We start from the raw sequence: 57,671 nt of genomic DNA on the forward strand, positions 1-57,671 counted from the left end.
ATCCAGCACCACCCCGAACTCATCGACGGCTGCCTCACCGAAACCGGGCTGGTCCTCACGCCACACCCGACATGAACCCGAAAGGGTCAGTAGGCTCCCCGTAGTAGTCCTGACGGGAGCCGGTAAGGAGGCGGGGCGCATGGATCGCCGTCACAGTAGGCAGGGTCGGCATCGGCCCCGCATCCGTTTGTCCACCGGCCCTTCCGGCACGCGGTAACCGCCAGTCCTTCTTCGCGCCGCGTCCGTCTGGCCCACCCTGCCGGCGCAGGGTGAGAGGAGGCCGCCATGGCAGACCTGACCACCTTCGACTTCGCGCTCCGGCTCGCCGTCGGCGTCGGCTGCGGCGCCCTGATCGGCATCGAACGGCAGTGGCGCGCCCGCATGGCCGGGCTGCGCACCAACGCGCTGGTCGCCGCCGGTGCCACCCTGTTCGTCCTCTACAGCGAGGCCGTCGGCGACACGGGCAGCCCGACGAGGGTCGCCTCGTACGTAGTGTCCGGCATCGGATTCCTCGGCGGTGGCGTCATCCTGCGCGACGGAGCATCCGTACGCGGCCTCAACACCGCCGCCACCTTGTGGTGTTCGGCCGCCGTGGGAGTCCTGGCGGCCTCGGGCCGTCTGAGGCTGGCCCTGATCGGTACGGTCGCGGTCCTCGCGGTGCACCTGACGTTGCGGCCCGCCGGACGGCTCATCGACCGGGTTCCCCAGCACGACCCCGACACCGAAGGCGTACGAGCCACCGTCCACCTCGTATGCGACCGTGACGAGGACGCCCACATCCGCGCCCTGCTCCTGCAGTCCATGACGGGCACCGGGCTCACCCCCAGGGGTCTGCGCGTGCGACGCGAGGACGACGACACCACGGAAATGCGAGCAGTCGTCGCGGTCGGCGGCGACCCCGCCCGCGCACTGGAACAGCTCATCGCCCGCCTGTCGCTCGAACCCGGCATCCACGACCTGCACTGGCACCTGGACGCAACACCCACCGAAGCCGAACGGGACGCCGTGGCATGACCGACCACGACCGCGACCTGCCGGCGGAACGCCGCGCCGTACGGCTCGCCGCCCGCCGCCTCGCCGAGGAAGCGCCCGACCTGATCACCGCCTCCGCCGACGCGCTGCGTGCCGGACTGGCCGCCCGCGCGGACACCCTGCTCCAAGCCGCGCTCGCGGCCTGGCGAGCGGGCATCCCGCCGCAGGTCATAGCCGAGGACTCCCGGCTGTCCTCGGACATCGTGCTGCGGTGGATCGAGGCGGAGGACTGAGCGCACACTTCTTCGCCGCCGAAGCCGTCCTGCCCTTCCTGCACGAGACGGATGTCCACCACGTCGTGGATCTCCTGGCCGACCACTTCCCCGCTCGTTGCTGGCCCTCGACACCGCTGGCCCGGCCTCATCGAACCCAGGGCCAGGACGATGCGCTGAGCAAGGTCGACGCCCGCATGCGGTGGGACCTGCGCGGACCTGGCCGAACTCGCCGACTGGCAGCCGGGAGTCGAAGTACTCACTTCCCGCACACTCAGCGCTCTTCCGACCCGGATGTACGACGAGCTGCCCTCCGCGTGCCAGGAGATGCTCACCGGCCTCGCCGCCCAGCGACTGCCCCAGGTCGAGGAGTACCGCTCAGCCTCGTCCGGTTGCCCTGATCACCGGGAATCGGCACCGGTGAGAAGGGGATCGGGGAACGACGTCCAGCCGTCCCGTCCGAGTGACAGCTCCGCGTCGGTGAGCAGGGCTGTGTCCAGCGCGGTGCGAATACCCTCCTGGTCCAGGTCGATACCGGTCAGGACGATCTCGTTGCGCCGTTCCCCGTAGTAGGCGTCCCAGAACCAGGAAGCGAGGGCGCGCCGTTGCGGCGACGCGGCGGTCCAGGCGGGTGAGTCGGCGGCTTCCAGCCAGCGGTCCGCCTCCCTCAGCTCCAGGTAGGGCCCGGCCGAACGCCAGGTCACGACGGACTCGGGGCGGCTGCACAGCCACAGGTGCCCCCTGCCCCGTACGACGCCGGACATCACCGTGGGGAGTACGTCGGCCAGCCGCTCGGGATGCAGCGGGCGGCGGGACTGCCAGAGCAGCGACGCCACGCCACGGCTCCCGCCCGGCCGCGAGCGCATTACCGTCACCGGCTCCAGCTGAGCCTGCCACTGCTCCGCGGCGCCCTCGCGCCCTGCTTGGACGAGGGACTCGGGCGTTTCCGACTCCGGCAGACCGGCGTCCGCTGGTGTCAGGAGCAAGGCGTGGCTGTTGAGTTGGGCAGCCAGTGCGGCGAACGCGGACCTCTGTTCACCCCCGTCCACGGCGCCGTCGGGAATGATCAGTGCGTCCGCCGCTTCCACCTGGCGCGCTGCGGCTTCGGCAGGAGTGAGCGGCTCGCTTCGATCCCGTCCCGTCCACAGCCGCAGAGACTGGTGTACGCAGCTGATATCCGCCATGAATGACGCCGGATCAACACCGACAACGACAGGTGCCGGGTCGTAGAACTCGCCCAGGGAACCGCTCCCGACGCGAGCGCGCCACAGCTCCACCATGAGGGGCAGGACGCCGACGTTCTCGGGCAGGGCTAGGACGACGTGCGCGGGCCCGGCGGTACGCCGCAGCTCCAGCAGGTCCTGACGAAGGATGACCACCGGGTCACCCGTCGCGCCTTTGGATGCTTCCCGCCCGGTCGCTTCGGCACCCGACAGGTAGCGCTGCACGACCGGACGCCCACCCCTCCGGCCCTCGATGGAGACGGACAGGAGCACGGCACGCGGCGACAGCCGCAGCAGCCGGTCGACAACCGCGCCCCGGACGTCGGGCGTGTTGCCGGCCACGACGCTCAACAAGCCCTTGCGCACCCTGATTCCCTCAGTTGAGGTGGGCGACGTGCCGTGGAGCGGGTGCCGCGCGCAGCCGGTCGGGCAGCGTCCCGTCGTCCGCCATGCCGGCTCGCAGCCACGCCCCGACGGCTTCGACGTCGGCCTCGGTGGAGAGCGGACCCAGCCGCACGACGGGCCCGGTGGGCCTGCGGTCCACCGCGCAGGGCTGCACGGCGGCGCACAGGCCCTGGCCCTGGCCCTGGTCCTGGTCCTGGCGGCAGCGCAGGAGGTGCGTAAGACATCCGGTGGAGACCATGACTCCGTGGCGGCAGCCCCGAACAACCCTGCGCAATCCGTCCATCACCTGGCTGGTGGTGGGATCACAGGACGCACAGACGACGAGGGTGAAAGGGCGGTTTCGACGGCTGCGGACGGCTTTACTCATGTCCGGGTTCCCTCCACACAGCACTAATGAACATGATTTCCATTTTTATATCACGCCGGAGGAGTCGCCCGCGGGGAGCTGCCACTGCCGGGACGCCGACTGGGCGGCCCACATGCGGGCGTAGCGGCCGTCGGGGTTCGCCAGCAGGTCGGTGTGGGTGCCGCGCTGGGTGATGCGGCCGTCCTCGACGACCAGGATCTGGTCGGCGCCGACGACGGTGGACAGGCGGTGGGCGACGACCACCACCGTCTTCCCGGCCACCAGTCGGTCGATGGCTTGCTGCACCACTGTTTCCGAGGTGCTGTCCAGGGCGGCCGTGGGCTCGTCGAGCAGCACGATCGGGGTGTCCTTGAGGAAGGCGCGGGCGATGGAGATGCGCTGGCGTTCGCCGCCGGAGAGGGCGGATCCGATCTCACCGACGGACGTGTCGTAGCGGTCGGGAAGGCGGTCGACGAAGTCGTGGATGCCGGCGGCACGGGCCGCTTCCTCGATCTCCGTGTCGGTCGCGTCCGGGCGGGCGAGGGCGATGTTCGCGCGGATCGTGTCGTCGAAGAGGTAGACGTCCTGGAAGACGACGGAGATGTGCCGCAGCACCTCGTCCGGGTCGAGTGACGCCAGGTCCACGCCTCCGACCCGCACCGAGCCCTCCTGCGGGTCGGCGTAGCGGCTGATGAGCCGGGTGACGGTCGTCTTGCCGGAGCCGGACGGGCCCACGAGGGCGGTCAGGCTGCGTTCCGGGATGATGAAGTCGGCCTTGTTCAGGGTGGGTTCATGTTGGCCGTCGTAGGCGAACGTGACGTGGTCGAAGTGGATGCCGAAGGCGGTAGGTGGGGTTCCGCCGACGGCGACCGGCAGTGGGGGCACCGACAGGACGTCGTCGATCCGGGCCAGTGCCGCCTCCGACAGCTCGAAGAGCTTGGTCATGGCGGCGGCCAGGCCGAGCGGCTCGGCGAAACGGGCCGCGGCGACCGTGATGGCGAGGAGGGTCGCGGGGGTGAGCCGGGCGTCGAGAACGAGCGCCGCGCCCAGAGCGACAAGGGCCACCAGGGCGAGCTGGACGATGAGTTGGGCGCCGGCGACGGGGAGTGCGGCGGAGCGGTTGGCGGCGGCCTGGGTGCGGTGTTGCCGGTGCAGTACCGGGACCAGCCTGGGCGAGTCGGCTCCCGCCTGACCGGTGGCCTTGAGAACCGGCAGTCCCTGGACGTACTCGACGATCCGCGCGGCCGCCTCCGCGTCGGCCTCGTCGACCTCGCGGAAACCGTAGCCGGACCGGCGCTGTACCTGCCGTACGAGAGGGACGGCGGCCAGGGTGCCCGCGACGAGTACCAGGCCGAGCCGCCAGTCCAGGGCGAGGACCATCACACCCAACACCATCGGAACCGTTACCAGTTGGATGAAGAGGGAAGCCAGTGAGGACACGGCGGTGGCCGCCGTGGTCGCGTTGCCGCCTACCACTTGGGTGAGGTCGCCCGCGGCACGTCGGTTCAGCTCCTGCTGCGGCATCGCGCGCAGGGCGGCTCCGAGTCGCAGGCGCGTGGAGCCGGTCACCAGGTGCCAGTGGTCGTAGGTGAACGCCATCTCCCGCATCCGCAGGGCGCCTTCGGTGGCTACGAGGGTGGCCAGGAGAGCCAACCAGCCCCAGGCGCGACCGGTGCGCACCTGGTCGCGGCACAGTTCGGCGAGCAGCGGGACGAAGCAGGCGTACGCGGCAGCTTGCAGGACGGTCGCCGCGAGGGAGACGCGGAGGGTGGCGCGGAACTGCGCGGCATACGGCCCTGCCGCGGTGAGCATCAGGCGGAGGATGCGCTTCACGGGGTGACCTCCCGGGTGCGGTTGCCGGTCATGCCCCAGGCGGCGGCCTGCTGGTGGCTCGACCAGAGGCGGGCGTACCGGCCGCCCGCGGCGACGAGGTCGGCGTGGCGGCCCTGTTCCGCGATGTGGCCGTGGTCGAGGACGACGATCTGGTCGGCGTCGGTGATGGTGGACAGGCGGTGGGCGATGACGAGAACGGTGCGGCCCCGGGTGAGGCGGGCGAGAGCCTGCTGGATGGCGGCCTCTGTCTCGGGGTCGGTGAAGGCGGTGGCCTCGTCGAGGACGACGATCGGGGCGCGAGAGAGGATCGCGCGGGCGATGGTGACGCGCTGCCGCTGGCCGCCGGAGAGGCGGGCGCCGCGTTCACCGACCTGGGTGTCGTAGCCCTCGGGCAGGTCGCCCACGATGAAGTCGTGGGCGGCTGCCGCCTCGGCGGCGGCGCGGACCTCGCCGTCGGTGGCGTCCGGGCGGGCGAGGCGGATGTTCTCGGCGACGGTGCCGGTGACCAGGAACGGGTCCTGGAAGACGAGCGCGACATGGCGGAGCAGCATCTCGCTCGCGATGTCGCGGACGTCCACCCCGCCCACCCGCAGGGCTCCCGCGTCGACATCGTGGAAGCGCGGGATCAGCCGGGCCAGGGTGGACTTGCCGGAGCCCGAGGCGCCCACGAGGGCGCACACCGTGCCCTCGGGGATCTCCAGGTCGATGCCGTCCAGGGCGGGCGTGTCCTCTCGTCCGGGGTAGCGGAAGGTGACCTTCTCGAAGGTGATGGCCGAGCCGTTCGGCTCGCGAGGGGCGGTGGGCTCGGGCAGGGGCGGGGCCTCCAGGAGGTCGCGTACGCGGACGGCGCCCGCCTTGGCGTCGTTGATGTGGTTCGTCAGGTGCATCAGGGGCGAGACCGCTTCGATGGGCAGCGTGCCGATGAGCAGCGCAAGGAGCAGGTCGGTGAGGGAGATCCAGCCGGCCGTGAGCATGGGGACGCCGGTCGCGGCGACGATCAGCAGGGTGGGCAGGGGCACGATGAACAGGCGGTGCAGCAGGCCGGAGGTGCGGGTGGTGGCCATCCAGGCGGCGACCGCCTCGGTGAACTCCTCGACCGCGGAGGCGAAGCGGCCGAAGGAGGCCCGGCCGTCGTCGAAGGTGCGCACGACCGGCATGCCCTGGACGAATTCGACGACGGCCGCGTTCACGTTCTCGTTCGCCGTGTTGTAGCGCTCGCGCTGAGTGCCGTAGTCACGCGCCAGCAGCGAGAAGCAGACGAAGGCGACAGGGACGATCAGCAGGACGGCGAGCAGCATCCGCCACTGCACTATGCCCAGGGCCAGCAGGGCGGCGACCGGCTGGCCGATGCCGGAGCCGAGGAACGGCAGCGCGTCGGCGACCACGTTGTGCAGGGACTTCACATCGTCCTGCACGATCTTCTTGACACGCCCGGCGCCGAGCCGCTGCACCTCGCCCAGCGGCATGCGCGCCAGGCTGTCGGCGAGCTGCCTGCGCAGCACGACCTCAAGTTCGTAGCTGGCCTCGTGCGCCAGGTGTTCGGCCAGCCAGCGGGCGCCGAAGCCGCCCACCAGGCCGGCGAGCGCGCCCAGGGCCCAACGGGTGACGACGGCACCGGAGGGTTCGTCGGCGAGGAGTTCTCCGACGGCGTACACCAAGCACACCAGCCCCACGACGTTGAGCACACCGCTCAACAGGCCGAGTGCGGCGGCGCGTTGGAGCCGTCGGCGCACCTGTGCCGAGCTCGTGGCGAGGCCCAGGACGGCATTCAGGCCGCTCATGCGGTCACCTGCTGGGCGAGCGCAGCCTTGTCGACCTTGCCGAGGGCCGTCCGCGGGAAGGACGTCAACACCCACACCTCGTCGGGAAGTTTGTACGTGGCAAGACCCCGCTCGATGAGATGGGCGGTCAGGTCGGCAAGGCTGGGCGGGGTGCCGCGCGGGATGACGCAGGCGCAGGAGCGCTCCCCCAGCCGTTCGTCGGGCAACCCCACCAGGGCCGCTTCGTGGACGGCCGGATGGGCGAGCAGGTGGTTCTCGACCTCTTCGACCGGGACCTTCTCGCCGCCCCGGTTGATGACGTCCTTGATGCGCCCCTCCACGACGAGGTGCCCGCCGGGCAGCCGCCGTACGAGGTCGCCGCTGCGGTAGAAGCCGTCCTCGGTGAAAGCCCTGGCGTTGAGTTCGGCGGCCTTGTAATAGCCGCGCAGCGTGTACGGGCCGCGCACCAGCAGCTCGCCCACCTCACCGTCCGGTACGTCACGCCCGTCGAGCCCTACGACACGGATCTCGTCGTCCTCGCTCAGCGATCGACCCTGGGTGTCGAGGACCAGCTCGTCGGGGTCGTCGAGGCGGGTGTAGCAGAGCAGCCCCTCCGCCATGCCGAAGACCTGTTGCAGGCGGCAGCCCAGTTCGGGGGCGATACGCCGGGCGGCCTCGGCCTTCAGTCGGGACCCGCCCACCTGGAGAAGCTTCAGACTGCTGAGGTCCTCCTCGGCCCACTCTGCCGCCTCCAGCCACAACAGGGCGAGCGAGGGGACGAGCGCGGTGACGGTGACGCGTTCGCGGGCGATGAGCGGGAACGCCATGTCCGGGCTGGGGTTGGGGCACATCACGACCGTGCCGCCCGCGTGGAGCGTGCCGAGCAGGCCGGGACAGGCAAGGGGGAAGTTGTGGGCCACCGGCAGTGCTGCCAAGTAGCGTGTACCGGCGTTCAGTTGGGCCACCACCGCGCTCTCGGCCGCGTTGTAGAGGTAGTCGTCGTGGGTGCGCGGGATCAGCTTGGCGGCTCCGGTGGTACCGCCGGACAGGAGCAGCAGCGCCACGTCGGACGGGTCGAGCTCCGGCAGCGGCCGCGGCTCAGCGGACAACGACGCCAGGCCGGTGAACTCCTGGGCGTCCCCGACGACCAGCACGTGCCGCAGGCGCGGTGCCCTCTCGCGTACGGCGCGGGCGAGCAGCCGGTGGTCGAAGCCGAGGTGGGTGTCGGGGATGACGTAGGCCACCGCCTCCGACAGGGCGAACAGGTGGGCGATCTCGGCCTCCCGGTGGGCGGGCAGCGCCATGACCGGGACGGCGCCGAGCCGGAACAGGGCGAAGGACAGCTCCAGGAACTCCGCGATGTTCGGCAGGTGGACGACGACCCGGTCCCCGGCCGACAGGCCGAGTTCCCGCAACCCGGCCGCCAACCGGTCGGCACGCTCGTCGAGTTCGCGGTACGTCCAGCGCCGGTCTCCGTCGATGACGGCGACTGCGTCAGGGGCGGCCCCGGCTCGTTCGCGGAGCAGGGAGCCCAGGGTACGACCCGGCCAGTAGCCGCGTTCGCGGTAGCGGGCGGCGAACTCCTCGGGCCAGAAGGTGCATCCGTCGAGCATGGTCAGCCCTCCTTCGGGACGACGTACGGGGCGACGCTCCGGAGCTTCTCGCAGGTCTCCTCGTACTCGCGGGCCGGCCGGGACGCCCCGACGACACCCGCGCCCGCGCGCAGCCAGGCCCGGCCGCCGCGCTGGTAGACGGCGCGCAGGACCAGGGCGGCGTCGAGCGATCCGTCGGCACCGGCCCGCAGGACCGCGCCCGCGTACAGGCCGCGCGGCTCATCCTCCAGTTCACGGATCAGTTGGTACGCGGCCTGCTTGGGGATGCCGGACGCGGTGACAGGCGGGAAGACCGCGCCGAGAGCGTCCCAGGCGGTGCGGCCCTCGGCCAGGTCGGTGGTGACACGGGAGGCCAGGTGCTGGACGCTTCCGCGCGGCTTGACCGTGAGGAACTCCCCCACGCGCGTGGTGCCGGGCGCGCCCACACCGGACAGCTCTTCCACGGCGAGTTTCACGGAGGTGGCGTGCTCGTAGACCTCCTTCGGGTCGCGTAGCAGTTCCCTGCGCAGGGCGGCGTCCGTGTCGGGTTCGCCGGTCAGGGCCCGGGTTCCGGCCAGGGGCTGGGTGGTGGCGGTGCCGTCCCCGGTCACCTCGATCACCCTCTCCGGGCTGAAGCCGGCGGCCTGTACGCCGTCGAGGTCGAGCAGGAAGGAGCGGGCGGGCGTGTTGCCGGCGCGGCCGGTGACGTAGGTGGCGGTCATGTCGACGGGGAACGGCACGGGCACGGAGCGCGACAGGATGACCTTGTCCAGTCTTCCGCGCCCGATCTCGGCGACGGCATGCGCGACGTGACCGTGGTAGGGGCCGTGCGGTGCGTGGACGTCGACCGGCTTCGGGGCACGCGGCGACGCGTGCCGTGGCGACTCGGCGAGGGTCTTGCGCAGGCGGTCGGGCAGATCGGAGTCGGTGGTGCGGACTTCGACCCTGTCTTCGGTGACCGTCAGCTCCGTGCCCGGGACGATGAGATGGGCCAGCAGGTCCCCGTTGCGGGCTCCGCTCGCCAGCTCGAAGGACAGCCAGCCGTACGCGTGCCAGTCCTCGACGGGCGCCTCGTGGAGCGCGGTGCGTATCGGCTCCCAGGGTGTGCCGGTCCAGGGACGTACGTGCCCGCCGCTCCGCACGGTGCGGGCGTCGACGCGTATCTCGTGGATCGGGTTGCCCGCCAGGTACCAGTGCCGCTCGCGCTCGTAGACGACGTAGTGGGTGAGAAGACCGGAGTCGGCGAGGTGGGCGATGGTGGTCAGGGGGTCGAACGGACCCTCGATATGGGTCTCTTGGTAGCCCATGGTGATCTCCTGCGTGCGTAAGGCGGTCAGCGGCGGTGCAGCGCGCGCAACGGGGCGGCCACGAGGTCGGCGACATGGGCGGCGTTCGGCTCCTCGATGCAGCTGAAGTGGCTGCCCTCGATGCCGGTGACGGGCAGGTCGCCGATGCACACGTCCCGCCAGAAGGCGAGGGTCGTGTCGTCCATGCCGGGCGCGAAACCGGAGGCGCCGCGCGGCAGCAGGAAGCGGATGTCGTCCGCGTACGGCGGCGGGGTGAAGCGGGCCGACAGGAAGCTCTGCCGGAAGACCCGGAACATCCCGGCGACCATCTCGCTCGGCACGGTCTCGCCGCCCGCCTCGGTTGCCGTGCGTGCGTACACCTCGAACCGCTCCTCCCGGGTGTACGAGCCCAGGCGCCGGAAGAAGTCCCCGGCCCGGTCGAGCTCAGGATCGCCGGCGACCTCGGCCAACGCGCCCAGCGGGACCTTGCCGCCGTTGCGCTCGATGACATGCACGAATCCGCGTACGACGGTGTCCGCGTCGATGTCGCCGAAACCGGTCTGCGCGAGGGAGATGTGCAGGTTGGGCACAAACAGGATCTCGATCATCAGGTCGTCCTCGACGTCGACCACGACCGGGTGGCTGCTGATGAGCACCAGGTCCTCGACCGTCACACCGCGTTCGTCGAGGCGGCGGGCGACCTCGGTCGCGTACAGGCCGCCGAGGCAGTAGCCGATGAGCTGGACGTGGTCGTGGCCCTCGGCCAGCAAGCGCTCGGCGTAGTCGTCGGCGGCGCGTTCGATGACGGTGGCCGGGTCCTGGGCGAGGTAGCGCTCGGTGTCGTCGATGACGACGCCGAGGACAGGGCCGAGGTCCTGTTCGACGAGGCGGGCGGCGAGCGGCCGGTAGCAGTCCATCGTGCCGAGTCCGGCGTGGAACATCACCCGCAGCGGGCCGCTGCCGGTGGTGCTGAAGGACATCAGGGCGGCGTTGCCGGTGGTGGCGCGGCGCAGGGTGGGATCGGCGGAGATGTCCCCACGGTCACGCAGGAAGGCGGCGAGGTCCGCGAATGTGGGGTGGTTGAGGAGCTGCCGCAGCAGGGTGTCGAAGGGGATACCCGACGCCTCGGGGACCTCCTCGCGGAGCCGGCCGGCCATGCGAGCCATGATCAGCGAGTCGGCTCCGTGGTCGTAGAAGCTGTCGGTCCGGCCGATGCGTCCACTGGGCAGCGCCTCGGCCCAGAGACCGGCGAGACGGGACTCGAAGGCGTCGGCGGGTGCCTCGGCCGCCCGTTGGGGTGTCGCGTCGGTGACGGCGGGCCGCCAGCCCTGGAGCGTACGGCGGTCGACCTTGCCGTTGCCGGTCAGCGGGAGCGCGTCGGCGACCTGGACGTGCGTGGGGACCATGTGGGCGGGCAGCCTGTCCCGCAGGAAGGCCGTCAGATCCGACTCGGTGACGTGCGCGCGATCGGTCTTGAGGCGGGCGGCGAACAGGTGGATGTGCTGCGGGGCCAGGGCGTGTCCTTCGTCGGGCAGACACAGCACCTCTTCGGCGCCCGCGTCGTGCAGCAGGTCGAGCCACTCGTCGCGGTTGAGATAGGAGGCGCCGCCGAGGGCGCGGTCGTCCTCCGGCTCGGTCATCATGAACGCCTGGGAGGCCAGGATCCAGGGGTGTTCCCGGGTGGGTTCGGTGAGCACCAACCAGCCGCCGGGGGCGACGAGTTCGGTGAGCCGGGTCAGTGAGGCGCGGATGTCGCGGGCGTTCTCCAGGACGCCGACCGCGAGGACGACGTCGTACGCGTTCGGGGCGAGGCCCTGGGTGCGATGGTCGGCGTCGACGTCGAAGACGCCGAAGCTCATCCGCGGACGCTCGCGATCGCCGAATCGGCGGCGGGCCTCGGGCAGGAAGAAGGGCGCCACGTCCGTGAACAGGTACGTGCTGTCCCGGTCCGCCAGCGCCCGGAGTGCGTCCTCGGTGGTGCCGCCGGTGCCGGCGCCCGCCTCCAGGACGCGCAGCGGAAGGTCGGCGGGGTGCTCGGCGGCTATGCGCTCCAGAACCGCTCCGACAGCCCGGTTGAGGTAGCGGGCGGTGGCGTTACGGCGGTAGAGGGCGTGCGCGGTGTCGAAGTCGCCGTCGGGGAAGAGGAGTTCGACGGGGTCCTGGCGTCCGGTCAGCAGCTCGGGCAGGCGGTCGGCGTGGTTCTTCACGTAGGCGAGGACGTCGCGGGAAGCGACCTCATCGTTCCAAGCCCGCTCGGCCTCCGCCCACAGTCGCGCTGTGGTCGGCGCGTCTGCCTCTCCGACGCCGCGCTCCTCCAGCACGGCGAGCCAGCGGCGTACCAGCCAGTGGTGGCGTGGGCTGACTCCGGCGTCCGCCAAGGCCCGCCCGTCCGCGGCCGGGAACAGTCCCAACTCCCGAAGCGCGTGGGCCATGGCGGACAGCACGGCCGCGTCGAAAGCGTCGACGTGCACGGTCATCTGGTCGTCGCCCAAGTCGGGTAGGACCGCGTCGGCCGATGCGCTGACCGTGGGCGCGAGGGACTCCAGGGCCGCCGCTCGCGCGGCGGGCGCGGGCTCGACAGCGCCGAGGAGCGCCCGTGCGTCTCCCTCGCCGTCCACGACGACGGCCGCCGCGGCTACTGCGGGGTGTTCCAGCAGTGCCGCCTCGATCTCACCCAGCTCGATGCGGTGACCGCGCACCTTCACCTGGGTGTCCTCACGGCCGAGGAACTCAATCTCGCCGCCGGGCAGGTAGCGGCCCAGGTCACCGGTTCGGTAGAGGCGTTGGCCATCCCGCTTGACGAAGCGATGGGCGGTGGCCTGCGGGTCGCCCAAGTACCCTTCCGCGAGGCCGTGTCCGCTGATGTACAGCTCCCCCGCCACCCACACCGGGCAGTCGCGCAGTTCGGCGTCCAAGACCCGGAAGCCCTGGTTGGCGAGCGGGAGACCGTACGGGATGCTGCGGCGGCCCTCGTAACTGCCCTCACACTGGTGGTAGTTGGACCAGATGGCCGCCTCGGTGGCGCCGCCGAGCGCTACGACGTCCAGTCCGGGCAGGCGGTGCGCGAGTGTGCCCGGCAGGGTCACGGGGATCCAGTCCCCGGACAGCAGCGCGAGACGGAGTGTGGGCAGGTCGATGTCCGATTCGGATTCGAGGTAGGTCGCGAGCATCTGCATCAGGGCCGGGACCGAGTTCCAGAGGGTCACGCCGTGTTCGTCGATCAGCTCGGCCCAGTGGGAAGGGTCGGTGCGGCGCTCCGGATCGGGCAGGACGAGGGCGCCGCCCACCGAGAGCGGGCCGAGGATGTCGTACACCGACAGGTCGAAGCCGAGCTGAGCCAGGCCCAGGACCCGGTCGCCGTCGGTGACGCCGAAGCGGCGGTTCACGTCCTCGATGGTGTTGAGCGCCGCCCGGTGACTGATGACGACGCCCTTCGGGCGGCCGGTGGAGCCGGAGGTGTGGATGACGTAGGCGGGTGCGTCCGAGTCGCCGTCGCAGGGGGGTTCGGCGGCGCTCGCCGCAGGGGCGAGGGTGTCGACGGCAATCGCATGGCTTCCGGCGTCCACCCAGGACTGGGTGAGGACGTGCCGTACTCCGGCGTCGGCGAGCAGGGCGGCGCGGCGCAACGGCGGCTGCGTGGTGTCGACCGGCAGGTAGACAGCGCCGGCCAGGAGGGTTCCGAGTACGGCGATGATCTGCTCGGGGCCCTTGTCCATGACGACGGCGACGCGTTCGCCGGGGATGCAGCCCACGGCGCGCAGCTGCTCGGCGACGGCAGTGGCACGGGCGGCCAGCTCTCCGTACGTCAGGCTGCTATTGGGGGCGATCACGGCAGATCGCTCGGGCGTGCGGGCCGCCTGGGCGAACACGCGCTGGTGCAGCAGGCCGTCGGGGAGTTCGCTCGCCGTGTCGTTGGCGCGGCGGCGCTCCTCGGTCTGCCAGGCGGGCAGCGGTACGACGTCGGTGGTGTCCCAGAGCTCCTCGCCGTCGGCGAGGTCGCGTATCAGCGTGTCGAAGGCGTCGAACATGTCGTCCACGACCCGGTCGGGGAACACGCCCTCGCGGACGTCCCAGTTGATCTGGAGGCCCTCGGCGTCGTCCATGGCCTGGCAGTCGATGAAGACCTGCGGGGTCTGAGTGATGCCGAAGCCGTCCAGGCGACCCTCGGTACCGCCCTTGCCCAGACCGATGGCACTGGTGAACACCACCGGCATCAGGGCGGCCTCGCGGCCTCGGCGGCGGGCGAGTTCGCGCAGCACCTCCACGCCCGAGCACAGGCGGTGGTCGAGGTCGTCGAAGAGCCGGCCGGCGAGGGTCCGGGCCTGCTCCGCGAAGGGTGCCGGTGACGCCGGCTCGACGGCGAGGAGGTTGACAGTGGTGAAGTCGCCGACGACGTGGTCGATCTGCTCGTGCAGCGGGAGGCGGTTGAGGACGGTGAGGTTGAGGCAGAAGCGCGGGGTGCGGCTCCAGCGGCCGACGACGGCGGAGTAGGCGGCGAGTACGGCCGCGGTCGGGGTGAGGCCGCGGCGTTGGGCGCGGGCTTTGAGACGTTCCCAGCAAGCGGTGTCCAGCTTGAGGAAGCGGCGGCGGAAACGGGGCGGGTCCGGGCTCACGTCCGCGATCGGCAGATCGGGGGCGGGCGGAAGGGTGTCGAGCCGCGCCCACCAGTAGTCCTTGTCCCGCTGGCGGGCAGGGGACTCGCGCAGCCCCCGCTCGGCCAGCAGATAGTCACGGAACTGCGCGTCCAATGCCGGGAGTTGGGCGTGAGGGTCGGCGTGCAGTGTCTCGAACTCGCCCAGCAGCAGCCAGATGCTCGCCCAGTCCGCGATCAGGAAGTCCATCGACAGATGGAGGACCGCCCGGCTTTCGGTGCGAGTGACGCGCAGCTCGAACAGCGGCCAGCGCGTGGTGTCGTACACGCGATGACCCATCTCCTCGCGCGATGTGAGCAGCGCCTCCTCGCCCTCCGCCGCGGGCACGGTCAGGCGCGGCACGCTCGGCAGGACCTGTTGGTGGCCCGCCGGGTCGATGACGGCGCGCAGCATGTCGTGGCGGGCGACGAGCCGGTTCCAGGCATCCTCGGTGCGGGCCGGGTCCAAGTCGGGGTAGGTGACTTCGAGGTAGACGTGGCAGGCGACGCCGCCGTAGCCGAAGACCTCGTTGCGGCCCAGCAGGTAGGCGGCCTGTACGTCGGTCAGCGGGAACGGCTCGTGACGGGCGGCCGGGTCGGGGGTGAGGGCGGCGGGCCGGGCTTCGGCCCGCAGACACTCCAGTACGGCCGCCTTGCCGTCCTTCAGTGCCTGGAGCCGGCCGGCGCTCAGTGTGCCCTTCGGGGCGCGGTAGCGGAGGGAACCGTCCTCCTCCCAGAGTTGGACACCTGCCTGGCGCAGCTGGGTGATCAATTCGGCCGGGGTGGAAGTGGTGGTCATCGTACGTTCTCCTTGGCCTCGGCCGTGAGGGGCGCGATGTTGGCGTTGAAGCGGAAGAGGTTGTCCGGGTCCCAGGTGTCCTTGACCAGGGCCAGACGCTTGTACGTGGCCGTCCCGTAGGCGGCGTGCACCCAGTGCTGCTCCGGATCGGGCAGGAGGTTGACGTACGGGCCCTGGGTCACGTCCTGAAGTGCCTGCCGGCAGGTGCGGGCGGGTGCCAGGTGCTCAGGGCTGTCGGGGTCGTCCCCGTACCACTGGGCGCAGATCTCCACGAACCACCGGGCGTCGCGGTGGGCGAACGCCGTCGGCCCGGCGGGCGCCCGGCCAATGGCGCCGCCGAGTGCGCCGAGGACGACGGAGAAGTTCGGTCCTGCCGACTTCCAGTGGTCGGTGAGGAGGTCGAGCGTGATGTCGGAGAGCTCGGGGAGGAGTTCACCGCGGTTGTAGACGTGCTGGCGGGCGGCGCCCTGCGGGCTCGGGAGCAGGCGTTGGTAGGCGGTGTACGGCAGCCTGGTGATGCCGTCGGCGACCGGGTGGGCGGCGCCGTGGCGCAGGGGTGCGAGTACCTCGTCGGCCTGTTCGGGCGGCCCGAACCAGCTCGGGATCAGCACGGCGCACCGTTCGAAGTGCAGGTGCTCGGGGACGAACGGCAGGGGCGGCGCGGTCCACAGCAGGACAACCAGGGAGGCCGCGTCGGGTGCGGTGGCCAGCCAGTCCCTGGCCGCCCGTAGGGCGGTGCGCGCCTGCGAGGCGGGGTGGACCAGGGCCCCGGCGACGACGCCGGTCACCGGGTGCAGTCGGAAGCCGAAGCGGGTGACGACGCCGAAGTTGCCGCCGCCTCCGCGCAGCGCCCAGAACAGGTCGGGGTGGTGGTCGGCGTCGGCGCGCACATGCCGCCCGTCGGCGGTGACCAGCTCGAAGAAGGTGACGTTGTCGCTGGTCAGTCCGTGCTGGCGGGACAGGTCGCCGACGCCGCCGCCGAGGGTGTGGCCGGCGATGCCGACGTCGCTGTTGCGCGGGCCGGGGACCGCGAGCCCGGCCTCCTGCGTGGCGGCGTCGAACTCGCCCCAGGTCAGACCGGGTTCCGCGACAGCGGTACGGCCGACGGGGTAGACGTCGATCCGCTTCATCCCGCCGAGGTCCACGACCACGCCGTCGTCGCAGGTACCCCAGCCCGCCACGTGGGCGCCTCCGCCGCGGACCGCGACCGGCAGTCCGTTCCGGCGGGCGTGGGCGAGGACGGCGATCACGTCGTCGGCGTCCGTGCAGCGGGCGATCAGGGCGGGGCGCCGGTCGGCGCGGGCGTTGCGGACGCGGCGGGCCCGGTCGTATCCGGGCGCCCCCGGGGTGAGGATCCGGCCGCGGAATCCCGGCAGGGCGTGGGATGCGGTACGCATGGTCACTCCTTCCGAGCGGCCTGGGCCATCAGGACCGCGCCGTGCAGCTTGGCCGGGTCCAACGAGCCGGTGAGGCCGTCGAGTTCGACCGCGACGACGCCCGTGTCTTGAGCCGCCTCGACGGTGATCGGGCCGTCCCGCTCCACGTGGGCGGCGAGCGCGTCGAAGGCGCCGCGGTCGTGATCGGCGACGCCCAGCCGCACCCGCGTGATGCGCCGGGCGCCGTTGGGGTGGTGCACGGCGGCGGGGCGCTGTGGCGGGTCGTAGGCGGAGACGACGAACGGGAGCCGGGCGGGGCGGGCGGCGAGGAACTGGTAGCGGACGAGGTCACCGTCGGGGCGGATGCGGCGGCCCTTCATCACACGAGAGATGTGCACTCCCGAGGCGCGCAACGTCCCGTGCGCGCCCACGAGTTCGGTGGTGTCGGTCTCCAGCGCCAGGTCCCGCCAGCCCTCGCCCGGGCGGGCCCAGCGGGCCAGCCGCTCCCCGGCCGCCGTGCCGTGGACGGCGGCCATCGGCAACTTCAGGAACCGGAAGGCGGGAGGAAGCTGGAAGAATTCGATGAACGGCCCTTCCTCGAACCACAGCAGGGCGTTGTGGGCGCGCTCGGGCGAGCTGCCGAACTCGACGGTGAATCCGAGCTTTTCGTAATCCCGAACGACCGAACGGACGTCGTCGACCTTGCACAGCACATGACTGCATCGCAGCACGGTGTTCTCCCCCAGGTACTGGTGATCAGTTGACGCGGGCCGCGAACAGCCGTTGGCCGAGCGGCGCGAGTGGATGGTCCTCGTCCGGCACGGTGATGACCTGCGCGAGTCCCGCTCCGGCCAGCGCGTCCAGCCACTGCCGGCGGGACAGGAAGGTGGTGTCCGTCTCGCGCCGGGCGTCCTCGGGGGCGGTCATCATGAACGCCTGGGAGGCCAGGATCTCCAGGTGTTCCCGCGTCGGTTCGGTGACGAGGAGCCAGCCTCCGGGGGCCAGCAGCCCTACCAGTGACCGCACGGTCGCGTCGGTGTCGCGGGCGTTGTTGAGCACGCCCGCGGCGATGACGACGTCCGCCGTGCCGGGGTTGAGTCCCTGCTCCGCCGGGTCGCGGTCGATGTCGTACAGGCTGTGCCGGATCCAGGGCCGGTCGGCGTGGCGCTCCTTGGCGACGGTGACGAAGAAGTGGGTGACGTCGGTGAAGAGGTAGTCGACCGGTGGTCTGCCACGGCCGCCCTCGGTGAGGGCCGCGGCGACCGCGTCTGTGGTCGCCCCGGTGCCCGCCCCGACCTCGACGATCCTGAGGGGGCGCGCCGCATTGCGCACTGCGGCCAGGGACCCTACGGCTGCGGCCACGGTGGTGTTGAGGTAACGGGCGGTGACGGTGTCTCGGTACACGGCGTCCGCGACCTCCGTCCGCCCTTCCGGGAACAGGAGCAGGGCGGCCTGCTGTTCGTCCCGCATCAGCTCGGGCAGGCACGCCGCGTTGCGCCGCAGGTAGCCGATGAAGTCCGGGGAGCCGAGCCCCTGTTGCCACACGGCGGCGGCCGAGCCCCAGGCCCGGTAGACAGCGGCGGGGTCCACCGCAGCCGTGCCCCGGAACCGCCCGGACTCCTGCCCGAGCAGCCCGCGCTCGGTCAGGACGCGCAGCCAGCGCCGTATGAGCACGCGATGTCGTGGCGCCACCCGCGCGGCAGCAAGGATCTCTTCGGCCGTGTGGGTCCGTTCGGGGTCGTCGAGGACCCCCGAGTCCTGAAGTACGGCGACCATCGAGCCGAGCACCGCCTCGTCGAGCTGTCGTACGAATTCATCAACAACCTCGGGCTTCACCGGCCCCACTCGGCGGTCGGCCTCTGTGGTGGCGTACCGGATGAGGTCGGCCGGGCCTTCGGGACGGCCTGGGTCGGTCAACTCATCCGCGTTCAGGGGCTGACGGAGGTGCGGTGGTCGCAACTCGTCTGCGGTCAGCTGCTGATGGGACTGGCCGCGCCGCAGCGTCGGATAACCGAGCTCCTTCGTGAGGTCCTGCCACATCCGGCTCAGCGTCAGGTGGTACTGGTCGGGCCGCTCGGCCCCCGACACGCCGAGGATCGTGGCGCGCGCCGCGCGCAGGTCCTCGCCGATCGCGGCCGGCCACTGGTCGCGGAGCAGGTGCCGGTAGTCCGCCGGGGCGGCCGGGCTCAGCAATGATGTGCCGGGTTCCGCCAGGTGTTCGGTGCCGGGCGCCTCGAAGTCGAAGCGGTTCCTGACCGGTTCGGATATGTGCAGTCGGGGGCTCCACAGCACCGGGCCGTGCGGGTCGGTGAGGGTGAGGCTGCCGCCCGCGGTTCCGATAGTGACCCGGTGGAGCAGGTGCAGGTGATTGTCGGGGTCGTCGGGGTCTACCTGGTTGTGCACGCGCAGGGTGAGCGGTGCCCCGCCAATCGTGCCGGTGAGCACGGTGAACGGCGCGTCCTCGTCGGCCTGAGCCGCGCGCACGCTCCAGGGGCGCAGCCCGCCGAGCGCCTCGCCCAGGATGTGCAGCAGCGGAAAGGCGACCTGTGAGGCGCAGGCCGCGTCGACGTACTCGACGGGCTGTCGTGCGCGTGCCGTACGGGCCGCCTCTGCGAAGCGCCGCACCTCCGGCAGCCGGACGTAGAGGTCGCCGAGCCGGTACCGCACCCCGTATCCGCGCGCCTCGCGCAGGCAGGCGACCAGGTCGTCGTGGTGCACGGGCTGTTCCTGGACGACGTGGATGCCGCGGCGCAGCAGCCGCAGTGCCAGCTCGGTGCCGCTGCCGCCCAGCACCCCGGAGCGGACGACGACGCAAGCGAGGTCCACGTCGTCGGGGACCTGGTCCACGTCCGTGTAGAGCGGAACCCCGTGACGTTCGGCGCAGGCCACGGACCGCTCGCTGCCGGCGGCGAGCACGCCGACGAGTGCGAACTCCTCGGGCATGCGTGCCAGGGCGCCCAGGTAGAACTGCCCGAACGTGGTGCCGCACACCACGGTCCTCAGCGCCTTCACAGGGCTCCCTCCTCGGCCATGGTCAGCTCGTGGATCGGCACGTCGTGCACCCTGAGGTCGCACAGGCCGGGTTCGGCTGTCAGCCGTGCGACGGCGTAGACCGGGTCGAGGGCCGTGTCGACCCCGTGCGTGCCGTGCGGCACCTCGCCGCGCAGGACGGCGAGAGCGGCCACCGCCGTGACGGCGCCGGTGAGCTGTGCGATGCCCGGTGCGCGCAGGATCGCCGTACGGGTGGCGGGGCGCCCGGCGCGTACGCCGTCGAGCTGGACGATCAGGCACACGTACGGAGTGCGCCCGGCGCTGTCGAGCGCGGTGGCGTGACACAGTGCCTGCACGGCCCGATCACGTTCCAGCGTGCGCGCCGACTCCAGCGCGGCGGCCAAGTGCTCACCGTCCACGGCGGTGTACCAGCTGCCGTCGGTGAGAGACAGGTCGCGGGCCAGGCGTTCCCCTTCCGCGTCCAAGTATGGGAAGGCCGTCACCGAGCGGGGGAGATACGGCAGTTGGACATCCGGCAGGCGGTGGAGGCTGCCGGAGCGGCGGGCGCCGTCCCGCCAGGCGGCGAGCGGTTCGCCGGCCTCGCCGAGCACCCCGTCGAGGTAGTCGTCGGCACCGGTCGCCGTGAATCGGTCCAGGGCACAGGCGTACGCGGTGAGCCCGTGGACTGAGTCGAAGTCCTCGGCCGCCAGCCATCGGGGCAGCAGCCCCGACAAGCCGGGCAACGCGCCCGCGTCGTACAGCACGGAGCGCTCGCCGACGGCCGTACGGATGCGGTCGAGCCACCCGCCGCCTCCTGCGTCGACGACATGTGCGCCTGCCATGAGCGCGGCGAACGTGACCTGCTCCGAGGTGCGATGGGAAGGGCCCGCGCAATTGACGACGAGGTCACAGCCTCGGACGAAGGCCGCGAGCGAGGCCGCGTCCTCGATGTCGACGGCAACGGCCTCGGACTCCGCCATGTGGGCCGTGACGAACCGCTTGGCCCGTACGTCGTCCCGTCCGCCGATCCGCAGCGGACCGGTTCCCCAGCGTTCCAGCAGAAGAGCCGCGTGGCCGCCGACCGCGCCGTAACCACCGAGTACGCCGATCACAATGCGCCCTCCTCGATCTCTTCCTGGTCGGCCGTCTCCTGGGCGAGGGCCCGCGCCACCTCTTCGAGAGTCGGCCCCGCGAACAGGCGCCGCAGCGGCAGCTGGACGCCGAGTCGTTGGGTCAGCAGCGTCAGGAAGCGCGTCGCGAGGAGGCTGTCGCCGCCGAGGGTGAAGAAGCTCTGCCTGCGGCCGACCGCGGGCACGCCCAGCAGTTCGGCCCACATCACGGCGAGGGTCTGCTCCAGTTCCCCCTGCGGCGGCTCGTCGGGATCCTTGTTCTCCGCCGCTCCGGCGAGGGCGGCGACGGACGTGCGGTCGACCTTGCCGTTGGCGCCGAGCGGCAGCCACGGCAGGACGGTGATCCGCTCGGGCACCATGTGGGCCGGCAGCCGCTCGGCGGCGTGACCGCGCAGCGCGGCCGGGTCGAGGTCGACGGCGTCGGCGGGCCGGCGGGCATGGATCAGCTCGGTGAAGGAGGTGCCGACCGGGGTGTACGCGATGTCGTCGAACCCTGCCGCGCCCAGCAGTTCGGCCCATCGCGAGGCGGACAGGATCGGGCTGCCCGCCGTACGTCGCTCCCGGTCGAAGCCCGCGTACCCGCCGTCGAGCAGGGCGGCGGTGAGCAGAGCGACGGGCGTGAGCTCGGCCCGCTCCACGGCCAGCAGCAGCCCGCCGCGCCGGACCAGGAGGCGGGCCACGGCCGGGCCCTGGGCAGGGTCCGGGCTGCGGTGCAGCGCCTGGTTGGCAAGGACGAGGTCGAAGCGGTGACGGAGTTCGTCGGGCACAAGGAGGCCGGGCAGGCGACGGCAGGCGACTTCGTGCGGGAGGGCGGCGAGGCGGCCTTCCGCCACTTCGACGAGGGCCGGGTCGCCGTCCACCAGGGTGTAGCGCACCCGTTCGGGTGTGAGCCTGTGCAACAGGCGCTCTGCCCAGGTCCCGTCCCCACCGCCGATTTCGGCCACCTCGACAGGGCGACCGGCCTCTGCGGCCAGCTCCCTTATCCGCAGAGCCACTTCGTCGAGAGCCGCCTCGCTTCCCGGATCGGCTGCGGCGAGGCGGGCAGGCGCGAGGACGTCGTCGTCGAGCAGGGCGGCCGCGTCACGGCGTCCGGCGAGGATGTCCCGGTAGTCGGCGAGCCGTTCGGTGAGGCGCTGGTGGGCTCGGGCGATCAGGGCGCTGTAGTCGTCCGTCCCCGTCACGGCGGCCTCCGCACGGGACGGGGCTGTCGCCGCCTCAGGTCCCACGGTGTACGCAGCACCGTTCTTCACGAGAACCTTGCGCTCGGCGAGCCACCCCAACCAGAGCCGGAAGACGGGCACATGGCGGTCGGCGACTCCCAGACGGTCCGCCCACTGGGCTTCGGTGAGTCCTTCGTTCAGGTTGCCGAGGCCGAGCAGCAGTGCGAGGAAGGACTCCGCCACCGCGCTCTCCACGCTCCGCCCTCGGTCCCTGAACTTCCTTGTTCTGTCGCCCAGTTGTGGGCTGGGCACTGGTGTCGGGGCCGAACCGGCTGTCGGGACGACCGCCGCGACCAGCCGCCGTGCCGCCCCCTCCCCCGCCACGCCGACAACGGCCCTCCCGATACCTGGAAGATCCCGCAACGCCGCCTCGACCTCGCCGAGCTCGATGCGGTGGCCCCGGATCTTGACCTGGAGGTCGGCGCGGCCGAGGAACTCCAGCGTCCCGTCGGGCCAGTGCCTCCCGAGGTCACCGGTCCGGTACCAGCGCACCCCGCCGATCTCAAGGAACCGGTCGGCGGTACGGGCCGGGTCGCCCCGGTAGCCACGTGCCACCCCGGCACCACCGATCCACAGCTCGCCAGGCACCCAGTCGGGGCAGTCGCGTCCATGCGCGCCGACGACACGGAAACACTGGCCCCGCAGCGGTTGGCCGTACGGGATGGAGCGCCAGGACGGGTCGACCTCGGCGACCTCGTACGCGTTTGACCAGATCGCCGCCTCGGTGGCGCCGCCGAGGGCGACGAACCGGCACCAGGGGCACTGCTCCGCGAGCCGTCCCGGCAGGTCGAGGCCCACCCAGTCCCCGGAGACCAGCACGAGCCGCAGCGGGTCCGGCGGTTGGGCGCCCTCGGCGGCGGTGAGCAGCATGTCGAGCAGGGTGGGCACGGTGTTCCACACGGTCACGCGGTGGCGGCACACGAGATCGAGCCAGCGGCGGGCGTCGCGCCGGTCGTCCTCTTCGATCAGGACGACGGCGCCGCCGGCCGAGAGCGGCCCGAAGACGTCGTACACGGAGAGGTCGAAGTCGAGGGCGGACACCGCGAGGACGCGGTCCGCTTCCGTGACCTCGTAGCGCTCGTTGATGTCGGTGACGGTGTTGGCGGCCGCCTGGTGAGTGATCTCGACGCCCTTGGGATCGCCGGTCGACCCGGAGGTGAAGATGACGTAGGCGAGCGCGTCGACGGGTACGTCGACGGGGGCCGCGGCCACGTCCATCGAGGGTGCCGCGTCGACCGGGATGCTGCCAGGCGCATGAACACCGGGCTCCACGACGTCGAAGCGGGCACCGGCGAGCCGCTGGATGCGCTCGCGGCGCGCTGGCGGCTGATCGACTCCGACAGGCACGTACACGGCTCCGGCGGCCAGCACGCCGAGCACGGCCACGAGCTGGTCGGGTCCCTTGGGGAGCGTGACCGCGACGCTCTCACCGCGACGGACGCCGTGTTCCACGAGGACGGTGGCCAGCCTGAGGGCCCGGTCGGCGAGTTCACCGTAGGTCATGCGGTCGGCGTCGCCCCACAGCAGGGCGGTGCGGTGGGGCTGGTCGGCTGCGCGGCGGAAGAAGCCGGCGTGCAGCAGGCCGGGGACGCCGGGGCCGGTCGCGTTGACGGCGGCACGGGTCGCGCGCTGGAGTGCGGGCAGCAGGTCGGGGGCGGGTCGGGTCCAGTCGCCGCCGGCCAGCCAGTCCACCATCCGCAGGTACGCGTCGAACATCGCGTCGATACAGCCGTCGGGGAAGAGTTCCTCGACGGCGTCCCAGTTGAGGCGTACACCGTGGGCGTCCTCGGTGACCTGGTGGTCGAGCCACACCTGCGGAGTCTGCGAGACGCCCCAGACCTGCCGGTCGAAGGGGGCGCGCGGGGGTTCGCCGCCGACGCCGAGGGCGCTGGTGAAGACCACCGGCATGGTCGTCTCCGGTTCGCCGCTGCGGCGGGCGAGTTCCCGCAGCACCCACACCGCGGAGACCTCGCGATGATCGAGGGAGCGCCACAGCTCCTCCTGCATGCGCCGGGCACGTGCCGACCAGCTCTCCCCCGGCTGCGGCCGCGAGGGGACGAGCATCAGTGAGGTGAAGTCGCCGAGGACGTTGCCGATGTCGGGATGCACGTCACGGCGGTCGAAGAGAGTGAGGTTCAGTGTGAGTTCCGGCCTGGCGCTCCACTGGCCCAGGACGTCCGCGAAGGCGGCCAGCAGTATCCCGGAGGGGGTGAGGCCGTGCTCGCGGGCGCGTGCGGCGAGTGCCTGCCACCGTCCCGGCTCGATACGGGCCTCGCGGCGGGTGAAGCGGGGGCGCTCGACGGTGGACGGGTCCTTGGCCAGGGGCAGCGCGGGGGCGGGCGGCAGCTGCGGCAGCAGGTCCGTCCAGTACGCGCGGGCCGCCGCGACGGCGTCCGGGTCCGGAGCAGTGGAGCAGATGTAGTCCCGGAACGAGACGCCCACGGGCGGGAGTTCGGCATGCGGGTCGGCGTACAGTGCGGCCAACTCGCCGTAGAAGATGAGGATGCTGAGCGCGTCGAGCGCGATGTTGTCGACGCCGATACCGAGCCGTGTGCGACGGCCCGCGCGCACACCGCGCACGGCGAACAGTGGCCAGGTTCCGGGGTCGAACACCTCATGTGAGGCGGTCCGGCGCAGCGTCGCGAATGCGTTGTCGGCGTCGTCCTCCGCGTCGGTGATCTCGACGGTGAGCCACGGCACATCGGGCAGGATGCGCTGCTCGCCGCTGTCGTCGATGACGACGCGCAGCATCTCGTGGCGCTGGACGAGCCGGTTGAGTGCAGCCTCCAGCCGGGCCGGGTCCAGGTCCTCGACGTCGTACTCGCGGTAGAAGTGGCAGCCGATGCCGCCGAGCGTGAAGTCCTCGCCGCGCCCGAGCCAGTACGCGCGCTGCACGTCGGTGAGCGGGAACGGGGCGTGCCGGTGGCCGGGGTCGGCGGTCACCGGCTGCGCACTGCGGCGTTCGTCGCCGGCGTCCAGACTGGCGGCGAAATCGGCGAGGACCGGGCGGTTGAAGAGATCGGCGAGCCGCACCTCGCCGTAGCCCTCACCTCGGAGTCGGGCGATGAGGCGGGTGGCGAGCAGGGAGTCGCCACCGAGGGCGAAGAAGTCGTTCTCGCGTCCGACGTCGGTGGCGCCGAGGATGTCCGCCCATGCCCGCGCCACCTGCTGCTCGCGCTCGCCGCGCGGCGGGGTGACCGTCCTCACGACGGCGTCCGCGCACTGCGCGACCCGGCGGCCGATGGCCTTCCGGTCGATTTTTCCGTTGGGTGTGAGCGGCAATTGCTCCATGACGGCGATGCGTTCGGGCACCAGGGCGGACGGCAGTCTCTCGGCGGCGAAGGCGCGCAGTTGGGCCGGTTCGGCGACGCCGGTCACCGCGGCCGCGAGCCGCCCGTCGGCGCCGACGACCGCCACGGCCTTCTCCACGCCGGGCACGGCGGCCAACGCGGCCTCGATCTCGCCGAGTTCTATGCGGTGGCCGCGCACCTTGACCTGATGGTCGGCGCGGCCGAGGAACTCCAGCGTGCCGTCGGGCCAGTACCGGGCGCGGTCCCCGGTCCGGTACCAGCGCAGTCCGTCGATCTCAAGGAACTTGTCCGCGGTGCGGTCCGAATCGCCCCGGTAGCCGCGCGCCACTCCGGCACCGCCGATCCACAGCTCGCCGGGCACCCAGTCCGGGCAGTCTCGGCCGAGCGGGTCGACGACACGGCACCGGACACCCCGCAGCGGCGTCCCGTACGGCACCGACACCCACGCGGCCGGGACCTCGCCGACCTCGCACAGGGTGGAGTGGATCGCGGTCTCGGTCGTACCGCCGAGCGCCACGAACCGGCACTCCGGCGCGGCGGCGCGCACCCGTTCTGGCAGGTCGAGCGGCACCCAGTCGCCGCCGAGCAGCACGAGCCGGAGGGTGGGCAGACCGTCGGGGCCGGCGGCGGTGATCAGCATGTCAAGGAGGGCGGGCACGCAGTTGACGACGGTCACCCCATGGGCACGGACCAGGTCGGCCCAGGCACCTGAGTCCCGACGGGTGGGTTCCTCGACGCATACGAGCGCTCCGCCCGCGGCGAGGGTGCCGAAGACGTCGTACACGGACAGGTCGAAGTCGAGCGCGGACACTGCCAAGCTCCGGTCCGAAGTACCGACGCCGAAGCGGTCGTTGAGGTCGGTGATCGTGTTGACGGCGGCCTCGTGCGTGACCTCGACGCCCTTGGGCTCGCCGGTGGAACCCGAGGTGTAGATGACGTAGGCGAGGGCGGCCGGGCCGACTGGGGCGGGGGCGGGGAGTGGCTCGGTGTCGTCCGGTACGGCGATGTCGTCGAGGACGAGACGTACTCCGGCCGCCGCGTGGATACGGTCGTGGCGAGCCGGAGGCAGGTCTGTGCCGAGGGGCAGATAGGCGGCGCCGGCGGCGAGGACGCCGAGGACGGCGGTGATCTGGTCGGGGCCCTTGGGCAGGGTGACGGCCACCAGGTCGCCGGGCACGACCCCTCGCACCCTGAGACGCTCCGCCAACCTCAGTGCCCGGTCGGCGAGTTCACCGTACGACAGCGAGCTGTCCCGGCCCCACAGCAGCGCGGGTGCGTCCGGCTGCGCGGCGGCCTGGGCAAAGAATCCGTCGTGCAGGCGCGCGGGGCCCCGGCGCTGCCAGTCCGTGTCGTTGACGTCGGCGCGCACCGCGCGCTGGGCGGAAGACAGCAACGGCGGCACGGGTTCGATCCAGGCCGCCGGGTCGTCCAGCAGCCGCTCCAGCAGCCCTCGGTAGGCGGCGAACATCGCGTCGAGGACCCCGGGGGCGAACGCGTCCTCGCGGGCGTCCCAGTTGACCAGCAGTCCGATGTCGACCTCGGTGACCTGCGCGTCGAGCCATACCTGCGGCCCCTGCGAGATGCTCCAGGACGCCTCGCCGAAGCTCTCCCGAACGGCGTCGGTGAAGAGTTCGCCGAGGCCGAGAGCGCTGGTGTAGACGACGGGGGCGAGGACGCGTTCGCCGCGCAGCCGGGAGGCGTCGCGCAGCACCTCGACGCCCGAGTGCGCGGTGTGGGCCGCGTCCTGGTGGAAGCGTTCCTGCAGCCGGGCGGCCCGCTCGGCGAAGCTGCCGGGCGCCCCGCCGTGCCAGGCCAGTAGCACCGACGAGGTGAAGTCGCCGACGAGCGAGCCCACGTCGTCGTGCAGCGGTTCACGGTCGAACAGGGGAAGGTTGAGCAGGAAGTCCGGCTCCGCGCTGAACGCCTGGAGCGTCTCGGCGAACACCGCCGCGAGCGCCATCGCGGGCGTGAGCCCGTGGCGGCGGGCGGATGCTTTGATGCGGCGGGTGCGCTCGGCGTCAAGGTGCAGATGTCGTCGTACGACGGTAGCGGCATCGGACTCTTGGGCTGCCAAGGGGAGTTGGGGTGCGGCGGGCAGCGCGGGGAGCCGCTCCTGCCAGAAGGCGCGGTCGGCCTCCAGTGCGGCGTTGCGGGCCGGCGCCTGGCGGGCGGCGGCGCGTTCGGCGAGGTAGCGGGGGAAGCTGTAGTCGAGGGCGGGGAGCGGGGTCGCGGGGTCGGCGTAGGCGCGGGCCAGGTCGGCGAGCAGCACGCGCAGACTGAGCGCGTCGGCGGCGACCATGTCGAGGTTGACGTGCACCCTCGTGCCGCCAGACAGCAGAGACAGCTGGACGTCGAAGACCTCTCCGGCCTGGATGTCCATGCAGCGGTGGGAGAGGTCACGGCGCAGACCGTCGAGGCGGTGTCCGGCATCGGCCGCGTCCAGGTCACGCAGATCGTGCACGCGCAGTCCGGGCCAGGGGCTCTCGGGCAGGATGCGCTGACGGCCGTCGTCGAGGATGCTCACGCGCAGCATGCCGTGCCGTGCGAGGACCGCCCGTACGGCGGCTTCGAGGCGACCTGGGTCCACGCCGTGCCCGTCGAACTCGTGGTAGAAGTGCGCGGCCACGCCGCCGAGTTGCTGCCCTTCGGAGCGGCCCACCCAGTAGGCGTGCTGCATCAGCGCGAGGCCGAAGGGCTCGGACGCGTCAACGCGCCCGCCCTCGTCCATGTGCACGGCGGTCACCGCCTCGCCACTTGCGCTCCGGCCCTCGACCAGCCGACGCCACGCGGCCAGCGAGGGCTCGGCCATCAGGTCGGCGAAGCCGATGTCGAGCCCGGCGCGGCGACATCGCCCGGCCAGCCTCATCATGCTCAGCGAGTCCAGCCCGAGCTGGATGAGGTGCACGTTCTCGTCAATGCCCTCGGCCGGCAGGCCGAGCAGTTCACCCACGGCCCCGGGCAGATCGAGCGCTATGTCCGCGCGTTCCTGTGCCACCTGGATTCATCCCCCTTGAAGACACGGTCCGTTCCAGCCACAACCAACCTATTGGAAATGATTTTCATTTACAAGTCTCATGTTTGTCGCTAGCGTCACCGGCACGGAACGACCGGAGAGGAAAGCCATGACGGAAGCAAAGTCGCCCCAACACGCCGGGGACACAACGGAGTTGGGGACGAAGACGGAAGAGGAGGTATCACCGGAGATACGCGCCGCACGGCGCTGGACGACTGCCGTGACGGCGCTGGCGGCCGCTCTCATGACACTCGACATAACCGTCGTGAACGTGGCGATGCCCGAGATCGGCGTGGATCTGGGCGGCTCGCTGGACAGCCTGCAGTGGATCGTGAACGCGTACACACTGAGCTTCGCGGCGCTGCTGCTCACGGCAGGGGCCGTTTCGGACCTGATCGGCCGCCGGAAGATCTTCCTTGCCGGTGTCGGGGTCTTCACCCTCGCCTCGGCCGCCTGCGCACTCGCTCCGAACGCCGGCAGCCTGATCGCGGCCCGTGCCGTGCAGGGTGCGGGCGGAGCCATGGTGCTCGGCACCTCGCTCGCCCTCATCTCCGGTGTCTTCGAAGGCGCTCCGGCGCGGGCGCGCACCACGGCCATCGGGCTGTTCACGGCAGGCGGAGCGGTGTCGGCCGCGCTGGGGCCGCTGGTGGGCGGTTCGATCGTGGAGTGGCTGAGCTGGCCGTGGCTCTTCGCCGTGAATGTTCCGATCGGCCTGCTGATCATCTACGGCACGGTGCGCAAGGTGCCGGAGAGCGGCGCCACCGACGGCGCGCGCCGCATCGACTACATCGGTGCGGTCCTGGCCGTGCCGGCACTGTTCCTCCTCAACTACGGGCTGCTGGCGGGTGCCGAGAACGGCTGGGCCGAGCCGGACGTGCTGGCATCGCTGGTCGTGGGTGCAGTGCTGGCCGTGGCATTCGTGGTGGTGCAGCGGCGGCTGGGCGAGCGCGCCATGCTGGACCTGCGGCTGTTCGCCATCCCCACCTTCGCCGGGGCGCTGCTGCTGAGCTTCGCCGCCCGGATCTTCAGCTTCGGCATGCTGCCGTTCCTGACTCTCTGGCTCGGGGGCATGTTGCACCTCACCCCCATCAGGGTCGGCCTGGTGCTGCTCGCCCAGTCGGTCGCGATCATCATCGGAGCGCCACTGAGCGGGCTGCTGACGAAGCGGGTGCCGGTGGCGTGGGTCCTGGCGCTGGGCATGGCCGCGGTCGGTGTGGGGGTGCTGCTGACGGTGGGCATCTCGCCGGACGACGACTGGTCCGTGCTGCTTCCGATGCTGGTCCTGATCGGCGTGGGATCAGGTCTGACGCTCCCCCACCTGCTGGCGCTCGCCGTGAACGTCGTACCGCCCTCGCGCGCCGGTACCGCGTCGGGCGCAGCCAACAGCTTCTTCCCACTGGGCACCGCGACCGGCGTCGCCTTCTTCGGCGTCATACTGTCGGCCAAGGTGAACGGCGTCATGTCCGCGTCTGCGCTGGGTGAGCACGCCGTACCCGGCTCCGCCGCCGGGGAGCTGCGCCGTCTGGTGACGGCGGGCCGGTTCGACGCGGTCGCTTCGGCCGTGCCGGAGACGGCCCGCGGCCCGGTCCTCGCCCTGGCCCGTAGCGCCTACACAGACGCGCTGTCGCAGATCTTCCTGATCGCGGGCATCGCGGCGCTGGTGGCGGCCGCGGCGAGCCTGGTGCTGGTCCGCGACAGGGACACGTACAAGGGCGAGGACGCCTACGAGGGCAAGGATGGTCTTGCCCAGCAAGCCCCTGCCACGGAGGCTACGCAGGGGTGAGCAACCGTCGGCGCACGGCCTCCACCACCGCATCCGGCCGGTCAGAGAGGTAGAAGTGGCCGCCGGGGAAGGTCAGCAGCTGGAAGGGGCCAGTGGTCCACTTCTCCCAGCCCGCGGCCTCCTCGGCGGTCAGTTCCGTGTCGGCGGCTCCGACGAGCGCAGTCAGCGGGCACGGCACGGGGCCGTCGGGCTGTGCGGCGTAGGTCTCGATGAGCCGGTAGTCGCCGCGCACCGGGGGCAGCACCAGCTTCCGCACCTCCGTCATTGCGAGCAGTTCGGGCGAGGTCCCGCCGAGCCGGACCAGTTCGACGGACAGGGCGTCGTCGTCCAGCAGGTGGACCGTGCCGCCGTGGTGGTGCTGCGGGGCCTCCCGCGCGGAGACGAAGAGGTGCTCCGGCGCCCGGACCCCGTGTTTCAGCAGCCACAGGACGAGTTCGTGGCCGACGGTCGCCCCCATACTGTGCCCGAACACCGCCCAGGGCCGGTCGACCAGCGCCGTAACGGCCCCGCCGAGTCCAGCCACCAGGTCCGGCAGTTCAGCGGGCAGGGCTTCGTTGAAGCGGTCCTCACGGCCCGGCAGGCACACCAGCACCGGCTCGACCTCGGGGGGCAGCAGGTCCTTCCACTGCCGGTAGAGGGCGGTCGAGCCGCCGGCATGAGGCAGGCACAGCAGGCGTAGGGCCGGGCGCGGATGAGGGCGGGGGCGGCGCAGCCACGGGCTGGCAGGAGGGTTCACGGACCCGTCCTTTCGTACGGTGTCGGACTCGGCAATTGCGGTATGGAGACAAGGAGTTGGGCGGTCAGGTCGTCCTGGGGCGAGGCTATGACGCGCTCGACCGGCCCGGTTTCGCGGATGCGCCCGTCAGCGAGTACCGCGAGGTCGCCGCCCAGCCGCAGTGGCACCGACATGTCGTGGGTGACGACGACCAGGGCAAGCCCGAGGTCCCGCCGCAGTTCGTCGAGGAGTGCGAGCACGGTAGCGGCGGCAGGAGCGTCGAGCGCGCTGGTCACCTCGTCGCACAGCAGCACCCGCGGTCCGGCGGCCAACGCCCGTGCCAGCGCGACACGTTGACGCTGTCCGCCGGAGAGCTGACCCGGCCGTCGGTGCGCGTGGGCAGGGTCAAGTCCGACGCGTTCCAGCAAGCGGTGGACTTCGGCCCTGCGGGCATCGGTGCCGAGGTCCGGGCGGAACAGGCGAAGCGGCCGTGCGACGATGCGCTCCACCGTGTGCCGGGGGTTGAGGGAGTCGTACGGATCCTGGGGTACGAGCTGCAGTAGGCGCAGGTCCTCGCGAGCACGGTGACGTACTCCGGCCGCCAGGGCTCGGTCGTCGAGGCGGAGGGCGCCCGTCCGGTCGGAGTGCAGCCCGGCGAGGCAGCGCAGCAGCGTTGTCTTCCCGCCACCCGACGGCCCCACCAGCGACAGGCAGCCACCAGCCTGTACGTCCAGTTCGATGCCGTCGAGGACGCGCTGCCCCCGGCGCTCGGCACCGAGGCCGCGCACGGAGAGCGCCGGTGCGCTTTCGGTTTCCGGCGGGCCGGCCGACCGGGGTGCCTCGACCACGTGGGCCGCTGCGACCAGGCGCCGGGCCGGCTCGCTCACCGGCTGGTCCAACAACTCACCCACCGGGCCCTGTTCGACCACGCGGCCACGGTCCAGGACCACGACGTGGTCAGCCACCGCGGCCACGTGCGCCAGGTCGTGGGCGATCAGCACCACCGCCGGACCGTCGTTCTCCCGGATTCGGGCGAGGTCGTCGAGGAACGCGGCGGCGGTGACCGGATCCAGGGCGCTGGTGGGCTCGTCGAGGACGAGCAGGTCGGGACGGTGGGCGAGCGCGGCGGCCAGGGCGACGCGCTGGCGCTGCCCGCCGGAAAGCTGGTGCGGACGGCGGCGAAGAAAGCCTTCGTCGTCCGGGAGTCGGACCGCGCGCGCGGCCGCCCGGATACGGTCGAGCCGCTCGGTCCGTGGTACGCCCCGCGCTCGCAGGAACTCCCCGATGTGATCGCCCACGCGCAACGTCGGCGCCAGGCCGGTGCGCGGGTCCTGAGGAACGTACGCGGAATGCCGGGCGCGCAACCGGCGCAGCGGCCGGGGCCTGAGCCCGAGGATGCTCCGTCCGGCCAGCCACACGGACCCCGAGGTCCGCGTCAGGCCGGGGCGCAGTTCACCGAAGGCGGCCAGCGCCAGTGTGGTCTTGCCGGACCCGGACGGTCCGACGAGGGCGAGAACACGGCCTCGGGGGACGTCGAGATCGACCCGGTCGAGCACACACGACCCGGCGGCTTCGACGGTCAGGTCCCGGACGCACAACACGGAGTCGCCGGTATCCGTGTCCACTGCCGCCTTCGCACGGCTCCGGCGCGACCGTCCGGGCGTCCGGGCCGCCGGAAGCACCGCGTCGACCAGGAGGTTGGCGCTCAGCAGCAGGACCAGGATGCCCAGCGCCGGGACGACGACGGCGAGCGGCTGAAGCGCGAGCCCGTCACGGTTCTCCAGGATCATCAATCCCCAGTCGGACGCGGGCGGTTGGGCCCCGTAGCCGAGGAAGGACGCAGTGGCAACGGTGAACGCCGCACCCACGAACCGCACTCCCGCGTCGGCTGCGAGCACCGGGATCAGGTTGGGCAGCACCTCGCACACGAGGACGTATGGCGTGGACTCGCCCCGGGCGACGGCGGCCTCGACGTAGTCGTGCTGCAGCGCCTGCAGCGTCGCCGCCCGCACCACCCGCACGATCTCCGGGAACAGCACCACCGCGGTCGCCACCGCCACCCCGCCGGCCCCCCGCCCCATGGCCACCACGACCACGCTCAGCAGCAGGAACGACGGAAGACTGAGCAGCACATCCACCAGGCGCAGTACAGCCATGTCGACGACCCCGCCGCGCAGGGCCGCGAGCATCCCCAGGGCAGCCCCAAGCACGTACGCGACGGCGAGGGCGCCGCAGGCGAGCAGCACCAGCGACTGCCCGCCCGCCAGGAAACGGCTGAGTACGTCGGAGCCGAGGTGGTCGGTACCGAGTGGGACGTCTCCCCCGGCTGGCGCGTAGGGCATGTCGAGGACGTCGCCGGGCACGTGCGGGGCGAGCCACGGCCCGATCAGAGCCAGCAGGACGACTGCGGCGAGGATCGTGCCGGTGACGACGGCGACCACCCGGCGGCGAAGCCACCCGCGCCGGGTACCGGACGTAGGCGTGCTTCGACGGATCAACTCGACCTCCTGGCAGCGGGGTTGAGTGCGGCGGCCAGGGCGTCCGCCAGCAGATTCAGGAACACCGTCACCGCGGCGACTAGCAGGCTCACGCCCAGCACCACCGGGGCGTCCCGTGCGGCCGTGGCGCTGACGAGTGCCGCAGCGAGGCCCGGATAGCCGAAGAGGGTCTCGGCGACGAGCGTCCCGCCGAGCAGGTACGCCAGATAGCGGGCCAGCACCGGGATCACCGGAACGATCGCGGCCGGCAGCACCCACCGCAGCACCACGCGGTGTTCGGGGATGCCCCCGAGCCGGGCGGCGCGCACGGCGTCCGAAGCGGCCGCCTCCGTCACCCCCGCCCGGACCAGGCGCACATTCTGGGCCAGGCAGACGGACAGCAGCGTCAGGACGGGCAGCACCAGGACCTGCGGCTGGGACAGCGGCCCCTGCCCGGTCGACGGCAACGACACGGCGGGCAGCCATCCGGTGCCGACCGCGAAGACCTGGATGAGCAGCGTCCCGACGACGAACTCGGGCAGGCTGACCAGCGCCAGCGTGGCCGTGGACACCACCCGGTCCGCTGGCCGGCCGGCACGCAGCCCCGCCCACAGCCCGAGCCCGATGGCCGACGGCACCAACAGGGCGGCGGCGACCGCCCCCAACACCAGGGAGTTTCCAGCCCGTTCGGCAATGACCCGAGCGACCGGCTCCCCACTGGCGTACGAGCGGCCGAGGTCACCGTGGATAGCGCCCCACAGCCAGTCTCCGTACCGCTCCCACGCGGGCCGGTCCAGGCCGAGGCTGTGCCGCAGCTCGGTGATCTGCCGCGGGCTCGCGCCCTGCCCGGAGAGCCGGGCCGCCGCCGCGTCGCCAGGCGCGAGGAGGGTCGCGGCGAAGACCAGCACGGAAGCGGCGAAGAGCGTGGCGACCGCGACGCCGATGCGCCGCAGCCACCACCAGGCCCACGTGCCGGTCACGACGCGAGGTAAGCGTCGCGCAGTGACGGATAGTCGAAGAAGCCGCGCGCCTGCACCCCGCGCACGGCCGGCGCCGCACCCGCCACAGTCGGGACACGCACGAACACCGCGTCACCGCCGTGCTCGTACAGGTACTGCTGGACGTCGTGCACGGCGCGGGTGCGCTTGCCGTCGCCCACGGCGGCGTGCATGGCGTTCATCAGCCCGTTCAGGTTGGCTTCGGAGGGGCCGGTGAAGGGGTACGACGCCTGCGGCCCGTAGTACGAGTTGAGGGCGAGGGGCAGCGGGAGCGGGTGGTAGAAGGTGGTCTTCAGCGGGGCGGCCAACAGGGACTTCATGTCCGTGTAGAAGTCGGCTGCGGGAACCTTGTCCACGGAGACGTTCAGTCCCGCCTTGCGCCCCTGCTCGACGAAGGCGGTTGCCGCCTCCAGCGGTCCGTACTCGTAGTCGCTCGTGCGGATCGACAGTCGCGTGCCCTTCAGCGCGCCGGAGGACATCAACCGCCGTGCCCGGTCGGGGTCGTGCTCGACGCGTGCCAACGAGCTGTCGTACCAGGACTGGTGACGGCCCAGCGCGTCGTCGCCGACCTCGCCGGTGCCCAGCGTGACGGTGCGCACCATGGCCTCGCGGTCGATCGCGTACCGCATCGCCTGGACGGCTTCGGCGTGCGTGAAGGGATCGGCGGAGAGATTCATGGAGAAGGACAGTTCGCCCCACAGCTCGCGCGGCGCGGTGGTGATCCGCAGCCGGGAGTTGCTCGCCTCGGCTCGGACCGTGGGCAGTGTCAGGGCGCCCGCGTAGTCGAACTGGCCTGCCTTGAGCCCGTTCAGGCGCGCGTCGGCCTCGGTGACGGACAGCAGCTCGATCTCGTCGAGGTACGGCCCGCCCTCGCCCCAGTAGCCCTTGCGAGCCGTCAGCAGGCTGCTCTTGCCGCGGGACCACGTCTTGAGCACGAAGGGACCGGAGCCGGGCGCCTTGGCGAAGTCTTTCGTCCCGTCCTGGAAGACGAACATCGACTGGGCAAGCGCGAGATCGAAGAAGCCGTCCGCGCTCTTCAGGTGCAGCTCCACCGTGTGCTGGTCACGCACCTTGGACGCCTTCGCGTCGAGTCCGGCGAGGAAGGCGCTCTGCGTGGTGGGCTGCGAGGCGAAGGTGCGCAGGGTGAACAGGACGTCGGCGGCGGTCAGGGCCTTGCCGTCGCTGAAGGTGATGCCGCCCCGGACGCGCACCGTCCACACCGTCGCGTCGCCGTTGGGCACGACGGACTCGGCGACCCGCCACACCGGCTTGCTGTTGTCGATCTCTCCGATCGTGTCCCATACGAGTCGCGCCCGCACATAGTCGACCGGTGTCATCGTCGCCTGCAGGACGCTCGACGACTCCGCGCTCGATCCAGTGAAGGCCGCGCGCAGCCGTCCGCCCCGGCGCGGCTTTCCGCTGTCGGCCGCCGCTGCCGCTGCCGCTCCACCGTCCCCATTGCCGCCACAGGCGGTCACCAGTCCGCCGGCCGCGATCGCCGCCGCTCCGCCCGCGATGCCCTGAAGCATCGCCCTGCGCGCCATGCGCTGTTCCCCCACCATCGTTCCCTTCACCGACCCGGTCACCCGGGTGCGTCATGTCATCATGCGTAAGCTACAGAAAACGAAAACGATTTTCAATAAACACTTCGTCAAGGGAGTCATGGGGTCGGTCACCCAAGGCCCCGTCCCGGGGCGGTATTCACCGGCACCGGTTCGGTACGTACGTGTCCCGACAAGGGTCCTGCGACGGCTCGGGGTATGGGTCTCCAACCAGAAAACCCGCCGCGACTGTGAGGATGATCGGGTGCCGCCCCGGACGGCGGTCTGGCCCGAGGTTCGACTGGCGTTGCTGCCTTGCGTTTGATCTGCCGACTGCCGTCTGGGGCGGTGCGTGCTGCCGCCGGACCGGTGGGTGTGTCCCGACAGGGGCCTTCGCGACAGGCACCGTCACAGTCCTGACCACCGCACCCGGCCCGGCGTCGGCCACCGGTGTCCCCCATGTGCTCAGGAGACAGGCGACCGTGCCCAGCATGTCCCGGCCCACCCGCCCCCGTCATCGCACGGCCGAACACGCCGAGGACGTCGTCCTCGGCGTGGACACTCACAAAGACGTCCACGTTGCGGCGGTGATCACGGCTACCGGAGCCATGCTGGACACCCATAGCTTCCCGACGACGCGGGAGGGTTACCGGCAACTTCTGTCCTGGGCACGCGCCTTCGGCCATCTGCAGCGGGCCGGCGTCGAGTGCACCGGCTCCTACGGTGCGGCGCTGACACGGTACCTACACCGCGAAGGCATCACCGTCACCGAGGTCAACCAGCCGGACAAGGCCACCCGGCGCCGGCGTGGCAAGACGGACGCGATCGACGCGGCGGCTGCCGCACAGGCAGTCCTTTCCGGCCGGGCCACTGCCGCGGCCAAGACCAGCGACGGCCCGGTCGAAACGATCCGCATGTCCAGGATGGCCAAAAGCTCCGCGATCAAGTCGCGCTCGCAGGCGATCAACCAGCTCAAGGCCGCCCTGGTGTCAGCAGACCCTGCTCTGCGGGAGTCGCTGACGGGCCTGAGCAACCCCAAGCTCATCCGACGGTGTTCCGAGATGGAACCCACAGAAGGGACTGCCCCAGCATCGGCAACCCGCCACACGCTCCGGCTACTGGCACGGCGGATCCAGCACCTCACCGAGGAGGTGAATGAGCTCACCGCGCGGATCGCCACTGCGATCACGGCCTGCGCACCGAAGTTGTCGGACCGCTACGGTGTCGGCCCGGATACCGCCGCCGCGTTGCTGGCTGCGGCCGCGGACAACCCGGACCGGATGGGCAGCGAGGCATCCTTTGCCGCGCTCTGCGGTGTCAGCCCGGTGGAGGCATCGTCTGGCAAGACCCAGCGCCGCAGGCTCAACCGTGGCGGAGACCGTCAAGCCAACTCCGCGCTCTACATCATCGTCCTGGCCCGCCTGCGCTGGGACGCCCCGACCCGCCGCTAGACGCGCCGCGAAGCCATCCGCTGCCTGAAACGGTACGTCGCGCGAGAGAGTTACCAGACGATCGCCCCGCCCAGGAAGAGCAATGCCCCGTCCTCAACCGGTTGACATCCATAGGGGCATCAAGCTGAGCGGCGAGCAGCTCACCCAACTCGGTATGTACTCGACATAACTGGGCATGTCGACCAGAATGACGGACGGTCGTTTTGCCTCCGTCGTTGACCATACGATCAGGTGATAGTGACAGGGTCCCGGGGCAGGCCGACGCCCCGGGACCCTTGCACGTTGTCGGTGGCGGTTGAACCGTGACCCACTTTGGGCGGGTCAAAAGTGACCCTGGTGTCTTCAGTTGCGTGTGTTCAGTCGTTGTCTTGGGTGTCGGTGGGGATGCGTCCGAGTTCGTGGCCTCGCATGCGATACGAGTCGCCTTTCAGCGAGTGGACCTCGGCATGGTGGACGAGGCGATCGATCATCGCGGCGGCGACGGTCTCGTCGCCGAAGACCTCTCCCCAGCGTCCGAAGGGTTTGTTGCTGGTGACGATCACGGACGCGCGTGCATGCGGAACGCAAGCAGCATCCGGACCGGCTGGTGTTCCAGGGCATCCTCTTCGTGCTGCACCCTCCCGAGGCTGGTTCTTCCGGTGCACCCTGTTGGGTGTGGATCCAGGCGCGAGGGCGGTCGCTCGCTTTCCTGCCCTCGTGGACCTGCCGCTCAAAACTGCCGACCGTTGAGGCGGCCGGGACGTGTTCGTTGGGTTCCCGTGGTGGCCGTTGGTGATTCAGACCTGGTTGTTCCACATGCGGAACATGGTGCATGTGGCGTTCTTGTCGAATGTCACTGTCCAGAGGTTGGCGAAGGTGCCCAGTTCTTCGTAGCGGCCGGTGCCCTCGATCGCGGCGGTGTCGCCGTTGACGGTGAGGATGGTCCACTCGAATTCCCAGCCGCCCTCCTGCCATGGTGTGCGATCGAGCCAGCCGTCGATGATCGCCTCGCGGCCGAACCAGGCGGTCTCGTAAGGCCATTCGTGATATTCGGCGTGCGGGGTGAACAGTGCGGCGATGTCCTTCCTGCTGCTGGTGGTCCAGGCTCGCACGTAGCCTCCGACCCAGTCGCGTACCTGCTGTTCTCTCAACATCGGTACTGCCGTTCCGTGACGCGTGTGCGGGTTTTCATCCCTGGGCCGTGGGCCGGACGACGATTTCGTTGACGTCCACGTCGGCGGGCTGGTCGATGGCGTAGCGGACCGCTTCGCCGATCGCGGTGGCGGGGATCGCGATGCCCATCTGCTCCCGCACCGCGTCCTTGACCCCGCTGTCGCCGATGGACCCGGTCAGTTCGCTCCGGGTCAGGCCCGGGCTGATCACGGTGACCCGCAGTTCCCGGCTCTCCTGGCGCAGCCCCTCCGACAGGGCGCGTACGGCGTGCTTGGTGGCGCTGTAGACGGCTGCGGTCGGGTCGACCCTCAGCCCCGAGACAGAGGAGATGTTGACGATGTGCCCGCGGCGCTGGGCCTGCATGATCGGCAGGACGGCGGCGATGCCGTGCAGGACCCCGCGCAGGTTCACGTCGATCATGTGGTTCCACTCATCGACCCTCAGCGAGTCCAGGCGCGAGAGCGGCATGACGCCGGCGTTGTTGACCAGGACATCGATGCGCCCGTACCGGTCGTGGGCGGCTGCGACGAAGGACCGCACGCCGGCCGGGTCGGTCACATCCAGGCCGAGCGGAAGGGCGCTGCCTCCTCGGGCCTCGATGTCCTTGGCGAGGGCAGCCAGGCGGTCAGTGCGCCGTGCCCCGAGAACCACGTGGTGGCCCGCGGCGGCGAGCGTTGTGGCGGTGGCCTCGCCGATACCGCTGCTGGCCCCGGTGATCAGGACCACCTTCGGAGCGACCGTGGTGGACGAGTTGGACATGGGATTCCCTTCAAAGTGACGACGGCAGCGCGGTGCGGTGCGACGGCCGGTGCTGCCAGGATGTGCCCGATCCCGCGTACGCGGCAGGACGGGGCTTCCTGGGTGCGCCACCCCCAGGAACCGGCGTCGTACGATCGGGGCATGAGCGGCAATGAACTGGGAGAATTCCTGCTGGCACGTCGCTCCCGGCTCAGCCCGACCGACGTGGGCCTTCCCCTTTCCCGGAGCCGCCGCGTCAGCGGACTGCGGCGCGAAGAGGTCGCCGTCCTGGCCGGAGTCAGCGCCGACTACTACACCCGTCTGGAACAGGGCCGCGAGCGACATCCCTCCGGCCAAGTCGTCGATGCCCTCGCACGGGCCCTGCGGCTGGAGCCCGACGCCTGCTGGCACGCCTACCGCCTGGCCGGGCTCGTACCGGGACACCAAGTCTCCTCCCCGGACGAGGATCAGGTGGCGGCGGAACTGCTGCAGCTGATGGATGCCTTCCCCGCGGCGGTTGCGTACGTGGTCAACCGGCGCCTGGACGTCCTTGCCTCGAACGCGCTCGCCGACGCCCTGCTTTCCCCGCTGGAGGATTCACGGAGCATGGCCCGGTCCCTGTTCTGCGACCCCGCGGCCCGTGAACTGTTCGCCGACTGGCACGCCGTGGCCCGTGACACCGTCGCCGCCCTGCGGCTGGCCCACGGCCATGAGCGCAACGACCCGCGCATGCGTGCCCTGATCGACGGCCTGCTCGCACAGAGCGAGGAGTTCGCGGCGCTCTGGAGCCATCAGGACGTCAGTGGCCTGGGCAGCAAGTCCAAGACCTTCCACCACCCGCGGGCCGGACGGCTGACACTCACTTACCAGACGTTCGAGGTCCAGAATGCCCCTGGCCAGCATCTCCTGGTCGGGACAGCCGAGCCCGCAAGCCCCGACGCCCACCGCCTGGCCTCGCTCGGCGCCCATCTCACCTCAGACGACCGGAGCGGCACGGCCGACTGGCGGTGAAGAAGACCGCAGGGTCCGTCGCGCTCACTCCCCGAACGGGCCTCTGTCCGGGCAACCGGCCCACCGCACTCACCGAAGACAGTCATAACTGTTATTGTTACAACCTGAACAGGAGGTGGTGGATGACATGGGGGCCAACAGCAGGCTGACCGTTGCCGCGCACACCCTGACCTGGATCGGGCTGTATCAGCGGCGCGGCCATGAGGTCGCGACCTCCGAGCAGATCGCGACGAGCGTCAACACCAACCCCGTGGTGATCCGCCGCCTACTGGCCCAGCTGCGCAAGGCCGGCCTGGCCGACTCGCGAAGAGGCGCCGGGGCCGGCTGGGCGCTGTCGCGGGACCTGTCGGCGATCACCCTGCTCGACGTCTATGAAGCGGTGGAGCAGGGGCCGATCTTCGCCCTGCATCCCGCCGAACCCGACCCCGGGTGTGTCGTGGGCCGCGGCATAGCGCCGGTGCTGGGCGTCGCCTACGACGGCGTCGAGACGGCTCTCCGCGCGGAATTGGCGAGAACCACGCTGGAGGATGTGCTGCGCGACGTACTGAGAGACGCCTAGCTTCGGCCGCGGATCGCGGTGGGGCGGCGCTTTTTGCGCCCCGAATCGTAACAACACCAGTTACATCAAGCATCGGAGAATGTCATGGGACAGCTGGACAACAAGACCGCCCTCGTGACCGGGGCCTCCACCGGCATCGGCCTGGCCATCGCCCGCCGATTCGCCGCCGAGGGAGCCACCGTCTACCTCACCGGCCGCCGCAAGGCCGAACTGGAGAACGCCGTCGAACAGATCGGCGACCACGCCATCGGCATCCGGAGCGACGTATCAAAACTCGACGACCTCGACCGGCTCTTCGCCGAGATCACCGAACGCAGCGGCCGTCTCGACATCGTCGTGGCCAACGCCGGCGTCGGGGACTTCGGCCCGCTCGGCAAGATCACCGAGGAGGAGTACGAACGCACCACCTCCATCAACCTCAAGGGCACCGTCTTCACCGTCCAAAAGGCACTTCCACTGCTCTCGGCCGGCGCCTCGGTGATCCTGCTCTCCTCCAGCGCGGCCCTGCGCGGTGCCCCGGGCCTGGGCATCTACGCCGCCACCAAGGCCGCGATCCGCAGCCTCGCCCGCACCTGGGCCGCCGAACTCGCCGACCGCGGCATCCGCGTCAACGCCCTCACCCCCGGCCCCGTCACCACCCCCGGCGCCGACGAACTGCGTGCCGCACTCCCCCGAGACGGCCAGGCCGCCAAGCCCGCCGCGCCGACCCCGCTCGGCCGCGCCGGCCGTCCCGACGAGGTCGCCGCCACCGCCCTTTACCTGGCCGGGGACCAGAGTTCCTTCACCACCGGCGCGGAACTGTACGTCGACGGCGGCGCCACCCAGCTGTAGACCGCGACGGACTGCGGCGACGCTCTCGGCGAGCCCCCCCCTCGTGCGTGAACCGGCGAGCGTCGCACAGCCGCAGGCCGCATCAGCTCCGGCGACCTGCGAACTCCCCGATGAATCGATCTCGATCAATGTCGCTCGGCCTCCGACCGAGGTAGCCGGGAGGAAACCCTTCCCCCGCTTTCGCGGGCAACTGCCCCGAAGACACCTGGTGTTGCGGGCGAGGTGACAGGAAATTGGTGGATATGCAGCATGCAGAAAAGACAACACCAGCGGCCTTACGGCACATCGGCGTCCGGCGCGGGTTGATCGCGCTGGTGATGGGCGCCCTGTGCGCCGCCTTCCTCCTGGTGGGCGGAGGCACCGCGTCTGCGGCGCCGCCGGACTCGAACCGGATGGCGACGTGGAACATGCAGCGGTCCTCCGGCCGCTGGACCTACGCGCTGGACCTGTCCGACAACGCCAGCGTCGTCGCCCTGCAGGAGGCGTCCATCACGCCGCCTGCAGGGGCGGTGTCGCTGGGCCGGATCGGCCGCAACATCCGCACCTACCGGATCCCCCCGACCCGCACCCGCGGTGAACGCTTCCTGTACATCCTCTATCAGGGCGCCAACCCGGCCCGGGGTGTGAATCCCGCCATGATCACCTCGTTCCAGCCCGACCGGGTCGAGGAGATCCCCGGCGTCTACCGGTCCGCCCTCGGCGTCGTACGGCAGGCGGACAACACCCTGTTCGCCTCCATCCACGCCAGCGCCAACGGCGGCACCGACGCCGCCTCGCTGGTGCGCCGCGTCGCCACCCGCTCCCGGCAACTGGCCCTGGCAAGCTGGGTGGTACTCGGCGACTTCAACCGGACGCCCCGCTCCCTGCCCGTCGGCGGAACCACCGGCATCCCCGCCAACGCGCACATCTACGAGAACGGCGGACCCACCCAACTCAGCGGAGGACACCTCGACTACGCCGTCTCCAACGTCCTGACCCAGAACTGGCAGGCAGCCCGCAGAAACCCACGCGGCAGCGACCACTGGCCCATCACCTTCTCCTCGCTACGCGCCGGAGCCGGCCCCGCCCGCTTCACCCTCGGCGACAACGGAGGCAACGGCAGCGTCCTCGACGTCTACCAGGCCCGCAAAACCAACGGCACGCACATCATCCTCTACCACCCCGACAACGGCACCAACCAGCAATGGACCCTGCGCCCCGACGGGGGGCAGAACCGGTCCAACCGCATCGTCAGCGTGAACAGCGGCAAATGCATGGACGTCGACAACGGCACCGCGAGCAGGGAGGGTTCCCAGATGAACATCTGGGACTGCCACCGCCACGGCCCCACCACCGACACCCAGAACTTCATCCTGGAACACCCCCTGCCACTGTTCCCGAACCTGACAACCATCACCAACGAGAGGACCGAATTCCTGCTGAACATCGTCGGCAACGGCACCGCCGACGGAACCCCCGTCATCCAGTACGAGCAGCAGTACGGCCCCCTGCCCTTCCCCGCCGACAACGAAGCCTTCTACCTCCACCCCACCAGCTAACCCCCGATCCCACAGGGCCTGTGTCACACCGACAGAGCCGGCCTGACACAGGCACCCTGCCCGCACCCGCTCACCGCCGGCATTGTCCACCATCCGACCGGAGACGGCCTGGTCACCAGCGAGCCCACTGAACCCAGCTCGGACGAACGGGGCACCACGCACACCTCCCCCGTCGGCTGCGACGACCCCACAGGCAGGTGGGGACCGGGGATAGGCGCGCAGTCCGCTGGAGACCGCTCTCGCCGGCGGGGAGCGTTTGCAGGGGCAGCAGGTGGGCGGTTTCGACCCGGCGGTCGTGGACGAGGCGGCCAGGTCTAGGCTGCCCGAGACCGGGCAGACGCTGTGCGATCAGCCGCCTCGATGGCCCTGGAGTGCACCGTGTGCCCTACCCCCACAAGACCCGGTGGGTGGTGTGCATTCGCAGGCGCCGGAGCGCCGCCAACCGCCTCACGAAGGTGCTGACACCGACACACAGCCGACGTGGAGGCCTCACCCTCGTACAGGGTGACACGGAACTGTTCTCGGCCTTGCACCCGGACACGGGCGCTATCTCATGACACATGATCACTTCTCGCGGGTGGCTGCGCGCCGCCACCGCCCTTGCCGGAATCTCCGCCGTCCTTGCCCCTGCCGCCCCGGCTTCCGCAACCAGCGCCGCCGCCCCGTCACAGTCCGCCCCGGCGCTGCGGCGGGCACTGCCGGAACCGCCTCCGGCCGACGTTGCCCGCGATGAGCTCGGCGACCTGAACGTCGAGGCGCCGCATGCGACGGCCGGCTACAGCCGGGCAGCGGTTCGCGGACATGGCCGCCGCCAACGGAATATCCGCCTCGACCGTGCGCCGGTGGCTGCTGGAGGTCATTCACCTCCTGGCCGCCCGCGCGACGCGCCTGGACCGCGCGCTCAAGAAGACCGCGAAAAGCGGCAGCATCGTCGTGCTGGTCGACGGCACCCTCATCCCCACCCAGCGCCGCCGCGGACGCGAGGACCGCAAGAACTACTCCGGCAAGCGGAAAATGCACGGCCTGCACCTGCTCGCGTTGACCGACGAGTACGGCAACTTGATATGGGTCTCGGCCACGCGCCCGGGCCGCACCCACGACGTCACCGCCGCCCGGCACGACCACCTCACCGCCCACCTGCGCGAGGCCGGCCTGGCCGCCTTCGCCGACCTCGGCTTCCTCGGACTCGATGACGACAGCGAGAACCCCACCGTGATCACTGGCTACCGCGCCAGCAGGGGCCACCGCCTCACGACCGCCCAGAAGGAGACGAACCAGCTGATCGCCCGCGAACGCGCCGCCAACGAGCATGCCTTCGCCGACCTGAAACGGTGGCGCGTACTCATCGAGCTCCGCCTCGATCCCCGCCACGCGACCGCACTCCTGCGGGCCCCGCTCGTGCTCACGAAAGCCGAGGTCAGGCGCTGAATCGATACGGCAGACGATCACCGCGAAACGATCAAGCTCCCGGCCTGCCCGAGTTCCTCAACAAGGAGTCACACCACCCCCGCTGACCAGCCACCTTCAAGATGAAACGGCTTCATAGAGATAACGCAGGAGGCGCAGTCAGGCGTCTCGTCGTCCTGGATCCAGTCGGGCTCGCCTCCAAGCTGCCCGCCGATCTCCCCCTGCCTATCCGCAGGCGTGGGCCGCGATGCTTTCGGTCTCGACCTACTTAACCCCACGGAATGGGCCGAAACGGGAAGGCGCGTCTACCCACTCATTATCTTCATGCCAGTCGCATTGGGTGGCAAGAATATAGCCAACACCGCCACTCAGAATGAACAGCTTAAACGGTTCACTTGGGGTTAGAACAATCCCAAGAAGCTCACGATCCCTCTCGAAATCACCTTCGTCGATCACCAGGCGCTCAAATTTTGCCGGTACGCTCATATGCCGAACGTTGGAAAACAGCACATCGATGCGCTTATCCGAGTCAAACTTCGGCACACTCCGCAAAAGAAGCTGGGAGTAACTAAACGAATAATTCCAGACCTTAAATTCTCGATCCCACCCAACCAACTGCATACAATACCTCTCTCGCGAATATCTACCTTCGCCGCATTGGAGCGGCATCTGCGACACCGAATGACACGGCCAGACCACTAAAGATTCCCGACGTTAGCGCCACAGGCGCCAACTCAAAGATGACTTTTGCCTGATCGGCCTATCCGCCCCTCAGGACGCTAAAGTTGGGCATTGTCAAATCCGAGGTGACATTTTCTCCGCCATGCCAGAAGGTAATTGATTCCCAAGACCGGTTACCAAGCCTCACTGATTCGCCAACGATATTCATTTCTCGTTGAGTAGTTATCCAGTTGCCGCCAACTCGACCTTCCTTGTAGAAGTCTTCAAATACTTCCTGAAGGGTCCCGCGCTTCCCATTCGACATCTTGAAGCCATCCAGGACGATGTGAAGCCGTCGAGACGGTTGCTCATGCGCAACACTTCTGACTGACGACAAGGCATCTTCTCGCGATTGGTCGAGAAAGTGCTCATGCCCATTAGAATCAGCGAAATTCCGGAGGTCCCCTTCTTCTCGCAAGCCAAGTGCCACATCACAGTTGTGAACCAGGACCGGCGCAGCCCCCGCCAGCACATAGTACGTGTGGAGTTGGTTGACCGTCAGGTTGTGGGTGGTGACGGTGTACTGGTAGTTGCGGACCGTCTGGATGGTGAGGAGGGTGCCGTCGGGCTGGCGGAGGTGTTCACCGACCTGTAGTTCGCCGGCGTCGATCCACTGGTGGCGGGTTTCGCTCCAGTAGGGGTGGTGGTGGGTGGAGGTGATCTTCGCGGGCGGGCCGCGGGGGTTCGCGTCGTTAGTGAGGGTGAGGTCGGTGAAGTCCTTGTCGTCGGGGGTGGTGATGGTGTCCGTGACGGTTTCAGGCCGAGTTTCCCCGGTTTGTGGGTCGGTGGCTACCACCCTGTCGCCGGTGTGGATATCTTCCAGCGCCTTGGTGGTGCCGTCAGCCATCAGCACCAGGGTGCCGGTGGGGAAGCTGTTGCACGTGGCGGGAGCGGATTCGCTCTCCTTGCCAGCGCCCTTGGTTTCCGCGTCGTCCGCAGCCTTCGCGGACTTTGACTCCGTACTTGCCGCGTCGCTGGCTGTCTCCTTGGCTGCCTTTTCTTCAGCCGCCTTGGCTGCCGCCTTCTCGGCGGCCTTCGCCTCTTCAGCTGCCCTCTTGGCGCGGGTTACCGCTTCGGCTGCTCTGGCGGCGACGCGTTCGCCCGCGCGGATGGCGTCGTAGGCCTTGTCTATTTCCTTGTAGATCTTGAAGGCCTTGATGCCGATCTTGATGGCCTTGAAGATCTTGCCCCAGGGGACAGCGCCGAGGGCGGTGTTGATGCAGGCCATGACGTCGCCCTTGGTGAAGCAGTCGCGGGCGTCGTTGTAGCCGATGAGGTCACCGATCATGTCGATGACCTGGTGCTTGATGTCGTCGCGCTTCTCTTTGGCCCGGGTGACGGTGGTAGTGGCCTGGTCCAGGGCGGTCTCGGCGTTGGTCACCGCCGTGTCCGGTGTCGCCGCCGCCTTGTTCTTGTCCGCGTAGTACTGATTGACCTCCTGGCACTCGACAGGGCTGTCGCAGCCCATGCGAAGGCCGTTGGCGTCGGTGCGGTTGACCGGGCTGTTGTCGGCGTAGGCGTACGCGTTCCACTGCTGCGGATCCGAGCCGTCGAGGATGGGGTCGGGGCTGATGAAGCGTGCCGTCTTCGGGTCGTATTCGCGCGCCCCGAGGAGGGTGAGGCCGGTGGCCTTCTCCTTGGTTCCGCCGACGAAGCCCTTGTCGCCTGCCCACGCGCCTTCCGCGGGCTGTGTGCCGCGTTCGTTGCCGAACGGGTCGGTGGGGCGGCGGGCTTGGGACAGATCGTATGCGTTGAACTGGACGCCGTTGGTGCCGTGCGGGTCGGAGGCCTGGTAGGCGAGGGTCGACTTGCCGGCGGCGATGGTGCGGGTGATGGAGAGGCCGCCTGGGGCCGCGTAGGTGCGGACATCGGTGACCTTGCCGGTGGCGGTGTCGAGGGTCAGCTGGTCGGGGCCGAGGTTGAGCGTGGTCTTGCCCGGGTCCCGGCGGATGAGCTGGTTGCCTGCGGTGTCGTACAGGTAGCTGGTGCCCGCGCTCTCACCGCTGCCGGTGATCTTGTCGAGCTTGCCCTGACCGTTCCAGGTCAACGTCTTGGTGCCTGGAGTGCTGGTGATCGACGCGGTGTTGCCAGTCGCGTCGTACGTGTACGAGGTCACCTGCGTACCGGACGGACCGGTCTCGGTCGACGACATCAAGGCGTGCGGGCCGCCGGTGCCGCCACCTGTCTTCGGGTCAAAGGAAGGGGTGTTGAGGCCGGTGCCGAAGGTCTGGTTGACCGTCACGTCCTTGGACGCGTCACCGGTGATGTCCTTCTTCACCAGTTGGGTGCGGTTGCCGAGTTTGTCGTAGGTGTACTTCTGCCAGTACGGGGCAGGACCGCCGACGCTCGGCTTGCCCGTGCCGTCGACAGCGGGACCGTCGGTGTTGGTGCAGGTGCCGATGCCGCGGACGCTCGGCTGGGGAGCGGTGGCCTGGGTACCGGTATCGGTCCAGGCCTGAGTGAGGCGGCCGAGGTAATCGTGGGTGAAGCACTGCAGGTCGGAAGCCACGCCGTCCTGGGCGTCACGGACAGAGGTGACCTGGCCGAGCGGGTTGTAGGTGTAGTCGCTGACGTCGACGCTGGCGGTCGGCGCGTTCTGCTTGTCGAGCGTGGAGCGGATGACCCGGCCGGTGGAGTTGTCGTAGTCCTGGGTGGAGACGATCTGGGCGCCGGTGGTGCCAACCGTGGTGCGGATGGCGCGCCCGTAGGGGTCGTAGCGCAGGTCTACGACGTAGGGGGTGCGGGTGAGGCCGGTCTTGCCGTCCAGGGACGTCATGTTGCCGCCGACGTCGACGCCGTAGTACAGGGTCTCGGCTGCTATGCCCGCTACCGGAGGCAGCTTGGTGGTCTGCAGGTGACCGAGCGCGTCATAGGTGTTGCTGGTCTCGTAGGTGTTGGCGAGGCCCTTTTCGGAGGTGGGGATGGTGGTCTTGCTGCCGAGCGGACGGTATCCGCCGTCGTACCCCGTCGCCTGCGAGACATACGCATCTCCGCTGGCTCCGCCGACAAACCGTGTGGTGGAGGACGGTTTACCAAGGGCCAGCGTGTCGTAGGTAGTCGCGCCGACCTGCTTGGCCGGGTCGACCGCGCTGCCCTCGTAGGTTGCGGTGGTGCGGCCCAGCAGGTCGACAACGCTGGTAGCGCTCTTACCCCGTGCATCGGTGGCCGTGACGAGGTTCTTCGTGTCGTCGTAGACGGTCGTGGACGTACCGGCATCCGGATCGGTCGACTTCACCGTGCGGCCGAGCAGGTCGTAGGCGAACGTCCACTGATTGCCCGCGGAATCCTTACGCCACAGCTCCTTGCCCTGGGCGTTGTGGCCGTAGGTCGTCTCGTCGTAGGCGCCGGTGGGGGTGTTGGACTGGTACTGGCGCAGCGCGACCGTCTGGCCGGTGCCGTCGGTGATGGTCGCGGTGGCGTAGCCGCCCTTGGGCGGGGTGGAGCGGGTCTCGTCCGCGCCCGGGTATTCGGTCTTCGAACGCCACTGCTCGATGCCGTAGGACTGGAAGACCGTGTCGGTGGTGCGGCCCAGGCCGTCGTAGACCTGGACGGTCTGCGCCGGGATCTTGCTGTCGGGGTTGACGCCGCCGTTGGGCAGGAACAGCTGCCCGGCCGGGGCGGCTTCGTTGTTGTAGTAGGCCGCGCTGGTCTTGGTCTGCCAGCCGTGCGAGTCGAACAGCGCATCGGTGATGGTGCGGCCGTAGGCACCCGAGGGGGGCATGGCCTGGGTCTGGCGGATGCGGCCGAGGCCGTCGTAGATGGTGAAGGTCGAGGTGTAGGTGGGAGCGTCGTCGGTGAGCGCCTGACTCAGCACGGTGGACGGGGCGTTGGTGCCGTTCATCGCGTACGAGAACTTGCGCGTGGCCGCAGCGCCTGCCGCGCGGTTGGCGCCGGGCTGCCATACGGCGGCGACTCGGCCGAGCGCGTCGTAGTCCTGCTCGGCGACGTGGTTGTTCTCGTCGGTCTGCTTGGTCGGGATGGCACGGCCGATGTCGAGGGTGGTGGTCGCTTTCCAGCCCAGCGGGTTGGTGTGGACGATCTGGTTCGGGAGCGCGCCGGTGGCCGGGGTGTAGTCGGTCGTGGTGGTCGCCCCGCCGGGGTGGTTGGCGTCGGTGCGGGTGGGGTCGGTGGTGCTGGTGACCCGGCCGTAGTCGTCGAAGGTAGCGGTGGCGTTCTTGCGGTACACCGGCTTGCCGTCGGTGTCGTAGCGCTCCAGGACGTCGGTCGCCGTCTGCTCGGCGGTTGCGCCGGTCTCGCCGAGGGGCTTGTTGTCGAAGTAGGAGTGGGTGTCGGCGGCGGTGTTGGCGGCGGTCGGCGTCTGGTCGCAGGCGCCGGAGAGGGTGAGGGTGTGCGAGGCCAGTTCGGTGACGGTGCCGCCGGGCCCGCTGGCGTAGGTGAACGCGGTGCACAGCCGCTGTTCGGGGTGGTCCAGGTCGCTCTTGTCGTCGACCTGGACCGGGCGGGCTGCGAGGGTGGTGTCGTAGGTGGAGGTGCGCTCGGCGGTGCGCCAGTCGCCGCCGGCCAGCTTGGAGTAGGCGGTGACCTTGCCGGTATTGACGGCTCTGGCGGTGACGTCGGGCATGCCGCCGGACTGTGCGCGGGTAGCGGTCACCGCGCCCTGCCAGGGGGTGGTGATCTCGCTGCTGACCAGGTCGCCGCCGTCGCGGTCGTAGGTCTGGGTCTGGCGGACGAAGCCGGACAGCACGTTGTCGTCGGTGATGCTCTGGACCTTGGCCGTGGTCCCCGGTGGAGCCACGTCGACAGTGACGCTGCGCTTGGAGCCGTTGGCGAGGATGTCGCCGTCCATGCCGCGCAGGTAGGTGCTGACGGTCTTGGTGCGCGGGGCCTCGGTCAGGTTGCCGGTGCCGGTGCGGGTGGTGACGGTGGCGTAGCCGCGGAACTGGTCCCAGGTGCGGGTCTTGGCATCAGTGAGCTCGGAGTCGTTGCGGTGCCAGGCGATGCCGCCGCCGTACTCGTAGTCGGTGACCTTGGTGGTCGCGGTGCCGAACGTGTCCTGCTCGGTGACGCTCTGCACGATGGTCTTGTTGAACCAGTCGTCGACCGGGTCCGGGTAGGACTGGCCAGGCAGATACCACTTGACCGGCATGCACGCCATCGCGTTGCTGTCCGCGGAGGACGGCATCGTCTTTTTCGTGCGGGAGCACTCGGCCGGACGGTAGATCACGTTGATCTTGCCGCCGGTCTCGGTGGTGATGGTCTGGATGCGGGGCCGTTGGTAACTCGGCGCGGAGGCCTCGGTGCCGTCCGGGCGAACCACATTGCCGTCGACCCGGTTCGCGATCTGCAGCGGCTGGAAGGAGACCGGCGGCAGGGTGATGGGAGTTTTGCCGTTGGACCCGGTGCGCTGGATGGAGTCCAGCCACAGCGACGGCGACGTGCCGTCCTTGGGATCCTGGAAGGACTGGTTGAGCGCGAACGAGTCGACGCCGCGGTAGGAGGAGCCGTCGAGGACCTCGGTGTCGATCCGGGTGAGCTGCTTGGTGGTCCAGAACGTCGGCGACAGGTTCAGGCACTGCCCGGTCGCGCCGCAGATCTGGTCGAGCGGGCTGTCCGGCCAGTACGTCTTGTTGGCCTTGGTGCGCTGGTCGTCAGCACAGGTGACGGAACCGCCAGGAACGCAGCGCTCCTTGGTGCGGAACCACACCTGGGCAGCAGGCTTGGCCGTGCCCTTCGCCTTGATCTGGTCGGGCAGGCGCTGGCCGTAGCCGACCCAGGTCGGGTAGCTGCCGCGCTGGTAGACGGTGGGCGTGCCGTTGCCGTTGTTCTGGCCGCCGCCCTTTGCGTAGTAGTTGTCCTCCTGCGCGTAGCGGTAGGTGATCAGGTTCTGGTGGGCGTCAACGACGTAGTCGAGGTTCCACTGCCAGCCCATCTGCGACCAGGAACCCTTGGCCGGGGAGCCGGAACCCAGGCACTTGTCGGCGTCACCAGGCCAGTACACGGGCACGGTGGAGACGGAGTTGGCGGCCGGGTCGCTGCCATCACCGCCAGGCAGGTGGTTGGCACCGAAGTAGAACTGGGTGCCGTCGGTGGTGGTGACCTTGAAGCCCTCACCGCTCCAGGCGCCATTGGCCCGGCCGGTCAGCCGCTCGACTCTGGTGCCGTCCTCACCCTGCAGGTGCCACTCGCACGACGTGTCGTCCCGTACGAGCTGGCCCGCGTGGCCGGCGAGCGAGAGGTTGAGCAGGTCACCGCCCCAGCACTCGTCACCCGAGTCCTTCACACCGGCACTGTCGCAGCTCTTGTACGTACGCGAGATCGACCCCGGGTGGTAGTCCCAGCCGTCGCCGATCCAGCTGGCCTGTGCATTGGTGGAGGCGGTTTTGCCGTCCACGGAGGAGGAGCCGTAGCCGAGCGAGATGCTCGGCGCTGGCCCGGCGATCGCGGACGGCACCTCGACGGTGTAGCCGTAGGTGAAGTTGCCCGCGTTCGCGCCGGCCTGCCAGGACGCCGACGGAGTCAGCGGAGAGGCCTTGTAGTCACCCGTTGAGCCGGACGGCCCCGGCTCAACAGCCAGCACCACACTCTGCGGTGCGGAAACCGCCATCGCCATCGGTGACTTGGCAGTGCCACGCGCCATGCTGAACGGGACCTCGACATCGGCCGTCAACCGGCCCGAGGCATCCCGGTGCGAGGCCACCGGGGTACGCGTCCTGCAACCGGCCGCCTGCGGCGATGCAAGCGCGCAAGCCGGAAGCTGCACGACCCGTGCGCGATCCCCCCAGTTGGCACCCGCCGTCTTGGCCCAGGCAGAGATGTCCAGGGCGACCTGGACCTTGCCGGGAGCCGAACCGGAGCCGGTGTCACTCAGCGAGACGAGGGCGCCGCTGACGCCAGTGGCCGCGGCCTTGCCCGTGTCCGCCACCTCGACGCGCAGCTTGGCATCAGTCGTGGCGCCGGACGTGGAACCTGATGCGAGGCCCGTTCGATTCGGGGTGTGGCCGGGGGCGATCCAGACCGGGAGGCTGCCGGCTTGGGTGGGAGTGGTGGATGTGTTCGACGGGGCAGCAGGCGCCTCGACGAGTGGTGCGGTCACCGCGCCTGACGGTGTGTTCGCGCTGGCCGGCGGCGCCCACTTGTTTCCCGTGTCCGCTTTTTTGGCCTGCGGCTTGAGGCTGGTGCCCTTGACCGGCGGTGCGTCGGGCAGGGGGGTGTTCGGCGGTGTCCAGACCTTGGGCGGGGCCTCCTTCGCCTCGACGGCAGGGAGCCCAGCCCCGGCGAACAGCACCGAGAGCGCGGCGATCACGGCAATCCGTGATCGCCCGGAACCCGAGCGCATGGCAAACCCACCCCGACGAGACAACTGGATCCCCCCACAGGACACAGAAAAACGAAGAACACTGGGCCGGTGATCGACCCAGACCCACGGACCCTAGGGAGCGCACGTTCGATCCGTACAGCAAATTCTGAGAATTTCCTTAAGTGACCAATGTCACGCAGGGTGCGCGCGTCAACACATGCGGCAAATGGGGTGTTCGGCTCATGAGCTTCCTTGACACTCGCGATGGCGTGAAGGAAGTGTGCGCGTGGTCTCTGTCTGCTCACAGTTCACAGCGAGGACCTCCACCTTGAGGCCACCAACTTCCCTTTCGCGGATACCGAGGCCGGGGGCCTCGCGAAGCCAACACACCTTCAGATCATGGTTGCGGCCCGCCGCCGGAGCCGCCGTACTGTCCCTGGGGCTCGGCTTCCTGGCCGTCCCGACAGCAGCGGCAGACAGCGGCGGCCACGACTTCGGCCCCGCTGACACCAGTTGGGCGCCCAGCCCGGCCAAGACGCCCACCGAGAACGAGAAGGCACTTGAGGCTGCACGGGCGCAGGCAAAATCCAGCGGCACCCCGGTCGTCGTGGGCTACATGACGACGGCAAGTTCACAGACGGTCGCCAATCCCGACGGCACGCTCACCACTGACAACTCTTCCGCTCCCCAGCGCGTCCGGCAGCCCGACGGATCCTGGCAGGGCGTCGACCCCACGCTGCATGCCAATACGGACGGCACTATCACCCCGGTCGCCGTTCCCTCCAGGCTCCAGCTCTCAGGGGGCGGAGACGCCCCGATGGCCACCATGACGACCGCGGACGGCAAGAAGCTCGCCATCAAGGCGGCCTTCCCCCTGCCCAGGCCGGTCCTCGACGGAGACAGCGCTCTCTACAAGGGCGTACTGCCCGACGTAGACCTGGAGTTGACCGCCACCGCGCTGGGCGGCTGGCGCCAGGTCCTGGTCGTGCACACCGCCCAGGCCGCCGCGAACCCGGCAGTCAAGAAGCTCCACCTCGACGTGGTGGCCGACGGCCTGGCCGTGACTGCCGATGCCGCGGGCAACCTCAAGGCCACCGATGCGGACGGCAAAGCACGCTTCACCGCGCCCAGCCCGGTCATGTGGGACTCGGCCACCACTGCTGCACCCTCCGCACAGCCGAAGCAGCAGAAGGCGTTCAACAGCCTCGCTGCGCAAGCCGGTCCCACCGACGTACCGGCCGTCGCAACCTCCAGCACTGATGGCCCCGGTGCGAGCGCCACGGTTACGAAGGTCGCCGCCACCACCACCGGCCAGGGCATCGACCTCGTCCCCGACACCAAGGTGCTCGGCCAGGGCCAAGGGCCCTGGTTCATCGACCCGGGCTGGAATCCGTCGACGGACAGCAACGGCGTACAGGCCTGGGCCCAGGTCCAGGAGGCCTACCCCGATACGAACGAATACAACGGCACGCAGTACGGCCAGGACACCCCGGCCACCGGCTACTGCGGCTACGTCGACACCGAGCACCCTTGCTCACCCACCGGCCGCACCCGCGCCTACTTCCAAGTCGGCATCGGCGGCTTCCTCCACAACCAGGGCGCCTACGTCATCGAAGCCCGGCTGAAGGCCACCGTCATCGCCTCTTCCAGCCCGTCCACCAGTACCCCGATGAGTCTCTACGACACGGGCTCGATCGCCAATCCGACCAGCTGGAACCAGCAGCCCTGCGGCACCGGCTCCGTGATGGGCGGCTGCAAGAACATCGGCACGCTGTCGGTGTCGGGATCCGGCGACATCGACTACGGAGTCCGCGACACGATCAGAAATGCAGTCGCCAATGCCTGGCCCAACTTCACCTTCGGCTTCGCCCCGGACGACGAGTACAACAAGTACTACCGCCAGCGGTTCAGCTCGAAAACCGGGCAGGCGCCCCACCTCGTCATCACGTACGACATCAAGCCCACCGTCAGCACCCCACGGACCGGCCCGACACCCGGTTTCGCCAGCACCGGCTCGTACTCCGCCTGCAACTCCACCTGGGATAGCGCCGGCTGGATCGGCGCCAACACCGACACCATGCTGACCGTGGGCGCCAAATCTCCCACCGGTGAGACCCTCAGCACCAAGTTCAAGCTCTGGGACAACGACAACGGCAACAGCACCACCAACTTCGCCACCGGCTGGGCCGCCAGCGGCGATGCCACCATCAGCGCCGGCACCCTAACCGACGGCCACCGCTACGGCTGGCAGGCCCTGACCACGGACGACACCCTCACCAGCGATGTCAGCGGGGCCTGCTACTTCCTCGTCGACCGCACTCCGCCCACCGCCGCCGTCATCTCCACCGACTTCCCTGCCTCTGGCACCCTCAACACTCAGCCGAAGTACGCCGGCCAGCCAGGCGTCTTCACTCTGACCGGCACCGACCCCGTACCCGCATCCGGCGGTCGTAGCTCCGGCCTGGCATGCGCCCGGTGGACCACCGACCCCGTCAAGGCCGCGGCCACCGGCTGGAAATGCACCGACACCACCGCGGGAATCGTGAAACTCTCGGGCGGCAAGGCCGACGTCACGATCACGCCCCCGCACTGGGGCACCAACTTCCTCTACCTGCAAACCCAGGACGACGCGGGCAACATGTCGCAGCCCGCCGTCTACAGCTACTACGCACCGGTCAACCCGAACGACCCGGTCAAGCCCGTCTTCGGCGATGTCAACGGCGACAAGATCCCGGACGTCCTGCTGCCCGACTCCGCCGGCGACCTGCGCCGCATCGGCGGCGGCACCGACCCCAACACCGCACCCAACGCACCGTTCAAGACCGCCGACGACACCGACCCCCGAGCCGGCTTCCACGCCTCGCCCAACGGAAACGGCTGGAAGAACACCCAGATCACCCACCGCGGCAGCCTGGGCCACAAGAACATCGACGACCTGATCGCCCACCAGCCCGGCGATGCGAAGCTCTACCTCTATGCCAACGACGGCGTCGACGGTGGCCACTTCGACAGCCAGGCCAAGATCGCCATGACCAAGCCCAACAGCTGTGCGCTGTCGTCCGACCCGAACACCAACGTGAACTGCGCCGACTACGGCTACAGCGGCGACTGGTCGAAGGTCACCCAGGTCGCGGCGTTCGGTTCCCTGGCGGGCGACTCTGCCCACCAACTGCCCGGTACCAACCAATACGCCCTCAACCAAACCACGCTGCTCTTCGTGGAAAACGGGCGGCTGTGGCTGGGACCGCCTGGATCCACCAATCAGGTGGACTCCCCAGCCATCCTCCTCTCTGGCAACGACCAGCAATGGGACGGCTACAATCTGATCACCCCAGGCCGTGCCAAGGGCACCGACCTGCCCACCCTGTGGGCCCGTTCCAAGTCCGACGGCACCATCCGTGCCTTCCCCGTCAAGGGGACCACCGACGCACCCGACCTGAGCGGATTCACCACACCCGGCCAGGGCCCCGTCCTCGGCACCGTCGACCCCGCCCGCTACCCGCGCATCGGCTCCGACGGTGACCTGACCGGCGACGGCATCCCGGATCTGTGGGCCGTCGACACCAACCAACAGCTCGTTTCCTGGAACGGCACCGGCACCGCGCCGACCACCCAAATCCCGCACCCGGACGTCACCGGCCTCTCCCCGGACCTGACTCCGCAGGGCAACCTCAACATGCCCACAGCCGCCTGGAACCTGACCGGATCGGCCACCGACGGCACTATTCCCAGCAGCACCGGCAACTACCCCGGCACCGCTGCCAACATCACCTGGCCGACCGGCATCATCGACGGTCGGCGCACCGACTACGCCGCGTTCAACGGCCCCCAGTCGACGATCACCACCAGCGCGTCCGTGGTCGACACCCGCAACAGCTTCACCATCAGTACCTGGGCGAAAGCCTCCGGCGCCGGAGGCGTGATCGTCAGCCAGGACAACACCGCGGCCCAGCAGAGCGACTTCCTCCTCTACCCGGACCCCGACGGCAGCACCTGGCGCTTCGCCCTCACCAACCGCACGAAAATCACGTCCAGTTGGCAGTACGACAACACCGACACCGTCAACCCCCAGACTCGCATCAACCCCAACGTCTGGACCAAGCTCACCGCCGTCTACAACGCGGACACCGGCCGGATGAGCCTGTACGCCAACGGCGTGCTCGTCGGCTCCGGGAACCACAGCAAGGCCAACAGCCCGGCGCCCACCGGCCCGCTCGTCTTCGGCCGCTACCAGGCCAAGGGTGCACCCAATCCCATGAGCACAGGGCTGTACGGAGGCGTCAGCAACCTCGCCGTCTACCCCTACGCCGCCTCGACCACCGCCCCCGACGCCCGCGGCCCCGTCACCGTCACCAGCTCCGCCACCACCTGCATCGACACCGACGGCGGGCAGAACACCGACGGCACCAAGGTCCAGATCTACACCTGCAACCAGACCCCGGCCCAGCAGCTCGAACTCCGCGACGACGGCACAATGCGCGTCCAGGGCAAATGCGTCGAGGCCGTCAACAGCGCCACGGCCAACGGCACCCTGATCCAGCTCATGACCTGCAAGGGCACTGCAAATCAGCAGTGGCAGGCCCGCGCCGACGGCAGCTACCTCAACATCAACGCCCAACGCTGCATCGACAGAAACAACAACACCCTCGCCAACAAGACACAGCTGCAACTGTGGGACTGCAAGGGCATCGACGCCCAGACCTGGACCACCCCCAGCCTCGGCACTGCCGCCCTGCCCGCACCCGCACCCCTGCCCGACAACAAGAAGACACCCACGCTGCCGGACAACGGCTTGCTGCACAACGCCAACAGCCGCTCCTGCCTGGAGATCAACAACTCCAGCAAGGACGACGGCGCGGCCGCCCAGCAGTGGGCGTGCAACGGACAGGCCGGCGCCAACTGGCAGTTCCACCCCACCGCCACCGCGGGCGTCTACGAGATCGTCAACGCCAATAGCGGCAAGTGCCTGGAAATCGGCAACTCCAATACGGTCAACGGCGCCCACGCCCAGCAATGGACCTGCGTCCACAACGCCGCACAACAGTGGACCATCCAGCCCATCGACAACACGGGCAACTGGAACATCACCAACCTCAACAGCGGCAAGACCCTGGAAATCGACAGTTCCAGCAAGACCGACGGCGCCCCCGCCCAGCAATGGACGCACACCGCCGACCACAACCAGCCCAACCAGAGCTGGTACCTGTAACCAGCACCAACTGACGTAGCGCCACCAGCAGTACCGGCGGCCGGTCGTCTCCCCGCATCACGGGGAAGGCGGCCGGCCGTCAGCCTGCCGTGCCCTCTTCCCTGAACCATTCCGGTCGGGCGGA

30 protein-coding genes and 1 pseudogene are annotated in these 57,671 nt (G+C 70.0%); 10 read left to right on the forward strand and 21 right to left on the reverse strand.

Annotated features, from left to right (window positions below; genetic code table 11):
• Positions 1 to 285 precede the first annotated feature (285 nt).
• Positions 286 to 1,014, forward strand: coding sequence for an MgtC/SapB family protein (locus ACIQ8J_RS30850; RefSeq protein ID WP_403276984.1), 729 nt, complete (start codon positions 286 to 288; stop codon positions 1,012 to 1,014).
• Positions 1,011 to 1,265, forward strand: a complete 255-nt coding sequence (locus ACIQ8J_RS30855) for a hypothetical protein (protein WP_403276982.1) — start codon at positions 1,011 to 1,013, stop codon at positions 1,263 to 1,265. Before ACIQ8J_RS30850 ends, ACIQ8J_RS30855 begins: the two co-directional genes overlap by 4 nt.
• Before the next feature lie 380 nt (positions 1,266 to 1,645).
• On the opposite strand, the gene ACIQ8J_RS30860 is transcribed toward ACIQ8J_RS30855, so the two are convergent.
• The 12 genes from ACIQ8J_RS30860 to ACIQ8J_RS30915 form a co-directional block, all read right to left on the reverse strand.
• A complete protein-coding gene (locus tag ACIQ8J_RS30860) occupies positions 1,646 to 2,833 on the reverse strand; it encodes a GTP-binding protein (protein WP_403276980.1) in 1,188 nt (395 codons plus the stop codon).
• A 10-nt stretch (positions 2,834 to 2,843) separates the two neighbouring features.
• A complete protein-coding gene (locus tag ACIQ8J_RS30865) occupies positions 2,844 to 3,110 on the reverse strand; it encodes a hypothetical protein (RefSeq protein ID WP_403276978.1) in 267 nt (88 codons plus the stop codon).
• 174 nt (positions 3,111 to 3,284) lie between these two features.
• Positions 3,285 to 5,051: an ABC transporter ATP-binding protein gene (locus ACIQ8J_RS30870; protein WP_403276977.1), complete on the reverse strand. Its 1,767-nt coding sequence runs from the start codon at positions 5,049 to 5,051 to the stop codon at positions 3,285 to 3,287.
• Complete coding sequence (locus ACIQ8J_RS30875) at positions 5,048 to 6,832, reverse strand: ABC transporter ATP-binding protein (protein WP_403276975.1); 1,785 nt, start codon at positions 6,830 to 6,832, stop codon at positions 5,048 to 5,050. Before ACIQ8J_RS30875 ends, ACIQ8J_RS30870 begins: the two co-directional genes overlap by 4 nt.
• Positions 6,829 to 8,424 (reverse strand): (2,3-dihydroxybenzoyl)adenylate synthase, encoded by a 1,596-nt coding sequence (locus tag ACIQ8J_RS30880; RefSeq protein ID WP_403276973.1) that lies wholly within the window; start codon positions 8,422 to 8,424, stop codon positions 6,829 to 6,831. Before ACIQ8J_RS30880 ends, ACIQ8J_RS30875 begins: the two co-directional genes overlap by 4 nt.
• 2 nt (positions 8,425 to 8,426) lie before the next feature.
• On the reverse strand, positions 8,427 to 9,710 hold the full coding sequence (locus ACIQ8J_RS30885; RefSeq protein ID WP_403276971.1) for a salicylate synthase: 1,284 nt from the start codon (positions 9,708 to 9,710) through the stop codon (positions 8,427 to 8,429).
• A 26-nt stretch (positions 9,711 to 9,736) separates the two neighbouring features.
• Complete coding sequence (locus ACIQ8J_RS30890; protein WP_403276970.1) at positions 9,737 to 15,118, reverse strand: amino acid adenylation domain-containing protein; 5,382 nt, start codon at positions 15,116 to 15,118, stop codon at positions 9,737 to 9,739.
• Positions 15,115 to 16,515 carry an FAD-binding oxidoreductase gene (locus ACIQ8J_RS30895; protein ID WP_403276968.1) on the reverse strand — a complete coding sequence of 467 codons (1,401 nt, stop codon included), beginning with the start codon at positions 16,513 to 16,515 and terminating at the stop codon, positions 15,115 to 15,117. The genes ACIQ8J_RS30890 and ACIQ8J_RS30895 overlap by 4 nt, the downstream gene beginning before the upstream one ends.
• A 2-nt stretch (positions 16,516 to 16,517) precedes the next feature.
• Complete coding sequence (locus ACIQ8J_RS30900; RefSeq protein ID WP_403276966.1) at positions 16,518 to 17,225, reverse strand: VOC family protein; 708 nt, start codon at positions 17,223 to 17,225, stop codon at positions 16,518 to 16,520.
• A gap of 25 nt (positions 17,226 to 17,250) precedes the next feature.
• Positions 17,251 to 19,506, reverse strand: a complete 2,256-nt coding sequence (locus ACIQ8J_RS30905) for a Gfo/Idh/MocA family oxidoreductase (protein ID WP_403276965.1) — start codon at positions 19,504 to 19,506, stop codon at positions 17,251 to 17,253.
• Positions 19,503 to 20,597, reverse strand: a complete 1,095-nt coding sequence (locus ACIQ8J_RS30910; protein WP_403276963.1) for a saccharopine dehydrogenase NADP-binding domain-containing protein — start codon at positions 20,595 to 20,597, stop codon at positions 19,503 to 19,505. Before ACIQ8J_RS30910 ends, ACIQ8J_RS30905 begins: the two co-directional genes overlap by 4 nt.
• On the reverse strand, positions 20,594 to 28,141 hold the full coding sequence (locus ACIQ8J_RS30915; protein WP_403276961.1) for an amino acid adenylation domain-containing protein: 7,548 nt from the start codon (positions 28,139 to 28,141) through the stop codon (positions 20,594 to 20,596). The genes ACIQ8J_RS30910 and ACIQ8J_RS30915 overlap by 4 nt, the downstream gene beginning before the upstream one ends.
• A gap of 127 nt (positions 28,142 to 28,268) precedes the next feature.
• Between ACIQ8J_RS30915 and ACIQ8J_RS30920 the strand changes: the two genes are divergently transcribed.
• Positions 28,269 to 29,942 (forward strand): MFS transporter, encoded by a 1,674-nt coding sequence (locus tag ACIQ8J_RS30920; protein WP_403276960.1) that lies wholly within the window; start codon positions 28,269 to 28,271, stop codon positions 29,940 to 29,942.
• On the opposite strand, the gene ACIQ8J_RS30925 is transcribed toward ACIQ8J_RS30920, so the two are convergent.
• Genes ACIQ8J_RS30925 through ACIQ8J_RS30940 form a run of 4 tightly spaced genes read right to left on the reverse strand, consistent with a single transcriptional unit; the run spans position 29,929 to position 35,676 of the window.
• The gene (locus ACIQ8J_RS30925) at positions 29,929 to 30,678 is read right to left on the reverse strand and encodes a thioesterase II family protein (RefSeq protein WP_403276958.1); all 750 of its coding nucleotides are present in this window, start codon (positions 30,676 to 30,678) and stop codon (positions 29,929 to 29,931) included. The two genes, ACIQ8J_RS30920 and ACIQ8J_RS30925, sit on opposite strands and share 14 nt — an antisense overlap.
• Positions 30,675 to 33,155 carry an ATP-binding cassette domain-containing protein gene (locus tag ACIQ8J_RS30930; RefSeq protein WP_403276956.1) on the reverse strand — a complete coding sequence of 827 codons (2,481 nt, stop codon included), beginning with the start codon at positions 33,153 to 33,155 and terminating at the stop codon, positions 30,675 to 30,677. Before ACIQ8J_RS30930 ends, ACIQ8J_RS30925 begins: the two co-directional genes overlap by 4 nt.
• Positions 33,152 to 34,114 carry an ABC transporter permease gene (locus tag ACIQ8J_RS30935; protein ID WP_403276955.1) on the reverse strand — a complete coding sequence of 321 codons (963 nt, stop codon included), beginning with the start codon at positions 34,112 to 34,114 and terminating at the stop codon, positions 33,152 to 33,154. The genes ACIQ8J_RS30930 and ACIQ8J_RS30935 overlap by 4 nt, the downstream gene beginning before the upstream one ends.
• A complete protein-coding gene (locus ACIQ8J_RS30940; RefSeq protein WP_403276954.1) occupies positions 34,111 to 35,676 on the reverse strand; it encodes an ABC transporter substrate-binding protein in 1,566 nt (521 codons plus the stop codon). Before ACIQ8J_RS30940 ends, ACIQ8J_RS30935 begins: the two co-directional genes overlap by 4 nt.
• Positions 35,677 to 36,164: 488 nt before the next feature.
• On the opposite strand from ACIQ8J_RS30940, the pseudogene ACIQ8J_RS30945 reads away from it, so the two are divergent.
• Positions 36,165 to 37,229, forward strand: a pseudogene (locus ACIQ8J_RS30945) (IS110 family transposase).
• A gap of 251 nt (positions 37,230 to 37,480) precedes the next feature.
• Here the strand turns inward: ACIQ8J_RS30945 and ACIQ8J_RS30950 are convergent.
• The 3 genes from ACIQ8J_RS30950 to ACIQ8J_RS30960 all read right to left on the reverse strand — a co-directional run bounded on the left by ACIQ8J_RS30950 (position 37,481) and on the right by ACIQ8J_RS30960 (position 39,035).
• Positions 37,481 to 37,666 carry an ATP-binding protein gene (locus ACIQ8J_RS30950; RefSeq protein WP_403276953.1) on the reverse strand — a complete coding sequence of 62 codons (186 nt, stop codon included), beginning with the start codon at positions 37,664 to 37,666 and terminating at the stop codon, positions 37,481 to 37,483.
• A gap of 234 nt (positions 37,667 to 37,900) precedes the next feature.
• The gene (locus ACIQ8J_RS30955; protein WP_403276952.1) at positions 37,901 to 38,215 is read right to left on the reverse strand and encodes a nuclear transport factor 2 family protein; all 315 of its coding nucleotides are present in this window, start codon (positions 38,213 to 38,215) and stop codon (positions 37,901 to 37,903) included.
• Between the two features lie 76 nt (positions 38,216 to 38,291).
• Positions 38,292 to 39,035: an SDR family oxidoreductase gene (locus tag ACIQ8J_RS30960; protein WP_403276951.1), complete on the reverse strand. Its 744-nt coding sequence runs from the start codon at positions 39,033 to 39,035 to the stop codon at positions 38,292 to 38,294.
• Positions 39,036 to 39,176: 141 nt separating this feature from the next.
• Here ACIQ8J_RS30960 and ACIQ8J_RS30965 point away from each other — a divergent pair, with 141 nt between their 5' ends.
• From ACIQ8J_RS30965 to ACIQ8J_RS30985, 5 genes are all read left to right on the forward strand, one after another.
• Entirely contained in the window at positions 39,177 to 40,025 is an 849-nt protein-coding gene (locus tag ACIQ8J_RS30965; protein ID WP_403276949.1) for a helix-turn-helix domain-containing protein, read from the forward strand.
• A gap of 127 nt (positions 40,026 to 40,152) precedes the next feature.
• Positions 40,153 to 40,584, forward strand: a complete 432-nt coding sequence (locus ACIQ8J_RS30970; protein ID WP_403276948.1) for an Rrf2 family transcriptional regulator — start codon at positions 40,153 to 40,155, stop codon at positions 40,582 to 40,584.
• 84 nt (positions 40,585 to 40,668) lie between these two features.
• Positions 40,669 to 41,415, forward strand: coding sequence for an SDR family NAD(P)-dependent oxidoreductase (locus tag ACIQ8J_RS30975; RefSeq protein WP_403276947.1), 747 nt, complete (start codon positions 40,669 to 40,671; stop codon positions 41,413 to 41,415).
• A gap of 242 nt (positions 41,416 to 41,657) precedes the next feature.
• Positions 41,658 to 42,953 (forward strand): RICIN domain-containing protein, encoded by a 1,296-nt coding sequence (locus tag ACIQ8J_RS30980; protein WP_403276945.1) that lies wholly within the window; start codon positions 41,658 to 41,660, stop codon positions 42,951 to 42,953.
• Between the two features lie 762 nt (positions 42,954 to 43,715).
• Positions 43,716 to 44,381 (forward strand): transposase family protein, encoded by a 666-nt coding sequence (locus ACIQ8J_RS30985; RefSeq protein WP_403276944.1) that lies wholly within the window; start codon positions 43,716 to 43,718, stop codon positions 44,379 to 44,381.
• Between the two features lie 243 nt (positions 44,382 to 44,624).
• Here ACIQ8J_RS30985 and ACIQ8J_RS30990 read toward each other — a convergent pair whose 3' ends face one another.
• Positions 44,625 to 44,903, reverse strand: coding sequence for a hypothetical protein (locus ACIQ8J_RS30990; RefSeq protein WP_403278092.1), 279 nt, complete (start codon positions 44,901 to 44,903; stop codon positions 44,625 to 44,627).
• A gap of 217 nt (positions 44,904 to 45,120) precedes the next feature.
• Entirely contained in the window at positions 45,121 to 52,344 is a 7,224-nt protein-coding gene (locus ACIQ8J_RS30995; RefSeq protein WP_403278094.1) for a polymorphic toxin-type HINT domain-containing protein, read from the reverse strand.
• 397 nt (positions 52,345 to 52,741) lie between these two features.
• On the opposite strand from ACIQ8J_RS30995, the gene ACIQ8J_RS31000 reads away from it, so the two are divergent.
• On the forward strand, positions 52,742 to 57,547 hold the full coding sequence (locus ACIQ8J_RS31000) for an RICIN domain-containing protein (RefSeq protein WP_403278096.1): 4,806 nt from the start codon (positions 52,742 to 52,744) through the stop codon (positions 57,545 to 57,547).
• Positions 57,548 to 57,671: the final 124 nt, after the last annotated feature.

The sequence above is a fragment of the Streptomyces sp. NPDC094147 genome (assembly GCF_044764265.1).
In the GTDB taxonomy this organism is placed as follows: Bacteria; Actinomycetota; Actinomycetes; order Streptomycetales; family Streptomycetaceae; genus Streptomyces.

What these genes read in the sequence shown, in the direction of transcription:
- ACIQ8J_RS30850 (WP_403276984.1), top strand. Translation starts at nt 286, where the DNA reads ATGGCAGACCTGACCACCTTCGACTTCGCGCTCCGGCTCGCCGTCGGC.
- ACIQ8J_RS30855 (WP_403276982.1), top strand. Translation starts at nt 1,011, where the DNA reads ATGACCGACCACGACCGCGACCTGCCGGCGGAACGCCGCGCCGTACGG.
- ACIQ8J_RS30865 (WP_403276978.1), bottom strand. Translation starts at nt 3,110, where the DNA reads ATGGTCTCCACCGGATGTCTTACGCACCTCCTGCGCTGCCGCCAGGAC.
- ACIQ8J_RS30875 (WP_403276975.1), bottom strand. Translation starts at nt 6,832, where the DNA reads ATGAGCGGCCTGAATGCCGTCCTGGGCCTCGCCACGAGCTCGGCACAG.
- ACIQ8J_RS30880 (WP_403276973.1), bottom strand. Translation starts at nt 8,424, where the DNA reads ATGCTCGACGGATGCACCTTCTGGCCCGAGGAGTTCGCCGCCCGCTAC.
- ACIQ8J_RS30885 (WP_403276971.1), bottom strand. Translation starts at nt 9,710, where the DNA reads ATGGGCTACCAAGAGACCCATATCGAGGGTCCGTTCGACCCCCTGACC.
- ACIQ8J_RS30890 (WP_403276970.1), bottom strand. Translation starts at nt 15,118, where the DNA reads ATGACCACCACTTCCACCCCGGCCGAATTGATCACCCAGCTGCGCCAG.
- ACIQ8J_RS30895 (WP_403276968.1), bottom strand. Translation starts at nt 16,515, where the DNA reads ATGCGTACCGCATCCCACGCCCTGCCGGGATTCCGCGGCCGGATCCTC.
- ACIQ8J_RS30920 (WP_403276960.1), top strand. Translation starts at nt 28,269, where the DNA reads ATGACGGAAGCAAAGTCGCCCCAACACGCCGGGGACACAACGGAGTTG.
- ACIQ8J_RS30940 (WP_403276954.1), bottom strand. Translation starts at nt 35,676, where the DNA reads ATGGCGCGCAGGGCGATGCTTCAGGGCATCGCGGGCGGAGCGGCGGCG.
- ACIQ8J_RS30960 (WP_403276951.1), bottom strand. Translation starts at nt 39,035, where the DNA reads ATGTCCAACTCGTCCACCACGGTCGCTCCGAAGGTGGTCCTGATCACC.
- ACIQ8J_RS30965 (WP_403276949.1), top strand. Translation starts at nt 39,177, where the DNA reads ATGAGCGGCAATGAACTGGGAGAATTCCTGCTGGCACGTCGCTCCCGG.
- ACIQ8J_RS30970 (WP_403276948.1), top strand. Translation starts at nt 40,153, where the DNA reads ATGGGGGCCAACAGCAGGCTGACCGTTGCCGCGCACACCCTGACCTGG.
- ACIQ8J_RS30975 (WP_403276947.1), top strand. Translation starts at nt 40,669, where the DNA reads ATGGGACAGCTGGACAACAAGACCGCCCTCGTGACCGGGGCCTCCACC.
- ACIQ8J_RS30980 (WP_403276945.1), top strand. Translation starts at nt 41,658, where the DNA reads ATGCAGCATGCAGAAAAGACAACACCAGCGGCCTTACGGCACATCGGC.
- ACIQ8J_RS30985 (WP_403276944.1), top strand. Translation starts at nt 43,716, where the DNA reads ATGCGACGGCCGGCTACAGCCGGGCAGCGGTTCGCGGACATGGCCGCC.